A 56,932-nucleotide genomic window follows, 5' to 3' on the forward strand; every position below is an offset into this window, starting at 1 on the left:
ACGAGACCGTCTCGGCGAGCTCGGGCGCGGCCCGGGCCGGGCCCTCGGCCCCATCGCCGGAACCGGTCAAGCCGTCCAGCGGGCGAGCGCACGCGCAGCCGCTGCGATGCGTGTCTCGTCCGGCAGGTAAGCGCGCTCCAGCTCGCGGGCGAAGGGCGTGGGGATGGGAGGCGGCGCCAGGCGGGCGACAGGCGCCTCGAGCGCGTCGAACGCCTTCTCGGCGATGGTCGCGGCGACGTCGTTGATCGACGCGCCGGTCGAGATCGCCTCGGACAGGAGGAGGACCCGACCAGTCCGATGCACCGATGCCAGGACCGCCTCCTCGTCCCAGGGCGCGATGGTCCGCAGGTCGATCACCTCGGCCTCGATCCCCTCCGCGTCGAGCGTCTCGGCAGCCTTGAGGGCGCGCTTGGTCATCAGGGCCGAGGCCACGACCGTCACGTCGGCACCCTCGCGGGCCCGGACCGCCGGGCCGAGGGGAAGCGGTGGCGCACGGCGCTCCACCTCCGCGCGGCCTGCATGGTAGAGGGCCATGTGCTCCAGGAAGAGGACGGGATTGTCGTCGCGGACGGCCGCGCGCATCGTGTCGTAGGCGTCCTGCGGCGTCGAGGGCGCGGCGATCTTCACCCCGGGCACGCCCATGAGCCAGGAATGATGGTCGTAGGCATGCCCGTGGAAGGGCCCGATCCCGTATTTCACGCGCAGCACGAAGGGCACGCGCGCCGCCCCGCCCGAATAGTAGTGCATCGCGCCGGCATCGAGGAACTGCTGCATGACGAGGGCGAGGAACTCGCCGAACATCAGGTCGAGCACCGGGCGCTTTCCCTGCAGGGCGGCGCCGACGGCGAGACCGGCCATCGTACCCTCGGACATGGGCATGTCGATGACGCGCTCCGCGCCGAACCGCTCGAAGAGGCCCGCATTGGATCGCAGGGGCCCGCCGAAGCGACCGATGTCCTGGCCCATCACGAAGACGCCGGCATCGGCCTCCATCTCGTCCTCGATGGCGGCGACGACGGCCTGCTGGAAGGTCATCCTCATGCGAAGACGTCCTCCGGCATCAGATCGCCCGGATCGGGGACGGCGCCGTCCTGCGCGGCGGTGAAGGCGGCGTCCACCTCGGCGACGAGTTTTGCGTCGAGCGCGTCCATGGCGGCGGCATCCATCACGCCTTCCTCGATCAGGAAGGCGCGATAGCGCGCGACCGGATCGCGATCGCGCCAGGCGGCGATCTCGGCGGCGTCGCGATAGTCCTCCGCGTCGGAGACGAAATGCCCCGCGACGCGGTAGGTGCGCGCCTCGATGAGCGTCGGGCCGCCCCCCTCGCGCGCGCGCGCGATCGCCTCGTCCATCGCTGCACGGACCTTCAGCACGTCGTTGCCGTCCACCCGCGCGCCCGGCATCCCGAAGCCGCGCGCGCGCTCGAAGATCGGACCCCCGTTGCCGTCCGGGGCGGGGGTCGAGATCGCGATCTGGTTGTTCTGGCAGACGAAGACGACCGGCAGCGCCTTGATCGCCGCCATGTTCATCGCCTCGTGGCAGTCCCCACGGCTCGACGTGCCGTCGCCGAACACCGCCAGCGCGATGTCGCCGTCCCCGTCCATCACGTGCGAGAGCGCGGCGCCGCAAGCATATCCCAGGGGCGGGCCGAGGGAGCCGCCGTAGAGGCCGATGATCCCGTGCTCCGGCGGGCCGCACACGTCGCTGCGGTGGCGGCCGAGATGGTAGGCGTCGGTCTTGCCCAGGCAGCCGGCCATCATCCTGCCGAGGTCGGCGCCCTTCGCGAGGGCGGCCGTGATCGCGCCGCGATAGTGGGGGGCGACCGTATCGCCCTCGCGCAGGCCGTAGTAGACCGCCGCCGCGACGGCCTCCTCGCCCTCCAGCCCGTGCCAATGGCCGTCATGGGCGCCGACGACGCGGTCGAGCGCCCGCGTCAAGCTCATCAAGCGGTACATGCCCTCGAGGACGTCGTTGTCCCGCCTCACGTCGCGGCCTCGTAGCGGCCGAGGACGGCGCCCGGCGCCACTTCCTCGTCTGGCGCGGCGAGGGCCTCGCGCAACGTGCCGGCGGCCTCCGCCTCGATCTCCATCGCGACCTTGTCGGTCATCACCTCGGCGATGACGTCGCCCTTCGCGAAGGCGGAGCCGGGGGCGACGACCCATTCGACGAAGGTCGCCTCGGTGACGCCCTCCCCGAGGGGGGGCAGCGTGATGTCGTGCAGGGTCATGGCGTCTCCGGGCGCAGCAGGTCCGCCGGATCCGCGAGGCGGCCGGCGAGGGCGTCGAGGAATTCGTTCGCCGCGGCGCCGTTGAGGGCGCGGTGGTCGAAGGTGAGCGAGACCGGCAAGACTAGACCGGACGCGACGGCGCCGTCGCGGATCACGGGCGCTTCCCGGATCGCGGTGATGGCCATGATGGCGACCTGCGGGAGCGGGATCAGGGGCGTGGCGTATCGCGGCGTCGGCGAGCGGCCGGCGCTCGAGAGGGTGAAGGTAGCGCCGCGCATGTCCGCCGGCGCGAGCGCGCCCCGCGCAGCCCGCTCCGCCAGATCGCGCGCCGCCCTGGCGAGCGTGACGGCATCCATCGCGTGCGCGTCCCGGATCACCGGGGCGATGAGGCCTCCCTCCGGCAGCGCCATCGCGAGGCCCAGATGAACGGCCCCGGGCATGTCGAGCGCGTCCCCGTCCAGATGCGCGTTGAGGACGGGATGCGCCGTCAGGGCGCGCGCGGCGGCGACGGCGATCAGGTGCGTGACGGTCGGGCGCGGCCGCTCAAGGGCCGCGAGCGCCGCCTGGAGCGGCGCGGCGTCGAGATCGGCGAACACGGTACACGCCGCGGCCTCCGCAGCCGAGCGCGCCACCGCCTTCGCGACCTGCCGCTGGACCGGGGACAGCTTGTGCACCGGCATCGCACCCTCCCCGACGACGTTTCCCTGGACAGGATGTAACAGATGATACACGCTTCGTGTCAACACGCCGGGACGCGCGTGAGGGAGGACACCATGCTCAAGACGACCATAGGCGCTGCCGCATTCGCACTTTCTGCCCTGCCCGTCGCCGCGCAGGATATCACGCTCACCCTGGGTCACGTCGCTCCGCCGGGTAGCTCCTATCAAGCCGCCGCCGAGCGCTTCGCCGAGGCGCTCGACGAGGCGTCGGGCGGAACGATGGCGGTCGATATCGTGCCCGGCGCGGCCCTCGGGGGGCTCAACGAGCTCTGGGCGCAGCTGCGGACCGACGCGCTCGATCTGCACCTCATAGACGTGGGCGGCATCATCGCCATGCGCGAGGGCCGGCCCTTCCTGGTGACCTGGGCGCCGTTCCTCTTCGAGGATCAGGATCATTTCCGGCGCTTCGCCCGTTCGGACCTCTTCGCCGAGATGATGGACGGCGTGGAGGCCGAGACGGGCGTGAAGTATCTCGGCTATGTCGGCGACCGTCCGCCGCGCATCGTCACCACCGCCGAGACGCCCGTACGCGTCCCGAACGACCTCCGGGGCCTGACGATCCGCACGCCCCAGCATCCCTTCGTGATCGCCGCCTTCGAGGCCTGGGGCGCGTCCTCTTCGCCCATCGGCGCGGCCGAGCTTCTGATCGCCCTGCGGACCGGGGTCGTCGACGGGCAGGACAACGGCGTGATCGACTTCGTCGGCTCGGGCTATGCCGAGGCCAACAAGCACCTGACGCCTCTCGACTACATCCTCTCGGGCCTGGGCCTCTGGATGTCGCCCGCCCGCTGGGAGGGGATGACCGAGGAGCAGAAGGGCTGGCTGACCTCGGCCGCGATCCGCGCCGGCACCGACGGCGAGGCGATCCACGAAGCCGAGATGGAGGCCGCGATGGAGGCGCTGGACGGCCTCGGCGTGACCGTCACCGAGCCCGATACCGAGGCCTTCCGCACCGCCATCCAGCCCTTCCTCGACGGCGCCGACGGCACGGCCTGGGAGGCGGGGCTCTACGAGCGGATCGGCGGCCTCTGAGCCGGTGCTCGGCGAACGCGGCGCGGCGAACGCGGGCTGGCCGGAGGCGGCCCGTAGAGCCCTCGAAGTCGCCTTGCGCGCCGGGGTGCTGGCCGCCCTCGTCGCTCTGATCGCGCTGGAGGCGGCGCAGGTGCTGCTGCGCTACGGCTTCGGGGCGGGCTTGGCGTGGGGGCGGGACGTCGGCGGGCTCCTCCTGTTCTCGCTCGCCTGGCTCGGATTGCCGCTCCTATGGCTGAAGCGCGCGCACTTGTCGCTCTCGCTCTGGCGGCTCCCTGCGGGGGTGGAGCGCCTGTGGGACCGGGCAATCGACGCGACCGCCCTGGCCGCTGGCGCCGCGCTGCTCGTCTTCCTGCTGCAGGCGGCGGCCGCGTTCCGGTTCATCGACATGGCCGCGCTCGGCACCGACGCCTCGATCCGCACATGGCCGCTGATCGCCGGAACGTGTCTGTGGAACCTCGCCGCGCTGCTGAACCTGGTCCGCCCGCCGGAGCCGGCCGGGGGATGATCGAAGTCGGCGTCACGGTGGCGATCATGCTTGCGCTCATGGTGCTGCGGGTCCCCGTCTTCCTCGCCATCGGCGGGGCCGCAGGCGCCTTCGCGCTGCTGTGGGCGCCGATCCTTCGCGGCGACGTCTTGGCGCAATCCTTTCTGCGCGGGCTCGACAACCAGGCCTTCGCCGCGATCCCCTACTTCTTCGCGGCCGGCGCGATCATGAACGCGGGCGGGATGTCCGCGCGCCTGCTGAGGCTCGCCCGCGCCCTCGTCGCCCATGTCCGCGGGGGCCTCGCCCATGCGAACGTCACCGCCTCGGTGGTCTTCGCCGGCATCTCCGGCTCGGCGGTGGCGGATGCCGCCGCGGTGGGCTCGGTGATGATCCCGGCGATGGAGCGCGACGGCTACCCGCCCGCCTACGCAGCCGCGGTCACCGCTGCCAGCGCCACGATCGGCCTGATGATACCCCCTTCGATCCCGATGGTCATCTTCGCCCTCTTCACCCCCGCGGACGTGACCGACCTCTTCGTGGCCGGTATCGTGCCGGGGCTCATGATGGGCGCGGTGCTGCTAGCCGCATCGGTCGTCCTGGCGCGGCGTCGGGGCTACGCCTCCCATCCCTGGCTGGGATGGGGCCGCGTCTGGGGCGCGCTGAAGGGCAGCATCCTCGCGCTGCTGATGCCCGTCTTCGTGGTCGCGGGCCTCGTGGGGGGCGTCGCGACCGTCAACGAGATCGGCGCGCTCGCTGCGATCTACGCGGCGGTCGTCACGCTAGGTGTCTACCGTGACGTGACGGCGCGCCAGCTCCTCGTCGCGCTCGCGGACGCCGCGGCCGACAGCGCCAAGATACTCATCGTCATCGCCGCCTCCGGCGCCTTCGTCTGGATCGCCGCGCGCGTTGGGCTTGCGCGCGAGATGGCGGCGGTCGTCTCGGAGGCGCAGCTCTCGCCAGTGGTCCTGCTGACCATCATCGCCGTCACGCTCCTGGTGCTCGGGACGGTGCTGGAGCCGGTCACGCTCCTTATCGTCGTCGCGCCCGTGATCGCGCCCGTGGCGGTCCTGGCGGGCATCGACGTGGTCCAGCTGGGTGCTGTGTTCGTGCTCGCCTCCGCGATCGGCCTCGTGACCCCTCCGGTGGGGATCCTGCTCTTCATGACGGCAGCGCAGGCCGGCGTGCCCCTGCTCGCGGTGGTGCGCGAGGTCGCGGTCTTCCTCGCCGCGCTCGTCCTGCTCCTCGCCGTCGTCGTCGCATGGCCGGGGGCTACGCTCGGCCTCGGTCGGCTGCTGGGCCTCTGAGCAGAGCTCCGCAGAACGAACCCATCCGCCATCGCACCGTTAGCTCACATGGATCGGGACTCCGCACCGATCCCAGCTTCGACACTTCCCACGAGAGCCGGGCCCGTTCGGCAGAGGGGCGACGCGTCCTTCTTCCGAAGATCGATACACGATCCCGGGGCGAACGGCGCGTCGACGCGGTCGGTGCAGGGCCTGTTGAAGAAGGCTTTGTCTTCCTCGGCTGGCTGCAGTCTACGTGGTTCACTTCCTCCGGGCCGAGGGAGTGCAGATCACGATGGCATGGCAGATCGACGCGATCCTCGACCTCGTCCTCCCCCTTGAAGCGACGGCGCCGCACCGTGCGAGCGGCGGGCGTCCTTCGATCAATCCAGAGCTTCTGCTGCGAACGTTGCCGGCCGGCTGTCTCTACGGCGTGCGGTCCGAGCGGCAGCGATGGTGCGAGGAGGTCGATCTGAACCCGCCGCGTCGGCGGTTCCGTCGCCCCGGCCTCGACGGCTGCGTGCCGGATCATTCCGCATGCACCGAGAACCGGCATGGCCGCTTCTCGAGCGAATGGTCAGACCGGGGCCAAGAGCATCAGCGCCGGGGGCGGCCGCATCCTGACCGGGCCGACGACAACGCCAGATGAACCGCCGAGCAACCGGCGGTGCCGGAAGCCGCGCGACACCCGTGCCGCCAGCCTGATAGCCGGCTAGGTCGCCGGCTTCCTCGACGGACCCTGCATCTTGCGGGAACGTCGTCGCAGCGGTTGGTGGAGGGCCAGCTCGGCCGGCCGGCCTCAGCCGCACCCGCAGGAATGGGGCAGGACGAAGGGGCCGGGCGGGGTCTCGCCCGTGCGCACCGCGCAGCCATAGGCCGCCGAGAGGGGCCGGTCGGCGATCACGGTCCCCGGCGGCCCTGCCAGGGCCACCCTGCCCTCCGCCATCAGGACGACCTGGTCGGCCATCATCGCGGTCAGGTTCAGGTCGTGCATGACCGCGATAACCCCCCCGCCCGCGGCCGCGTAGTCCCGCGCGATGCCAATCACCTCGAGCTGGTGAGCGATGTCGAGCGCGGCGACCGGCTCGTCCAGGAGAAGCCAGCGGGCGTGGCCGTCCAGCACGGGGGACCAGACCTGCGCCAGCACGCGTGCGAAATGCACGCGCTGCGCCTCGCCGCCCGAGAGCTCCTGGAAGAGGCGGGATTCGAAGCCGGACAACCCTACCCGTGCGAGGGCCGCCTCGGCGATCCCGCCTCGTGCCGCTTCGGTCCCGGCCGCGAGGCCGAGGCGCACGACCTCGATCACCGTGAACGGGAAGGCGAGGCGGGTGGCCTGCGGCAGGACCGCCCGACGGGACGCCAGCTCCCAGGGGCGCATGCCGGCGATCGCGGCGCCGTCCAGCGTGACCACGCCCAGGCCGTCCAGCTCGCCCGAGAGGCGGCGCAGGAGGGTGGTCTTGCCCGATCCGTTCGGCCCCACCAAGGCCGTGACCGCGCCCGCGCGGGCCCGCAGGTCGACGCCGCGCAGCGCCTCGGTGCGCCCCAGTCTGGCGCGCAGGCCCCGTGCCGCGATCAAAGGTCGACCACGCCGTGGCTGCGCAGCAGGATCCAGAGGAAGACCGGACCGCCGACGACCGCCGTGACGATGCCGATGGGAAGCTCCGCCGGCGGGATCACCGAACGGGAGAGGATGTCGGCCCCCACGAGGAAGACCGCCCCCAGAAGCGCCGCGTTCGGCAGGAGCCAGCGGTGCGAGGGACCGATCATGAGGCGGAGGAGGTGCGGCACCACGATCCCCACGAAGCCGATCCCGCCTGAGACCGCTACGGCGGCCCCGGTGGCGGCAGCGACGGACAGGATCGCCGCGTTCTTGATCCGCTGCACGGGCTGGCCGAGATGCATGGCTGCCGCCTCGCCCAGGGCGAGCGCGTCGAGCCCCCGCGCGAGGAGCGGGGTCGCCGCCAGCGCCAGCAGGATCGCCGGCGCCGCGGCGGCAAGCTTGGCCCAGGACGCGCCAGCGAGCGATCCGAGTCCCCAGAAGGTCAGCTCGCGCAGTTCGCCGTCGTCGGCGGCGTAGATCATCAGGCCCGAGACGGCCCCTGTCAGCGCGCCGAGCGCGATCCCCGCCAGCAGCATGGTCGCGACGGACGTGCGGCCGCGGCGGGTCGAGACGCGGTAAAGAAGGATCGTCGACGCCCACCCGCCGAGGAAGGCCGCGACCGGAACGGCGTAGATGCCGGTCCAGCCGATCACCCAGACGGGCAGTGCGGAACCCACGACGATCGCGGTGACCGCGCCGAGCACCGCGCCGGCGGAGACGCCGACCAGGCCCGGATCGGCGAGCGGGTTGCGGAAGAGGCCCTGCATCACCGCGCCCGACACGGCAAGTGCCGCACCGACCAAGACCCCCATCAGGAGCCGCGGCAGGCGGATGTCCAAGAGCACGATCCGATCACGCTGCGAGCCCTCCTCGCCGCGGAGGATGGCGCCGCCGACGGACCAGAGATCGACCCCCGAAGCGCCGAAGGTCAGCGAGGCCAGCGAGACCACCGCCAGGACCGCGCCGAGGGCGAGGCAGCACAGGCGGCCCAGGACGGCGCGGTCGTCCAGCCCGCCCGAGGCAGTCGCCGCAAGGCTCATCGGCCGCGGACCCTCCCGATCTCGGCGGCGAGGGTCTCGACCGCCTCCGGGGTGCGCGGCCCGAACCCGAGGAGGAGGAGCCCGTCCATCCGGACGACGGCTTGGGCGTCGGCGGCGGGCGACGCGATCAGCGCGGGGTGCGCGAAGAGCGTCTCGTCGTCGGCGCCGTGGTCGCCGCCGCGGTCCATCATCAGGATCACGTCGGGCCGTGCCTCGGCGACGGCCTCGTCCGTGACGGGCTTGTAGCCGTCGAACCCCGAGAGCGCGTTCTCCGCACCCGCCATCTCGATCATCGCCTCGGCGGAGGTGCCCTCGCCCGCGGCGATCAGACGGCCGCCGGCGGCCGACAGGAGGAACAGGACCCGCTCGTCCCCCTCCGGCAGCCCCTCGGCGACCTCGGCGAGCCGGACGTCGACCTCCGCCGCCAGGCGGGCGCCCTCCTCCGGCACGCCGATCGCGTCGGCGACCGCGAGGATCTTCGCGCTCAGCCCCGCGCGGTCGCGCGCGTCGGGAACGGCCACATAGGGGATCCCAGCTTCGCGCAGGATCGCCAGCGCCTCGGGCGGGCCGGCGCCCGACTCCGCGACGATGAGGTCGGGGTCCACCGAGAGCACGCCTTCGGGCGAGAGCGTCCGCAGATAGCCGACATCCGGCAAGTCCTCGACCTCGGACGGATGGCTCGACGTGGCATCGCGGGCAATCAGGCGGTCGCCTTCGCCCAAGGCATGCACGATCTCCGTCACCGAGCCCCCCAGGGAGAGGATGCGCTCGGCGCGCGCGCCCTCCGCGAAGGCGACGCCCCGAACCACCAGGGCGAGCACGAACGCCGTCAGCACGACGTCGATCGGCCTCGGAATGCGGCATGGCATGTGGATCATAGCGGCGTCTCCTCGGGTGCGGGAAGGCCGGCGACCAGCTCAGCCCAGGGTTCGTGATGATCGACCTCTTCCTTCCTGACGCCGAAGGCCTCCACCGACAGGGCGGGGCCGCGCCCGGTAGGCTTCTCGACGGCCCAGACCTCGGCCACCTTGTCGGCGCGCAGGTGCAGGTTGTGGCGCGGTTCGAGGACATTGATCCATGGTCCCGTCGGCGCGACGCGGTCCAGCGGGCCGGTGTGGATCTCGATGCACCCGGCGTTCCCGACGAAGACCATGACGGGGAGCCTGGAACCGGCAAGACCTTCCAGCGCCGCGACGACGGCGCCCGGGCAGAGGCGGCGCGCGAAGGGCGGACCCGCGATCCGGTAGGCGCCCAAGCGGTTCAGCTTCATGCGGCGTACCAGTATAAGGAACTGGTGCGCGTCGGTCATCCGCCGCCATCCGTCCCGGAGGCGACCGGCCTTCGCCGGGTCGATCTTCGGACCCTCGGTCGGCACGCGCGGCGCGAAGTCCGGCAGGCCGCCCTCCGCGCAGAGGGCCTTCGACGCGGCGTCCCACACCCGGACGTCCGAGCCTTCGCGCAGGAAGACCTTGTGGACCGCATCCCCGGCCGCATCGAATATCTGAAGCGACCGGCGAAGGTCGTCCTCGCCGTCCTTCTCGACGGCCCAGGCATGGGCCCAATGCTTCGGGAAGACGCGCAGGTCGATCTCCGGCCCCAGGATCATCCCGGCGTGATCGCCGCCCTGCCAGCCCTCGTAGATGCCGACCTTCTCGATCACGCAATGCTCGTTCCGGGTCAGCGCCATGACCTCGCCGAGCCCCTGCACGACCGGCATCAGGCGATCCGGCGCCGCCGCGATCGGAACGCTCCGCCAGGGGCCATCCCCTTCGGCGTGGGCCGCGATCAAGGCCGCCTCCGGCAGCCCGATCCGCGCGGCCAGGTTCCGCTCTCTCGCCGGAGGCGCGGCCGCGGCGCGCTCGCGTATCTCCGCCATCCGGTCCGATGTTACCGTGCTCACCATGCGATTCCCCTCGTGATGGAGACCCGGACGTTCCGTCCCGGGCCGTCGTCGCCGGCCAGTGAGTTGCGGTAGTCGCGGTCGAAGACGTTATCGACGGCGGCGCGCAGCTCGAACCCCTCGAGGGCGCTCGACCGCGGCGTCCAGCCGACGAAGACGTCGTGGACGGCATAGCCGGAGAACTCGTCGGCGCCGTAGGAAATGTCGTCGACGAACGTCCCCTCCCAGCCGTATTCGAGGCCGAGGTCAGGGTTCCTCCCGCCGATCGTCAGAGCGAGGCTCTCCGCCGGTATGGACCCCAGCCGCTCGCCCGTCGCGCGGTCCTCGCCGTCGACATAGGTGTAGGCGAGGCGGCCGAACACGCGCTCGGCCTCGTAGCCGGCCTCGATCTCGACGCCCTCGATCAGAGCCTCGCCGATGTTCCGGTACTGGGGCAGCCCGCCCCCTCGCTCCGCAATGGATCGCCGCTCGATCAGGTCCTCGATGTCGTACCGGAACGCCGTCGCCTTGGCCGAGATCTCGCCCGATCCGAGGGCGGCGGAGTAGGCCAGGCCGATCTCGATCGCATTGGATCGCTCGGGCGCCAGGGCGAGCGAGGGGCCCTCGGACTCGTCCTCCGGGCTCGTCGGATCGTCGGCGGAGGTGGAGAATAGCTCATCCAGGGTCGGCGCACGCTCGGTTCGGGAGATCGAGCCGAAAACGCTCCACGCCTCGTCGATCTTGTAGAGCATGGCGAGCTTCGGCGAGACCGAGGTCGTGCTGCGGTTCGCGCCGCCGGGCACAAGAGGTCCGGGCTCGAGCTCCGAACGGTCGACGCGAATGCCCGGCACCAAGGTCAGGTCGCTGATTACGATCTCGGCTTGGGCAAAGGCGCCGAAACGCGTGTCGGTGCCCTCGGGATGGAAGCCCAGCGGACCGAGCTCGGTGCTCGCCGTCCGTTCCTGCTGCGTAGCCTCGACGCCGACGGTCAGGAAGGTCTCTGCCCCGCCCAGATCGAAGCGCGCAGTGTTCTGCGCCCGCACGCCCGCAGTACGATAGCCGTACTCGCTGTCGGCAAAGAGGGGCGAGCCGAAGCCCCCGAAGGATGCGTCGTCCTGCTCGACCCGTGTGTCCGAGTAGAAGGCCGACAGCTCGTAGTCAAAAAGGTCGTCGCCGATCACCTCGTCTGCGAAAGTCAGCACGACCGTCGTGTCCCGGACGCTCCGGTCGATCGTCCCGAAGCCGAGCGTCCCGGTCTGGCTGTAGTCCGTGTCGTCGAGATCGCTGTCATAGGCCTGGACGCTAGCCGAGAGCGTGCGCCCCTCGCCGAGAGAGAACGTGTCCTTCAGAAGGCCCGAGAAACTGTCGAACTCCGATCCGCTGACCTCGTCGCCATCGCCGTCCTTGTAGTTGTTTGCGAGGCGGTAAGTCAGAGCCGCCAGGAACTCGGCGTCCTCGGAGGGGCGGCTCGCGTAGATCACGCTGCCGAACCCCCCCTCGCCGTTCGTCTGCCCGCCGAGGCGGAAGCGCAGCGCGCCCGTCTCTCCGCCCTCGAGGAAGTCGGAGGCGTCGCGCGTCTCGAACCGCACGACGCCCCCCAGCGCCCCTGCCCCGTAGAGGGTGGACGATGCCGGGCCGCGCAGCACCTCGACCCGTCGGAACAGCTCGGGGTCCGAGAAGAAGGAGCCGACGCGATACTGCTCGTAGAACTTCGGCACGCCGTCGACGCTTACGATGATCCGCGATTCGTCCGCGGCGACCAGCTCGCCGATGCCACGGATGTTGAAGCTGATCCCGGCCGGCCGCTCCGACCCGATGGGCTGGATGCCCGGCACGTCGTCGAAGAGGTCGGCCGCCGTCGTCGGCACCGCGCGATCGATATCCTCCTCGTCCACCACCGTGATGGCTTGCGGCGTGTCGATGACGACCCTGGGAAAGCCGAAGAAGCCGAGGACGATGTCGTCGAGGCGCACGGGCTGCTGCTGGGCCGCCGCCGGCGACACCACGGCTGCGAGAAGCGTCACGAAAGAGCCGCGCCGCCAAACGGAATGCGTCATCGGACCATCCTTCCGAAGTACGTTCTGCATGGATGGCTGGCGAAAGCTGGCTCGGCCGCGCGAGGACGACCTCCGCCCTCTCCTGTCTATATCCGACTATAGAAGTCAAGAATGATCGGAGGGCGTCCGGACGCGGTGCCTCCTCATCGGGAAGAGGCTCGGTCGACGCATCGGTCCACTTCGGGCAGGTCTTCCAGGTCCTATCCGTGTTCGGCGGGGAGAGGATGCATGCCTGCTACGGCGGCGTCCCTCCCCCTAGGACTTCCAGCAGAACTCCTACCGATGGTTCTGCGATCGTCGCTCATGCGGGAGACGGTGAGCGATGAGATGTCGGCGGCGTCGGCACCGCTGCTGCCTGAGGGCGGACACCGACGCTGGCGGATCCTGGCGACCCCGGCAGGATTCGAACCTGCGACCTGCCGCTTAGGAGGCGGCTGCTCTATCCTGCTGAGCTACGGGGCCTTCGCCCGCCCCTCTGGCCCGAGGAGGCGCGCCGATCAAGGGCCGCCCCCCTCGCCCGCCGCCACGGCGCGGCTTAAGACGGGGTTATGACGGACCATTCGATCCCGCCCCGGCGCCCGCTCACGCTCCGCGACGTCAGCGAGGCGGCGAGCGTCAGCGAGATGACCGTATCGCGCGTCCTGCGCGGCCGGGGCGACGTGGCTTCCGCAACCCGCGAGCGGGTGCTCGCGGCCGCCAAACGACTTGGCTACGTGCCGAACCGGATTGCGGGGGGACTCGCCTCCAACCAGGTGAACCTCGTCGCGGTCGTCATCCCCAGCCTTCGGAACATGGTCTTTCCCGACGTCCTCTCGGGTATCCAGGAAGGGCTGGCCGACACGCCGCTCCAGCCGGTCGTGGGCGTCACGGACTACCGCCCGGAGCGCGAGGAGGAGGTCCTCTTCGAGATGCTCTCCTGGCGGCCCACGGGCGTCATCGTCGCGGGGCTGGAGCACACGGCGGCGGCGCGCGCGATGCTGCGCGCCGCGGGGGTCCCGGTCGTGGAGGTCATGGACGCGGACGGCGAGCCCATCGACGCGATGGTGGGCCTGTCGCATCGGCGCGCGGGACGGCTGACGGCCGAGGCCATCGTCGAGCGGGGCCATAGCCGCATCGCCTTCGCGGGAACGAAGATGCCCCTCGACCACCGTGCGCGGAAGAGGTTCGAAGGCTTCACCGAGACGCTGGCCCGCCACGGCTTGGAGATCGCGGATCAGGAGTTCTACGAAGGCGGAAGCGCGCTCGCCAAGGGCCGCGAGATGACCGAGGCGCTGCTGTCCCGGACACCGGATCTCGACATGATCTACTACTCCAACGACATGATCGGCGCCGGCGGGCTTCTCTGGTGCCTGGAGCAGGGGATGGATGTCGGCCGGCAGATCGGCCTTGCGGGATTCAACGGTGTCGACCTCCTGGACGGGTTGCCGCGGCGCCTCGCGACGATGGACGCCGGCCGGACCGAGATCGGCCGCCGTGCCGCCGCGCTGGTCCTCGAACGCCGCGCCGGCGTCCCGACGGAGGATCGCGTCGTCCTCGAGCCGGCATTCAGGCCCGGCGACACGCTGCGGCCGCGGGAGCGCAGCCCGCAATAGCCGTCCACCCCAGGATGCGGTCCGCGCCGTCGGGCGATGCTTTATCGCAGGTCGCAGACCGGATCACCGAGGAACCTCACGCACGAGGAGGGGATCCACTTCCTGCCGCTGACCTGCGACCCAAGCTTCGTCCCCATCCAGACTGATGGCGAACTTTGGTGCCGGCGAACCCATCCAATCGGCCTCCGAGCGGGGGAAACGCACGTAGAGGCCGGGAACCTCGTTTAGATAGCTCGTCACCTCCAGGGAGGGCAGGACGAGGTAGGAGTAGGACTGCAGCGGCGCCGCCTCCGGGTTGCCTGCGACCAGCCCGTGGCCGTTGAGCGGCAGCCAAGGCCCCTCCAGCGCGCCCGAGGCCGCCCGGAACCCGAAGAGACCCTCGGCAGGCTTGTCGGCGGCGTCGGGCAGGAGGAACCCATGCGACGAGAAGAAGAGGTAGAGGCCGTCCTCCCCCCGGCGCACCAGATGCGGCCGCTCCAGCTGCGCCGACACGCCGTCGGAGGCGAGGATCGGCTCGCGCAGCTCCCACTCGCCATCGATCCCGTCGACCGCGCAGCCCAGGCCCACGACGCCGTTGGCCGGCCCGCTCAGGTAGTTCGTGTTGGCGGTGAAGAGGGCGCAGTCGCGCCCGTCCTCGCCCTCGTGCCGGAAGTACCAGGGATCGCGCATGCCGTAGACGACGTCGTCCGCGGGATACTGCTCCTCCGTCATGTAGACCCCGCCTTCCGCCTCGAGGATCACACGATGCTCGCTCATGGCCGCGAACTCGAGGCCGTCCTCGCCGCTCTCCACGCTCGCGGAAGCGAGTGCGACGCGCTGCACCGTGGAAGGACGGCCGAAGCCCGGATGTCTGGGCGAGTGGGAGACGACGTCGTCCGGCGTCTCTCCACGCAGTTCGCCGACGGCGGCGTAGAAGAAGTGGATGCGCCCGGTCTCCTCGTCGTAGACGGTCGAGCCGGCCCATTGCCGAGAGCCGAGCGCCGTTCCCTCCGGAAACACGAGGCCGCCGTACCGCCAGTCCTCGCCTGCCGCGCGGGTCCAGTAGCGCCATTGCGAGCGGGTGGAGAATTCGGTCTCGAACAGCCCCCGCTCCGCCGAGAGGGCGATCAGGATCACGCGCCCGTCGATCATGGCGATCGATCCGTCACGATGCCGCACCGGCCAAGCGTCCCAGAGGAGGAACTCGTCGGAAAACATCTCCTCCGGCGCGGTGAAGAGGGGCAGTGTCAACTCCGGCCGCGTATCCATGCTCAGCGCCGCCTCCATCGTCCAAAGGTCGATCACGTCCCCCTGAAAGCTGAACAGATCGGCGGGCCGTGTTTCCGCGCCGCCCGCGTCCTGCGCCAGGGTGGGTGATGCTGCCGTGAAGGCCATCGTCATCGCAAGTGTCTGGAGACGGAAGGGGAGGGTCATCGCGATATCCTTTCTCTGCAGGTCGCGGCCTGCCGGGACGGGCGTCGCCCGGTCCCTCCATCCTGCCGTCCTCGGGCGCTTCGCGGCCGCGGCTTGGTGATCGACCCTAGCCGAGGAGAGACGTGCCGGGCGAACTCGTAGATAGCGTAACCTAGAGTGCGGAAGCCGGGTGTCAGCAGGGCCGGGAGATCGGGTTCGCCGCTCCCGACGCCGAACGACGTCTGGATCCGGAAAGCGCCGGCGGCCGCCGTCCTCGTGAGGACGGGACCCTCGTGCCCTTCCCGCCCCCGACGGGGCACGGCCCGAAGCGGCCGATGGGGGGTGCGGATCGATCCCGCCACCGCTCCGCCGCAGCTTCTGCCACGTCGTGACGGAGCCCTCTGCGGCACCCCGATGCCCTCGGGGGTCAGGCAGCGGGCGTTTCCGAGCGCGCCCTCAGCACTCGGGCAGGTTGACGGCGATGCCGGCTCGAGAGGTCTCCTTGTAGCGGTCATCCATGTCGCGGCCGGTCTGGCGCATCACCTCGATGCAGTTGTCGAGCGGCATGAAGTGCGTGCCGTCGCCCCTGAGCGCGAGCGCAGCTGCCGAGACCGCCTTGATCGCACCAAGGGCGTTGCGCTCGATGCAGGGAACCTGGACAAGCCCCGCGGCGGGGTCGCATGTCATGCCGAGGTGATGCTCCAGCGCGATCTCGGCGGCGTTCTCGATCTGGGCGTTCGTTCCGCCCAAGGCCGCGCAGAGCCCGGCGGCCGCCATGGCCGAGGCCGACCCCACCTCGCCCTGGCAGCCCACCTCCGCCCCCGAGATGGAGGCGTTGTGCTTGATGATCCCGCCGATCGCGGCGGCCGTCAGCATGAAGTCGCGCCGCCGGTCCGCCCCCTCGACGCCGCACTGCTCTCGCAGGTAGCGCAGGACGGCCGGGACCGTGCCCGCCGCGCCGTTGGTGGGGGCAGTCACGACCCGCCCCCCGGCGGCGTTCTCCTCGTTCACGGCCATGGCCCAGACCGACAGCCACTCGTTGCCCGCATGCGGCAGAGGGCGGTTGCTGCCCCGTTCGGCACGAAGGCGGTCGTGGATGTCCTTGGCCCGGCGGCGGACATTCAGGCCGCCGGGCAGCACGCCCGTGCGAGAGAGGCCCGCGTCGATGCAGGCCTCCATCGCGTCGGCTAGGGCGTGGGTGCGCGCGTCGATGTCGGCCACTCCCGCCGCCAGTTCGTTCGCGCGTTTCATGGAGGCGACGGACAGGCCCGACGCCTCGCCCATCCGTAGCATCTCCCCGGCGGTGCCGAACGGATAGGGGTAGCCGCGCGCGGACTTCTCGGCGCCGAGGTCGCCGCCACCGGCCAGCTCGGCCTCCGTCGCGACGAAGCCGCCGCCGACGGAGAAATAGGGCATCGCCAGCCGCGCGTTGCCGCGCGCGTCCTCCGCCCGGAAGGTCAGGGCGTTGGGGTGCTGCGGCAGGGGCGGGCCGTAGTCGAAGACGATGTCCGCACCGGGATCGAAACGCAGGAGCGGCAGTCCCGCGGGGCGCAGCTCCTTCGTCTCGCGAAGGGCGGCGACGGCCCCGTCCGCAGCCTCGGGGTCGAGCGTCTCGGGCACGTATCCCAAAAGGCCGAGGACCACCGCGCGGTCGGTCGCGTGGCCCTTGCCAGTGAAGGCGAGGCTACCATGGAGCGTCACCGACAGCCGTACGGGCGCCCCCGATCCGGGGATCGGGTCGGCCCCGCCGCGCAGCGCCTCGAGAAAGCGCGCCGCGGCCACCATCGGCCCCATCGTGTGGGACGAGGAAGGGCCGACGCCCAGCTTGAAGACCTCGAGAAGTGAGATGAACATCGCGGATGACGGCTCAGCCGTAGATCGGGTGGTTCTCACAGAGGCGGCCGGCCTCCGCGCGCACCGCGGCCTCGACCTCCGCGTCGCCCTCCTCGTTCGCGGACAGGGCGCGGACCACGCGAAGCACCATCTCGCCCACGGCGCGGAAGTCGTCCTCGTCGAAGCCGCGGGTCGTGCCGGCCGAGGTCCCGAGGCGGATGCCGGAGGTGACGAAGGGCTTCTCCGGGTCGAATGGAATCGCGTTCTTGTTGCAGGTCAGGCCGGCCCGCTCCAGCGCGGCTTCGGCCACCTTTCCGGTTACGCCCATGGGGCGCAGGTCGACCAGCACCATGTGGCAGTCTGTGCCGCCGGACACCACGCCGAGGCCGCCGGCGATCAGCGTCTTGGACAAAGCGCGCGCGTTGGCCAGGACCTGCCGCGCATACGTCTTGAACGACGGATCGAGCGCCTCGCCGAAGGCGACGGCCTTGGCCGCGATTACGTGCATCAGGGGGCCGCCTTGGTTGCCCGGGAAGACGGCCGAGTTGAACTTCTTGGCGAGGTCCGCGTCGTTCGTCAGGATGATGCCGCCGCGCGGCCCCCGCAGCGTCTTGTGGGTGGTCGAGGTCACGACATGAGCGTGCGGCATCGGATCGGGGTATTCGCCCGCCGCAATCAGACCCGCGTAATGCGCCATGTCCACCATCAGGATGGCCCCTACCTCGTCGGCGATGGCGCGGAAGGCGGCGAAGTCGATGGGCCGTGGATAGGCCGAGGCCCCGGCGATGATCAACTTGGGCCGCTCCGCCAGCGCGATCTGGCGCACCTTGTCCATGTCTATGAGATGGCTGTCTTCCTCGACCTCGTAGGAGACGACGTCGAACCATTTGCCCGACATCGTCACCGGCGAGCCGTGGGTCAGGTGCCCGCCATGGGCCAGCGACATGCCCATGATCTTGTCGCCCGGCTTCAGGAGCGCGAGGAACACCGCTTGGTTGGCCTGCGCGCCCGAATGGGGCTGCACGTTGACGTACCCCGCGCCGAACAGCTGCTTGAGCCGATCGCGGGCGATCTCCTCCACGGTGTCGACATGCTCGCAGCCGCCATAGTAGCGGCGGCCCGGATAACCCTCGGCATACTTGTTGGTCAGGATCGAGCCCTGGGCCGCAAGCACGTCGCGGCTGACGATGTTCTCCGATGCGATCAACTCGATCTGGTGCTGCTGGCGATCCATCTCGCTGGCGACGGCCTCGGCGATGGCAGCGTCGGTAATCGTGGCGGTCGTGGCGTCGAGCATGGCGTCGTCCTTTCCTGCATGGCGCCCGTGGGCGCGCGTGCCGGGGAGCGCCCCGACATCGGTTTCGGTCATTGGGGCGGGACTAGAGCCCTGCCGCGATCTCTGCGCGGCCGATCTCCAGCAGGTCGCGCACGAAGGGCGCGAAGGAGCGCCAGACATCCATGCGGAACGTATCCTCGGCATCGCGCCACAGGATCACGGTCGCGCCGTCGAAAACGGTGCGAACCGCCCGCCCCGGCGCGAGGCGCGCGAGGTCGCGGGGACAGCCGATCGTCATCAACGTCAGCGCCTCCGGCCCCGTCACGCGCACCGTGACCTCGCGGTCCGAGACGTCGACGAGGCTGTGGGGCGTGCGATCGTAGAGATCGGCGAAGGCCCGGGCGATGGCCCCGCCCGCTTCCGCCGGCGCGGTAATGAGCCATTCGTCGGGGCCGAGGCAGAGTGCGGTGCGCTCCTCCGCGCCCCGCGCGACGTCGCCGACCCGCACCGGCAGGTCCAGCCCGAGCGTCTCGGAGGCGGCGGCACGTCCGTCCGCACCCACCCGCAGCGAGAAGCGCGCGTCGGGGGCCAGATCCTCGATCGTGACGGTGGCGTCGGGCATCCGCGTGTCGTGCATGGTCATGGTCCTGCCCTCCTCAGACCTTCAACCGCTCGCCGGCGGGATCGTAGAAAGCGGTCGTCGTGACGGTGGCGCGCCGGATGCCTTCCGGGGTGGGGACGAACACGTCCCGCCCCTCGAGGTCGCGGCCGCCCTCGACCAGCGCCATGGCGAAATGCCGGCCCAGGGCGGCGCTGTAGTAGGACGAGGTGACGTGGCCGATCATCTTCATCGGCAGCGCCTGCTCAGGGTCGGCCACGACCTGGGCGCCCTCGTCGAGCTTCACGTCCCCGTCCTCCGTCATCAGGCCCACGAGCTGCTTGCGGCCTTCGGCCACGAGGTCGGGACGCCGCAGCGAGCGCATGCCCACGAAATCGGCCTTCTTCTTGCCGATCGCCCAGGAGAGGCCCGCATCGTCCGGCGTGACCGTGCCATCGGTGTCCTGGCCGACGATGATGAAGCCCTTCTCGGCGCGCAGGACGTGCATCGTCTCGGTGCCGTAGGGGCAGATGTCGTATCTCTCCCCCTCCTTCATCAACGCCTCCCACAGCGCGAGGCCGTGGCGGGCGGGCACGTTGATCTCGAAGCCCAACTCGCCCGTGAAGCTGATGCGGAAGAGGCGCGCCGGGAAGCCAGCCACCGTGCATTCCGCCACGGACATGTGCGGGAACGCCTCGGCGGAGAGGTCCTGCCCCTCGACGAGCGGCTCCAGCACGCGGCGCGCGTTCGGCCCGTTCAGCGCGACGGTCGCCCATTGCTCCGTGGTGGAGGTCAGCCAGACCTTCAGGTCGGGCCATTCCGTCTGGATGTAGTCCTCCATCATGTTCAGCACCCGGGCCGCGCCGCCCGTCGTCGTGGTGACGTGGAACAGGTCCTCTCCCAGCCGTCCGATCACCCCGTCGTCGCGGATGTAGCCGTCCTCGCCCAGCAGGAGGCCGTATCGTGCCCGCCCGATCCCGAGCTTGGTCCAGGGATTGGTGTACATGCGGTTCATGAATTCGACCGCGTCCGGGCCCTGCACCTCGATCTTGCCCAGCGTGGACGCGTCGAAGATGCCGACGGAGCCGCGCGTGGCCGCGCATTCGCGCGCGACGGCCGCGTCCATGTCCTCGCCCGCCTTCGGGAAGTACCAGGCCCGCCGCCAGAGCGAGACGGGCTCGAACGCGGCGCCATGCGCCTCGGCCCAGGGGTCGATGGGCGTGCGGCGCGTCACCTCGAAGTGGCGGCCCCGGTGGTAGCCCGCGAAGGCGCCGAAGGTGGTCGGCGTGTAGGGCGGGCGGAACGTCGTCAGCCCCACCTGCGGCGGGGCTTTGCCCACCGCGTCGGACGCGATCATCAGGCCGTTCACGTTGGACATCTTGCCCTGGTCGGTTGCCATGCCGTTCGTGGTGTAGCGCTTTACGTGCTCGATGGAGCGCATCCCCTCCTTCACGGCGAGGCGGATGTCCTTGGCCGTCACGTCGTTCTGGAAGTCGACGAAGGCGCGCTTGCGCCCCGCATCGCCATCGGTCGGCAGCTCCTTGAACGTCTCGCCGGTGCCGGTGCGGTCGCGTTCGACCACCGGCGCCGCGGCCTCCGCGTCGAGGCCCAGGGCACGCGCGGCGGTGACGCCGATCTCGGCCCCGTCGGCCAGCGCGGCCCCGTAGCCCCAGAGGCCCCGGCCCGCGCCCGCGATATGGCATTCCTCGGCCGAACGGTCGGGCAGGAAGGCGTCGAGGGCTTCGTCCCACTTGAGCGTGCCCTTGGTGTGCGAGAACAGATGCAGCGAGGGCGTCCAGCCGCCGCACATCAGCACGCAGTCGCAGGCGATCGTCCGGGCCGCGCCGACGCGCCCGCCGCTCACGGGCGCGACGCGGAGCGACTTCACCCTGAGGCGGCCATTGGTGCCGGTCACGGTATGCGAGGTCAGCACCTCAATCCCGCGCCGCCGCGCCTCGACCAGGACGCCCTCGCCCGGCGCCGCGCGCACATCGACGATCGCGGCGACCTTCGCACCCGCGTCCGCCAAGTCGAAGGCCGCATGGTAGGCGCTGTCATGGCTCGTAACGATGGCAGGAGTGTCGCCCACGAGCACGCCGTAGCGGTTCAGATAGGTCTGCGCCGCCCCTGCCAGCATCACGCCCGGCCGGTCGTTGCCGTCGAAGACGAGCGGCTTCTCCAGCGCGCCCTGCGCCAGGATGACGCGCACGGCGCGCACATGCCACATCCGCTCGCGCGGGGCGCCCTCGGGGGGCTCGTCGAGGTGATCGGTCAGCTTCTGGCACAGGCCCACGAAGTTCTGGTGGTAGTATCCGATCGCCGTGGTCCGCGTGAGGCGCCGCACGCCCAGTCGGTCCAACTCCGCCAGCGCGGCGGCGAGCCAGTCCCAGGCAGGCTTGCCGTCGATCACGACGTCCGGATCGGACAGGAGCGCTCCGCCCATCTCGGCATGCTCGTCCACGAGCGTCACCTCGGCGCCCGCGCGCGCGGCGGCCAGCGCGGCGGCCAGGCCGGCGGGGCCGGCGCCGATCACCAGAAGCTCGGTATGCAGGTTGCGATGCGCGTAGCGGTCCGGGTCAGGCGCGTCGGGCGCGCGCCCCAGCCCGGCGGCACGGCGGATCACGGGCTCGTAGACGCGGTCCCAGAAGGAGCGCGGCCACATGAAGGTCTTGTAGTAGAACCCCGCCGAGAAGAGCGGGTGCACCAGGTCGTTCACCGCCTGCAGGTCGAAGGCGAGCGAGCCGATCCGGTTCTGCGACCGCACCTCCAGCCCCTCGCGCAGCTCCTGCGCCGTGGCGCGGGTGTTGGGCTCGAACCGCCCCTTGCCGCGCGAGGTCTCGACCAAGGCGTTGGGCTCCTCCGTTCCGGCGCAGACGGGGCCGCGCGGACGGTGGTACTTGAAGGACCGCCCCATCAGGTGGACGCCATGCGCCAGAAGCGCGGAGGCGATCGTGTCGCCGCGCCGCCCCTCGTAGCGCTTGCCGTCGAAGGTGAACCGGACGGGCCCGCCGTGATCGAAGCGGCCTTTTCCCGCGATGCGATGCGTGCTCATTCCGCGGCCACCTTCATGTCGTCGCCCGCCGGTGCGCCGGCCGAACACTTGGTTCCGGGGCGCGGCTCGCCCGCGCGGTAGGTGGAGACGAAGGCGTCCGTCACGGTGTCGCGCTCGGCGTTGAAGAAGCGCGCGCAGCCGTGGACGTGGCGCCAGCGCTCGGCGTGCACGCCCTTGGGGTTCGAGCGGATGAACAGGAACGCCGCCCATTCGTCGTCCGACAGGGCCATCGGATCGGCGGGGCGGTCGACATGCGCCTCCCCGGCATAGGCGAACTCGGCCTCGGGCAGCGTCTCGTCGCAGTAGGGGCAGTGGATCAGAAGCATGGGACCGTCTCCCTCCTCAATGCATGACGTTCGCGGCGCGCATCAATGCGCGACGGCGGCCGCGGCGGCCTCGTCGATCAGGCGTCCGGTCGTGAACCGCTCCAGCGTGAAGGGCGCGTTGATCGGGTGCGGCTCGTCGCGCGCGACCGTGTGCGCCAGCGTGTGCGCCGCCCCCGGCGTGGCCTTGAAGCCGCCCGTGCCCCAGCCGCAGTTGACGTAGAGCCCCTTGACCGGCGTCTTGCCGACGATGGCCGAGCGGTCGGGCGTCACGTCCACGATCCCGCCCCATTTGCGCAGCATCCGCATGCGCGTGAAGATCGGGAACACCTCGCAGATCGCTGCCAGCGTGTGCTCGATGAGCGGCAGGCCGCCGCGCTGCGAGTAGGAGACGTACTGATCCGTGCCGGACCCGATCACCAGCTCGCCCTTGTCGGATTGGCTCATGTAGGCGTGAACCGCGTTCGACATCACCACGCAGGGGAAGCAGGGCTTCACCGGCTCGGAGACGAGGGCCTGAAGGGGATAGCTCTCCAGCGGCATCCGCACGTCCGCCGACTGCATCACGACCGAGGTGTGGCCCGCGGCCGAGATGGCGACCTTCTTGGCGCGGATGAATCCCTTGCCGGTATCCACGCCCTCGACGGCGCCGTCCGGGCCGCGGCGCACCGCGAGAACGGGGCAGTTCTGGATGATGTCCACGCCGCGCGCCGCGGCCGCCCGCGCGTAGCCCCAGGCCACCGCATCGTGGCGCGCCGTGCCGGCCCGCATCTGCAGCGCGGCGCCCATCACCGGATAGCGCGCGTCCCTGGAGATGTTGAGCGGCGGGCAGAAGCGCTTGGCCTCCTCGGGCGTAAGCCAGCGGTTGTCCACGCCGTTGAGGCGGTTGGAATGCACGTGCCGCTGGAAGGACTGCACGTCGTGGACGTTGTGCGCCAGCATCATCACGCCGCGCCGCGAGAACATGACGTTGTAGTTGAGCTCCTGGCTCAGACCCTCCCAAAGGTCGAGCGCATGGTCGTACATCCGCGCGCTCTCGTCGTAGAGGTAGTTCGAGCGGATGATCGTCGTGTTGCGGCCCGTGTTGCCGCCCCCGAGCCAGCCCTTGTCGATCACCGCGACGTCGGTGATCCCGTGCTCCTGGGCGAGGTAGTAGGCAGCACCCAGCCCGTGCGCGCCCGCGCCGACGATGATGACGTCGTATTCCTTCTTGGGCTCGCTGTCGGGCCACTGCTCGCGCCAGCCCTTGTGACCGTTGAGGGCGTTCTTAAGCACGGCCATGCCGGAGAAACGGGTCAAGTCACCTATCCTTCCGCAAGGGAACTCTCCCCCTCCCCGTAGCGCATTCGCGGGGGGGACGGGAATGGATCATCGCGCCACATCCATGTCAGGATCGCGTCATGAAAGAACCCGCCGCCGCCCCGACGCAGCCCGCCCGCCTGTCCATCGGCTTCGTCCTCGTGCCAGGGTTCACCCTGTCGGCCTATGCGGGGTTCGCGGACGTCCTGCGTCTCGCCGCGGACGAGGGGGATCGGTCGCGGCCGATCCTGTGCCGTTGGTCCATCCTGTCGGGGGCGGGCGAGCCCATCCGCGCGAGCTGCGGCGCCCGCCTCGCCCCGGACGAGGCACTGGGCGATCCGGCCCGCTTCGACTACGTCGCGGTGATCGGCGGCCTCCTCGATGAGATCGAGACCCTGGGCGCCGCCGAAACCGCGTTCCTGCGCCGGGCGGCCACGGCGCGGGTGCCGCTGGCGGGGGTCTGCACGGGGGCGTTCGCACTGCATCGGATCGGGCTGCTGCAGGGCTACCGCTGCTGCGTGAGCTGGTTCCACCACGACGACTTCCTCGACCGGTTCGAGGGAATCGTCCCCGTCTCGGATGAGGCGTTCGTCGTCGACCGCGACCGGTTGACTTGCGCGGGTGGGGTTGCCTCGGCCCAGCTCGCAGCCTTCCTAGTGGATCGGCACATCGGGCGCGCCACGGCGCGCAAGGCGCTGCGCATCATGATCATCGACGAGACGCTCGGGCCCGGGGACCCGCAACCCGGCCTGCCGCTGGAGCTGGCGACGCGCGATCCGCTCGTGCGGCGGGCCCTCTCGCAGATCCAGCAGCACCTCGCCGCGCCGCCCGGCGCGGCGGAGGTGGCCGGGCGCCTCGGCGTCGGGCGCCGCACGCTCGAGCGGCGGTTCGCGGCCGCCACGGGACTGACCCCGGCCGAGGCGTTCATGCGCCTGCGCCTGGCTCACGCCAAGCTGCTGCTGGGTCGGTCGGGCCGGTCGGTGGCGCAGATCGCGGCCGAGACGGGGTTCTGCGACGCCTCGCACCTCATCCGCGCCTTTCGCAAACGCGAGGGCGTGACGCCGGACGCATGGCGCCGGGGCTTGGCCGTCTAGGCTGGGCGGCGCATCGGGGCCTTCAGACGGCGGTGACGCGCGGCGCGATTCGCGCCGTGGCGACCGAGACCGCGACGTAGAGCACCGTGGAGACGAGGCAGCCCGTGAGCGGGCCCACGACCCAGCCGCTGTCCGTGAAGAGGAGCATCCCACCCGAGGTGCAGAAGCCCCCAAACATCGCCGCGAGCGCCCCCCAGGCGTTGCCGCGCCAGATCGACGAGACGAAGATCGGCCCGACCAGCGTCGCCAGGAGCGTGCCGGTCCCCAGGATCCCGAGGAAGGAGAGGAAGAAGGGCGGCGCGAAGAGCATCATCATCAGGCCCACGAGCCCGAACACCACCACCGCCGCGCGGTTGATGTTGAGCGCGGTCCGGGCATCCGTCCGGCCGGGGAACAATGCGCGCCGTAGATCGTGCGAGGCCGCGGAGGCCACGGTGTGCAGCAGCGAGTTGGCCGTCGACTGCATCGCGAAGAGGATGCAGAGCGTGATGAACCCGCCGAATACGGGGTGCAGGAAGGTGTTGAGATAGGCCGGCATGGCTAGGTCGGCCTGCTCGAGCCCCGGCACCTTCACCCGCATGTAGAGGCCGACGACCGGGATGATCGACAGGATGCAGGCGAAGGGTGCGACGTACATCGTCGTGCGGGTGAACTTCGTGCCCGGCTTGAAGGCCAGGAACCGCACCGCCATGAAGGGCAGCACCGCTGAGAAGAGGAACGCGTAAGGCAGCACGAGGAAGACCGCGCCCTTCATCTCCCCGTAGGGGCGCGAGGTGTCGGGATCGACGAGCGCCGGGCTGATCTCGCGCAGCCGCTCGACCAACTCGGCGGGCGGAATGTCGGCGAAGATCTGAACGGAGATGATGACGGCCGCGAGGAGCATCCCCATCAGCATCAGCGTGTCCGTCCACGCCACCGCCGTCAGCCCGCCGAGCACAGTGTAAAGGATGATGATCGAGATCATCAGCGCCGCGCCGTAATCCTGCGGAAAGTCCAGCCAACCTGCCGCGAGGATGCCGACCGCCTTGATCTGGCTGGTCAGGAACACGAGCAGCAGCACGATGGTGATGATCGCCGCGACCCCCTGCACCACGCGCGCCATGCCGCCTTCCGCATGGAGGCGTGCGGCGTATTCGGGAATGGTGCAGCTTCCCATCGCCTCGGCCCGTCCGGCGAGGTAGCGCGCGAAGAAGAGAACCGCGATCACCATTGCCGGCGCGAACATGAAGTTGCCCAGAAGCTCGGTGGCGCCGAACTCGTAGGCGACGCCGGGCGAGCCCATGAAGCCCCAGCCCGAGAAGCCCGTCGCGACGATCGTCGAGGCCCCGACGAACGGCCCGAGCGAGCGGCCCGCGATGAGGAACCCGCTCTCGTCCTCGCTCTCGCCCACGACCGTCTTGCTCGATCTCCAGCCGAGCCAGATCAGGCCTGCGAACGATGCGAGAAGGATCGCCCAATTCGTCCAGAGAATGTCGCCCATCGTTCCCTCCCCTCCCCTTCTGGGGGACCATTCGGGTTGGACGGCCCCTGCCCGCGTTCCCGCGGGCGGCGCCTCAGCGGCCTTTCCCGGCCTCTCCCAGGACGAAGAAGACCACGGCGACGATCAGCGTCGCGGCATTCAGGATCACGAACCAGTCGAGGACCCAGGAATCGAAGAACATGCGCTTGCCTCCTCTCGGGGGCGGCGCCCCGGCCGCGAGCCGGGGCGCCGCCGGGGGATGGGCATCAGGCGGCCTCGGCCTTGCCCTTCACGACCAGATGGTCGGGCCCATAGGGGAACTTCGTAACGTTGCGGCTCCCGCCCTCCTCGATGACGAGGATGTCATGCTCGCGGTAGCCGCCCGCGCCGGGCCTACCTTCGGGGATCGTGATCATCGGCTCCATCGAGACGACCATCCCCGGCTCGAGCACGGTCTCGCAATCCTCCCGCAGCTCGAGGCCCGCCTCGCGTCCGTAGTAGTGGCAGAGCACCCCGAAGGAATGACCGTAGCCGAAGGAGCGGTACTGCAGCAGGTCAGCCTCGGCATAGATCTCGTTCAGCTCGCGGGCGATCTCCGAGCATCTGGCGCCGGGCACCAGCAGCTCCTTGCCACGGTCGTGGACCCGGCAGTTCAGCTCCCACAGGCGGCGCGAGGCGTCGTCGCAATGCCCGGCGAAGAGCGTGCGCTCGAGGGCGACGTAGTAGCCCGCCGACATGGGGAAGCAGTTCAGCGACAGGATGTCGCCCGCCTCGATCCGGCGAGTGGTGACGGGGTTGTGGGCGCCGTCCGTGTTCACCCCCGATTGGAACCAGGTCCAGGTGTCCTGCAGCTCGCCGTGGGGATAGGACCGGGCGATCTCGCGGACCATGACCTGGGTGGAGTGCAGCGCGACCTCGTATTCGGGCACGCCGGGGGCGACCGCCTCGACGACCGCCGCGCCGCCGATGTCCGCGATGCGCGCGAGTTCGGCGATGCGCTCGATCTCCTCGGGGGATTTGATCATCCGCAGGCGCATCGCGGCGGCGGCGATGTCCACGAACTCGACCTCCGGGAACTCCTCCTGCAGCAGGCGGTAGGTATCGAGGTCGACCTCGTCGAACTCGATCCCGATGCGCCTGGCATCACCGACCAGCTGCCGCACGGCGTGAAACCAGTTGTCCTTCTGCCAATCGGTGTAGGTGACGTTGTGGCCGAAGGTACGCCGCCAGGGCTGCCCCCCGTCGATCCCCGCGCTGATCGTGGTCGCGCGTTCATGGTCGATCACCAAGCCGTAGCGCCGGCCGAACGCGCAGTAGAGGAAGTCGGCGTAGTAGTCGATATTCTGGTAGGAGGTGAACAGGACCGCATCGACGTCCGCTTCGGCCATGTGGGCACGGATCACGTCCTGACGGCGCCGCATCTCGCCGGGCGAAAAGGTCGGCACGGCCTTGTCTCCGTTCCCGACATAGCTCTGCAGTCGTTCGCGTTCCATTCACTTCACCATTTCGTCGATCACCGGTTTCAGACTGGCGATACATCGCCCCCTATGTCAAAGGCGGATAATTCAGCATGACCTGAAAAAATTTTGGGGCATCTTGCATCGTGCGACCTCCTCTCACCGCTCTGCGTGCCTTCGAGGCGGTGATCCGTCACAGGGGGATCGCGCCCGCGGCGGAGAGCCTCTCCGTCAGCCAATCGGCTATCAGCCACCAGCTCAGGCATCTGGAGCGGTGGTTCGACGGACCCCTCTTCGACCGCTCGGGCGGACGTACGCAGCCGTTGCCGCATGCGCTCGAGCTCGGGCGCGAGATCGGCGAGGCCTTCGGCAGGATCGAGCGGGCCTGTGATCGCGCACGCGCGGTGCACGGAACGCAGCCCCTCGTCGTCGCGGCGATCCCCTCGATCGCGGTCTGCTGGCTGATCCCCAAGCTCGGCACGTTCCGCGCGGCGCATCCGAACGTGCCGATACGGATCGTCTACGCCCTCTTCGGCCATGAGGTGGACTTGAGATCGGTGCATCTCGCCTTCGTCTATGCCGAGGGCCCGCCCGGCCCGGACGCCGATTTCCTTCTGCCGGGACACAGCGTGCCCGTCGCCAATCCGGCAGTGGCCACGAAGCTGGACGGGGCGGCGCCGGACCCGGCGAAGGCGGACCTCCTGCACGACACGGATACCTCCGGCTGGGCGAGGTGGTTCGGGCGCACGGGCCGCGGATGCCCGGGCCCGCTCGGCGGACCGGTCTTCGAGGACTTCAACCTGCTTCGGGCCGCGGCCCTTGCAGGGCAGGGCTGCGCGCTGTGCCCGCGGGAGATCGTGCGGCCGGACATCGAACGCGGCCATCTCGTCCCGCTGTCGGACGTCCACATATACGAAGGCTTCGACTACTACCTCGTCTCCCGCGGCGCGGAGGATGCGCACAGCCTGCGCGCGGCCTCGCTGTTTCGCGATTGGATCCTCGCGTCCCTCTAGCGGCGCCCCCGCCATCCTCAGACGGCGCTGGACAGGGTCGGGGCTGTCCGGCCGGATGGCTGGATACATGGCGACGACGCCTGATCGACCGGTCCTGTGCCATGAGCTGGGCATCCGGAAGCGTCCGGTCGCGTCCGGCGGCGGCGTCAGGAACACGGTCTCGTCGCCGCGCCGAAGAAGCGCATGACGAAGGTTGCCGCCGCATGGGGAAGCGGTCGCAGCGAGGGACGGAGGTAGACGGCAAGGGCCTTGCGAGGTCGGCCGGCCGCGGGCGCATCCGGTTAGGCGGGGTCCGAGCTTCGCACAAAAAGGAGTAACGATCGGATAGGGTCTACCTGGCGCTCATGCCGCACCCGCGCCGCGGATCGGGCGCCGCTCGCCGCGCCAGTCCGTGAGGCCGTCGAGCAGCGCCACCGCGGCCACCGCCGCCCCGGCGCCGACGAGCGTCAGCACGATCCGCGTCAGGACCGCATAGCTCGCATCCTGGGTCGAGAGCGCGCCCGCGACGAGCGCGAGCATCACCGAGAACGCGTATTGATAGACCATCGACGGATGCGGCCCGTGGATCATCCTATCACCGAAATAGAGCCCGGTGAGGAACACGAGGCCTAGCACAATCGGCAGATGCGGCGACCAGACGACGACGGCGAGCGCGAGCGCAGCCGCCATGCTCCCGTAGAAGGTGGCGCGCACGCGCTGCAGCGCCTCCCACAGGACCGCGCGGCGGGTCGGGAACACCAGCACCATCGCCGCGATCACGGCCATCATCATGTCCGACGGCTGCATCACCGAGTAGAGCCAGAACGACAGCCCCAGAAGCACCGTCGCCCGAATCGCCGCGCCGATCGCAACGTTGCCGCCGCCGGGAACCGGCGTGTCGACATGCGCCTCGCGGGTGCGCGGCGGCACCAGCCAATACACCACCGGAGCGATGAGCAGCCCCACGAGCGCGGCCTGCACGAAGCCATCTCGCATGGTCTCTACCGTGGCGCTGCCGTGCATCCCCATGACCGACATCAGGACGGAGACGATGACGATCAGCATCCCCGCCTGCGCGCCGGTCCTGAGGATCATCAGGTAGCCCGCGAAATAGGTCAGCCACATCACCGCTACGTAGAGCACAGGCATCGGGCGCATCTGCTCGACCGCCCAGGTCATGACGTAGACCAGGACGATCATCACGACCGGCCCGGCGATGGCCTTGCCCACGTTGAAGGACTTGCGCTGCGACGCGATCAGGCCGACCGGCAGCGCGCAGATGATGGGGGGCAGCGCGGGATCTATCAGCGGAATCGCCGAATAGGCGAGCGCCCCGATCAGGCCGAGGCGCACCGCGTAGAACGGGTCCTCCGAGGCGTCAGGGCGGGGCGTGACGTACATGTCAGTGCAAGTAGCTCGTCCAGGACCGCAGACGCTGGAGCGCACTGGCCATCCACGCGACCGGCCCGTCGGTGCCGCCCGCATAGACGACGCCGTGCACCTTGCCGCCCACGCGCGCGCGCTCGGGCCACGCGTCCATCCCGCCGGCCAGCTCGATCCGGACGGGGATCCTGCGCGCGGGCTCGAACCAGCGATTTGTCGGCTGGTTCACAACAAGGCCGCCCGCGACGTTGCGCCCCGGGTTGATGCCCCAGGCGATGCTCTGCACGCGGCCTTCGAAGATCTCTCCGGGCACGGCGTCGAACACCAGACCCACCGGATCGCCGGCATCGACGAGCTGGAGCTGGTTCTCGCGCAGGTCGAGCGTGATCCAGGCCGCCTCGGCGTCGATGAAGGTGAGGGCCGGGCTGCCGGCGGAGACGAACTGGCCTTCCGAGAGGGTGACGTTGGTCACGACGCCGAAATGCGGCGCGGTCACGGTGGTCGAGGCGAGGTCGTACTGCGCGCTCTCAAGGGCGGCCTGCGCGGCGGCGATGGCCGGATTGTCCTCGCCGCCGGAGCCGAGTTGGAGGCGCGCGCTCTCCAAGCTTGCCTCGGCGCTCGTGAGGCGGGCCTCGGCGTCGGCGATGCTCGCGCGGGCGTCGTCGCCGCGCGCGGCCGCGACGATCCCGCGCTCCTCCAGCCGGAAGGTCCGCTCGGCCTCCGCCTGCGCGTTCTCCAGCGCCGTGCGCGCCTGCGTGACGCCGGCCTGGGCCGAGACGAGCGAGGCGCCAGAGGCGTCGATGCCCTGTACGGTGTTCTCGAGATTGGCCTCCGCCTGCCGCACGGCGAGCTCGAAGGGGCGCGGGTCGATCTCGAAGAGGGGGGCGCCGGTCCGCACGACCGCGTCGTCCTCCACGCGCACCGCCACGACCTCGCCCGAGACGCGTGGCGCGACCTGCACCACCTGCGCGGAGACGATGCCCCGCGAGGAAGCCGGCGCCAGACGGTCTGTCATCGCGTAGAGCACGATCAGCCCCGCAAGGAGGAGGATCACGATCAGGGCTATGGGCTTGGCGGGATTGCGGCGCCTGGCCGCGGGCGTGGTCTCTGGGTCTGACATGGCGTCCTCCTAGCGCAGGCGGCATGGCGGGTGCACGCCCGATATGGACCCCGAACCGCATGGCGAACCCGGCAGCGGCCCGCCGGCCCGATAGCGCTCCGGTCGTCATCTCCGCCTCGAACGGGGCGCGTTCCGCTCCCTCTTCATCCTCTCCTCCCTCTCGGGGACTAGGAGGCCTCCGGACGCTGCTTACGTCAGCGCCCGATCACCGAAGAGAACCTTCGGCGCGCCCATGCAGGACCCTTCATTCGCCCTTCCTCGCAGCCATCGGGAACTCTGCCGCCACGCCATGGAACCGAACGCTAGCCTCGATCCTCCGCGCCGTTCATACGCATCTTCCTGCTGATGCGCTGCGCCGCCATGCCTAGGGCTTCGGTGAATGTTGGGAAGGCCAGTTCCAGCTCGGCTATGTCCTGGACCGTCATGTCGGCCGCGATGCAGGTGGCGGCGACCTGGATCACCTCGGCCGAGTAGGAGCCGAGCACATGGGCGCCCAGCAGCTTCCGGCTCTCCTTGTCGACGATGATCTTACAGAACCCGTCGGTACGCGCATCCATCACCGCACGTGGCAGGGCCGTGTAGTCGATGACCTCGATATAGCAATCGTGCCGCTCGAGGGCCTGCGCCTCGGTCATTCCCACCGATCCGTATTCCGGCTCCGTGAAGCTGCCGGTCGCGATGGCCTGCGGATCGTATACGTCCTGGCTTTCCAGAACGGCGTTCCGGGCCGCGACCCTGGCCTGATGCGCGGCGCTCTGCACGAACATGCTCACACCGTTGGCGTCGCCGGCGACCAGGATCTCGGGCACGGTCGTGCGCAGGCACTCGTCCACCTTGATGAAGGGGCCGTCCATCTCGACCCCCGCCGCACCCAGATCCAGCCCCGAGACGTCCGCCGGCCAGCCGACCATCAGGAAGACCGCGTCCGTCTCCAGCGACGACGTCTCCTCGCCATGGGTGAACGACACCTTCAGCCTTCCATCCTTCCTCTCGATGGAATCGCATCCCGTTCCGGTCAGCACGTTCATGCCCCGCTTCTCGAATGCAGCCTTCAACCTGCGGGAAATGTCGGCGTCGCTCGGCGGCGTGAGCCGATCGGCGAACTCTATGACGTCGACCTGCGCGCCGAAATCGATCAGGATCGACGCGAGCTGACAGCCCGTGGCGGACCCGCCGACGACCGTGACCCGGCCGGGCAGCTCCTTCATGTCCCACAGATCGTGGAACGACAACGCGAGGTCGCTCCCCGGGATGGAAAGCTTTCGGGGCTTCCCTCCGACCGCCAAGATGATCCTGTCGCCGCTGAACCGGCGTCCATCCCCGATCTCCAAGGTGGTCCGATCGACGAACCGGGCCGGGCCCACCTCGTCGATCACCTCGATTCCCTGCTCCTTGACCAAATCGGTCAGGTGCCAGACCTCGTTCGCGTAGGCCGCGACGCGGTTGGCGTGATCGATCGCCCTTGCGAAATCCACGTCCGGAACCTCGCCTTCGAGGCCGAACTCCGAGAACATCGTCGCATCGGATCGCAAGCGGGCGGCGCGCGCGAGCGCCCGGACGGGAGCGGGCCCTTCGTTGAAGGCCGTCCCTCCCAGCCGCTCGCTCTCGAGGATGGTGACCTCCGCCCCCAATTCGCTGGCGCGCAGGGCCGCCTGAACGCCCGCGGGCCCGCCGCCTACGACGATGACCTTCCCCCTGCTCTTCGAGCCGCCGCGATCTTCGTCCCTCGCCATGTCTTCGTTCCCGTTCCTCTGAGCCGATCTGGTGCCCGGATATCGCTCCCGAGCAAGTTGGGTTTCCGCACTCGTCGCCGGGCGGACAGGAACTTGCCCCGTCCTGCAATCCGTGAGGATAGGCCGACGGACGGGCATGGCGACCCGCGGCGAAGGCCCTGGCATGGGCGAGAAGGGCGTATAGCGACGCCTGACGTGACCGCTGCCGCGTAACGACGGGCCGGATGCTCTGTCACGCTCGATGGCACCCGGGCGCGCATCCGCCATGCCGGTCAGACGCGGGGTGCGCGTGGACGCCCCTTCCTGTCGCGAACCCGCTCGATCGCATCACGGTCGCAGGTCTGACGCACAGGGGCCGCGGCCCATTCGGCGATTCTCCGCAGGACCGCTCTGGCATGCCAGGCGACCGGCACACGCCGGTCCAGTTCCATGCCGACGTGCCCGGACCGAGCGACTTCGCAGGCGAAGCGGGGCGAGGCCGTCGGCGGAACGACGCCGGGACGGGCATGCGCAGGAACCCATCGCCCCAGCTTCGCGCTGTCTCCGCGAACGAACCGGAATGGAATATGGCCATGTACGATCAAGCCGACTTCACCCTGAAAGACGAGGTCGCGGCCATTACCGGAGCGGGCGCCGGGATCGGGCGCGCGATGGCCGAGACCTTCGCCGCGGCGGGCGCGAAGGTCGCGGTCAGCGACTACGACGTGGACGCCGCGAACGAGGTGGCCAAAGCCATCACGGACGCGGGCGGCGAGGCGTTCGCCATCAAGTGCGACGTGACCAGCGAGGACGACCTGAGGTCGTTCGTATCCGGCACCGCCGAGCGCTACGGCAAGCTCACGATCCTCGTCTCCAACGCCGGCGGCGGCGGGCCCAAGCCCTTCGACATGCCGATGAAGGATTTCGTCCGCGCTTACGAGTTGAACGTGTTCTCGCTGTTCCGCCTGTCGCAGCTCGCAGCCGAGGAGATGGAGAAGGCTGGCGGCGGGGCGATCCTGGCGACCAGCTCCATCGGCGCGGAGGACAAGGCCAAGGGCAACGCGTCCTATTCCTCCGCCAAGGCGGCTGTGAACCACCTGGTGCGCAACACCGCCTTCGATCTCGGCCCGAAGAACATCCGCATCAACGCCGTCGCGCCCGGCGCCACGCGGACCGAGGCGCTGAAATCGGTGCTTACCGACGAGCGCGAGAAGGCGATGCTCTCGAACACGCCCATCAAGAGGCTGGGCGAGCCGCAGGACATCGCCAACGCCGCGCTGTTCCTCTGCTCCCCCGCCGCGAGCTGGATAAGCGGCCAGATCCTTACCGTGTCGGGGGGCGGCATCCAGAACCTCGGCTGACGCGCCGACCAGCGGAACGATCCGGCACTCGCTCCGCTGGCGGCACGCCGTCCTCGCAAGGCGGTCGGCGGCGTTCAGCCGACGGGCAGCATCGTGGAGGGCCGGTCTTTCACCGCCGTCGTTCAGGCTCACTGTGTCGCGGTCACGTCTCGCGCGTCGCGGGGGCGCGCCCTCGCCGCTTTGAAACCCCACCTCTTGATACCCGGAGCCATCTCGTGCGTTAGCGGGCGCGATGAGCGGGGCGTCCGACAGCAGCCGGAGTGAGACGGGCGATCGCCGGACCGGATCGCGCGCGGGCCGGCAGGACGTCCTGGACGCCGCCGTCGCGGTCGTCGCGGAGCACGGGGCCTCGGCGTTGACCACCGGGCGCATCGCGAAGCGGGCCGGCATCGTGCAGTCCGGCTTCTACGCGCACTTCCCCAACATCGCCGCCTGCGTCGAGGCGCTGGAGGAGCGGATCGAGACGCAGGTGCGCGAACCGATCGCCGACGGGATGGAGCGGCTGCGAGAGACCGGCCCCGGGGATGCCGAAGCGCTTACGGCTTATTTCCTCGGCCTGATCGACCTCGTGCGCGAGAGCGGCGCGCTGATGGACGTCTTCATGAGGTTCCGCGGCGACCCGTCGCCACTCGGCGCGGCGCTCGACCGGTGCGAGGCGGCGCTGATCGACGATCTCACGGACCATCTGGACGCCTTCGTCGCGACCGCGCGCGACGAGGAGGCCCATGCGCGGGCCTGCCGCGCGGTGGCGCTGCTGCTCGTGCGCCAGGCGTTCGACGGGATGGGCCTGTTGCGCGCCGGCACGATCGAGCGCGAGCCGCTGGCGCGGCTTCTGGCGGAGCAGACGTCGAAGATCGGAGCGAGCGCGAGCCGTGCTGGCCTCTTCGCTCAGCCCTGAAGGGTCGGTCCGATGGCGGTGGTGACGCTGCGGCCTTCACCCGATAGCCGACGCGAGGCTTCGACGGCCTGCTCAACGTTGTCGGCCTTGAAGCGGCCTTCGAACAGGCGCTGGATCAGGCGCGGCGCCTTCAGCACGAAGAACATCGAGCGTGGCGACGTCGTCTCGCGCGCGCGAACGCGCATGGCATGCACGGCGTCCCTGGCGACGTCGGCCACGGGCGTACCCGTGCCTTCCGCGTTCACGTTGCCCCACAGCTGCTTCATCAGTTCGTCCGTGCCGGGGCCGGGCTCGCCGCTCTCGGTGGCCGGGGCGACGAAGTTCGGGCACAGCACGCCGACGTCGATGCCGCGGTGGGCGACCTCCTGGCGGAAGCAGTCCATCATCGCGTAGACCCCCGCCTTCGACGCGCAATAATGCGATTGCAGTGGCGAGTGGCCGACGGCCGCCGTGGAGCAGACCGACAGGAAGTATCCGCGCGTGAGCGTCAGGTAGGGCACCGCATGGTGCGCCACGCGGTAAGTGCCCGTGAGGTTGATCGCGAGCATGCGGTCCAGGAAGTTGGCGCCCACGGCCTCGACCGCGCCGGATCCCATGACGCCTGCGTTCGAGACGACGACGTCGACGCGCCCGAAGGTGGCGGCGGCGGCATCGAAGGCGGCGGCGACCGAGGCGTCGTCGGTGACGTCCATCTCGACGGCGAGGGCGCGTCCGCCGATCTCGTCGCGCAGACGTTCCAGCCGGTCGAACTCCAAGCCGGCGAGCACGGGGTGACCGCCGTCCCGGGCGACCGCGCGTGCGATCTCGCGGCCGATGTTGCGTGCCGGTCCGGTGATCAGGACGACGCGGTTCTCAAGTGACGGCATCGGTGTCCTCCATGACGAGCGCCTCCTGCAGGAAGGCGATCTCGTCGGCGACCGCACGCTCGAAGGGCTCGCCGAAGTAGATCTCGAAATGCTCGATGTCGTAGTCGACCGCACGGCCCCGCGGCGCCGCGGCGGCGGCGTCGCGGGCGGGCTGCGGCGGGGTGACGGCATCGGCGGCCGCGACCTGCACGAGGAGCGGGCAGGCGATGGCGGCGGTCTTAGCGCCCGGCCGCCAGCGCAGCGCCTGCAGGAAGACTCGCGGCGTGATGCGGTTCTCCCAGCCGGTGCCTCGGCTCTGCTGCCACCAATCGTGCGGCACGGCGTCGGGGGTGGTCATGGCGGCGAGGTCACCCGGATGGCCGGCCGCGCCGATATAGTAGGGATAGCGGCCCCTCATGCCGCGCCACCGATCGCGCAGCGCGGCGCCGAACAGTCGCAGGGCCTGACGGGGGTCGCCGGTGTTCTGCCGACCGTCCGCGAAGGGGGCCTGCGCGACAACGGCCTGCACGTCCGCGCCGCCGGCCGCGAGATCCATGACGTGGCCGCCGGAGAAGGACGTGCCCCACAACGCGATCCTGCTCGCGTCGATACCGGGCTGACCCCGCGCCCAGTCGATGACGGCCCGCCAGTCCTCCTGCTGGCGGGGGATGTCCATCCACTGGCGCGGACGACCGCCCGAGCGACCGAAGGTGCGATAGTCGAACAGCACGGCGACGAGGCCCGCTTTCGCGAAGCGGTCCGCGTAGCGCAGCAGCGGCTCGGCGATGACGCCGGAGAAGCCGTGCGCCATCACCACGGCCGGACGCGTGCCGTCCCGCGGCCCCACCCGCCAGACGTGCACGCGATCGCCGGCGACCTCGATGTCGTCCTCCGTCACCTCAGCCACCGGCGCGCCGATCGACCGGCAGGGCGGGAATGTCCGGCACCAGCCCGGACTTCTTCAACTGCCCCAGCATGACGCGGGTGTAGCGCGCGGGCAGCATGCGCGACATCCAGTCCATCACGCTCGCGTCGCGGCCGATCAGGATGCGCTCGCGCTTGGCCCTGATGCCCGCGACGACGACCTCCGCCGCGCGCTCGGGCGAGATGACGAGGTTCTTGGCGAAGTTCGCCTTGTCCGCCTCGCGCTCCTCGGCGGTGCGGCTGCCTGCCGCGATGGCGTTGTCCGAGATGGCCGTCGCGATGCCGCCCGGGAAGACCGTCGAGACGGTGAGGCCCGGATAGTAGGCGCGGGCTTCCATCCTCAACGCCTCGGAGAAGCCGCGCACGGCGAACTTGGAGGCGCAATAGGCGCCCTGAAGGCCGACTGCCGTCAGCCCGAAGGTGGACGAGGTGTTGACCACCGTCGCTTCCGGTCGGGCGATGAGATCGGACAGGAAGGTCTGCGTGCCGTGGAAGACCCCCATGAAGTTCACGTCCATGACGCGTTCCATGTCGACGGCGCGCATGTGCTGCACGGTGACGGCCTCGTGTGCGATGCCGGCGTTGTTGACGACGGCATCGACCGTGCCGAAGCGCTCGAGCACCTCGCCGCGGAAGTCGTCCCAGGCCAGGCGGTCGGCCACGGAGAAGGCGGCGGCGAGCACGTCGGCGTTGCCGAGCATGCGGCGCGTCTTCTCGAGCCCGTCGGCGTCGCGGTCGACGAGGGCGAGGCGTACGCCCTCGTCCGCGAGCGCGACGGCGAGCGCGCGGCCGATGCCGGAGGACGCGCCCGTGAGGACGAAGACCTTGTGGGACAGCTGCTTCATGCCAGGACGTTCCGTGCGGTGGTGCCGGCCCTTGCCCGCGCCTGCATAGCGCGGGTGATGGGATAGCCGATGCAGAGCAGGATCGTAACGACGAGGATGGCGAGCGGGATCGGCCCCGTCATCCAGACGAAGGCGGCGAGCGTGCCTTCGGCCTGCACGGCCCGGCCTGCCTGGTGGTCGAAGATGGCCAGCATGATGGCGTTCCAGAACACGGCGAGGGAGCCCGCCATCTTCTGCGTGAAGATGAAGACGGCATAGACCAGCCCCTCGCGCGGGGCGCCGTGCGTCTGGGCATCCATGTCGACCGCGTCGGGCAGCATGGCCCAGGGAAAAAGGTTGATGGCCGAGATGCCGATGCCCGAGAGCGCGCAGATGCCGATCAGGAACGGCGTCATGCTGGCACGCGGAACGAAGGGCACGAGCGCAAGGAACAGGCAGTAGATCGCGCAGCCGAGGATCATGGCGCGATGCTTGCCCATGCGCTTGCCGATCGAGGCCCAGGCGGGAAAGCACAAGATCGAGAGCAGGAAGATGCCGCCCAGGATCGGCGCCTGCGCGGACCCCGGCAGGCCGACCCACGATTCCAGGTAGAACGGCACCATGGATTGCACGATGAGCGTCGCCAGCACCGACGTGCCGAAGATGGCGATGACCCGCCCGTAGCCCGGCGTCGCGAAGAGGCTGCGCACGTCGGCGCCCAGCGGCCTGACCGGCGGCGCGGGGCTTGGCTGCGCATCGGGGATGGCGAACAGGAACGGCAGGTAGGACAGGATCCCCAATACCGCGAACAGGGCTGCCGTCGCGATCCAGCCGAAGGCCGGCGTCGCCGCCAGCTCCTCGACCCCGGTGAAGCCGATTACCAGCGCCGGCGTGATCGCGATGGCGACGAGCACCGAGACGAAGATGAAGATCATGTTGATGGAGACCTGGCCCGTGCGCGCGTCGTAGTCCGGCACGAGGTCCGGCAGCAGGGCGATGCGCGGGATCGAGACCAACGTGTAGAAGAACGAGAACAGCATAAATCCGCCCGTCGCCAACGCGAACTTCAGGACCGTCGGCTCGACCAGCGCGGGCAGGACCCAGATGCTCACGTAGGCGAGCGCCGTCGGCACGAGCGCCCAGCGGATCGCGGGGATGCGTCCGACCGTATGGCGCATGCGGTCCGACCACCGCCCCACCAACGGATCGAGCACGGCGTCGAACAGCCGCCCGGCCAGGAAGGCGATGCCCGCCAGCAGCGGGGAAAGGCCGGCGACGTTGACGAGGAAATAGAGCAGCCACGAGTTGATCGCGACGAAGGCGAGCGCGAGCCCGACCTCCGGCGTGCCGAAGGCCAGCTTCTGCCCAAAGCGCAAGCCGCGGGCCCTCCCCCCCTCATCCTTCACGTCGCGCCCCTCCCAAGCCGCTCCTCTGACATGATAGGTCTATCATATCTTCGCTGGCAAGAGCCGCGGATCACCATGAGGGCGGGACCTCTTCCGGTGATCGCACGCGGCGAAGGTTGCGCCTTGCGCATTTCCGATGGAACGACGCCTTGGCGACCCGGCCTGCTTCTTCGTGAACACCCCTTCCCCGTCATCGACGGCAGCGGAAGGCATGCCACTCAACCGCTCTAGTTTTATGGGCCGCTGGCCGTGAGAGGACGAGCGCGGCATTCATGGGAGGTGCATGAGCGGGCGGTTCGGATGCTATGTACGTACGCATCGCGGTCCGCTGCGGTTCGATCCCTGAGCTGCTCCTCGCAAATCGAACACTGAGGGAGCTATGATCCGAGGCCGTCCTGGTCTTCGGGAAGGGGACGGACGAGATGGCGAGGAGGAAGCGGCACGCGGCTGCGTTCAAGGCGAAGGTGGCGCTGAAGGGCGAGCAGGCGGTGGCGGCGCTGGCCAAATGGTTCGAGGTGCATCCGACGCCGATCCACCAGTGGAGCGAGCCTTGCCCGCCATCGGTCCTAGGACATCGGCGATCGCGCTGCTGGAGGGGGCGTCCGGCGTGTTCGAGAAGGGCGCTGCGAGCAAGGCGCCCGAGGTCGACGCCGAAACGGTGCGCGAGCCGCACGCCAAGATCGTGAGGCAAGGCCCCGAACGCCATAGGTCCGAGAGAGGGGCCGAACGCGGTCGCGAACGATCCCCCAGGGCTTTTGCGGGCCCACCAGACCCACGGTCTCCTTCGATGTCGCGAAAGCCCAAGCCCTGGGGCGGGACGCGAGACGCGGGATGGTCGAGAGGGGGCGCCCGCAGCTGTCGGTCGCCGCGCAATGCCGGCTGCTGTCGATTCCGCGATCCACGTTCTACCGCCGCCCGGCGGGCGAGACGGCCGAGAACCTCGCGCTGACGCGGATCATCGACCGCCAGTTCATGGAGGCGCCGTTCCACGAAGTGCGACGGATGACCTGGCATCCAAGGAACAAAAGCTACGCGGTGGGCTCCAAGCGCGTGCGGCGCCTGATGCGGCTGATGGGCCTGATGCCGACCTACCAGAAGCCGAACACAAGCCGCCTGGCGGAGGGACGCCAGCCGTATCCCTACCTGCTGCGGGGCTCGGCGATCGACCGCGCGAACCAGGTCTGGTGCGCCGACATCACCTACCTCCCGATGCGGCGGGGCTTCCTCTCCTCGGTTGCGATCATGGACTGGCACAACCGGCGCGTGCTGTCTTGGCGGTCGTCGAACACGCTGGAAGCGGAGTTCTGCGCCGATGCGCTCGACGAGGCCGCTGGCCTGGTCTCGACTCGACGTCATGACAACGGGCGACCGCTCTATTCGTAGCTCGACCGCAACGGCATTCGCGCGAGCCCTTGGCCCCGACGGGCAACGGGGCGTAGATAGTCATCGTCCCGGACCTGTGAGTGCCCCGATGCGACGCAAAGGCATCATCCTCGCCGGCGGCTCCGGCACGCGGCTCTACCCCATCACGCTCGGGGTCTCGAAGCAGCTTCTGCCGATCTACGACAAGCCGATGATCTACTACCCGCTGACCGTCCTCATGCTGGCGGGCATCCGCGAGATCTGCGTCATCACCACCCCCCATGACCAGGCGCAGTTCCAGCGCATGTTGGGCGACGGCTCCCAATGGGGGATCGCGCTCGACTACGTCGTGCAGGAAAAGCCCGAGGGGTTGGCCCAGGCCTATATGCTGGCCGAGGATTTCCTCGACGGCGCGCCCTCCGCCATGGTGCTCGGCGACAACATCTTCTTCGGACACGGCCTGCCCGAGCTGATGGCCCGCGCGGCGCCCGAGGGCGCGACCGTGTTCGGATACCGCGTCGCCGACCCGGAGCGCTACGGCGTGGTGGCCTTCCGCAGGGACGGCTCGGTGCAGGACATCATCGAAAAGCCCTCTGAGCCGCCCTCGAACTACGCCGTCACCGGCCTCTACTTCCTGGACGGTACCGCCCCTGCCCGTGCCAGGACGGTTCGCCCATCCAAGCGCGGCGAGCTGGAGATCACCACCCTGCTTGGGACATACCTCGCCGACGGCACGCTGAAGGTGGAGCGGATGGGCCGTGGTTACGCATGGCTCGACACCGGCACCCACACCTCCCTCCTCGACGCGGGCAATTTCGTCCGCACGCTGGAGAAGCGGCAGGGCATGCTCGCAGGCTCGCCCGACGAGATCGCCTACGAACAGGGCTGGATCGACGCCGCCGCCCTCGACGAGCGCGCGAGGATGTTCGGCAAGACCGATTACGGCCGCTATCTCGCCGAATTGAGGCGAGAGTGATCGCGAACGGGTGGGTCGGTTCTGGTTTGCCGGACGCCGGGCGGTTAAGGCCATGCGCTCTGTCGCTGCGCCACGACCTGTACGTGACGAGGCGCAGCGGCTTGGCTGGGGACATGGTCCCAATCGGCTGATTCCGGCTTCGAAACCGGCTGGCATCGACATGCAGGACGGAAGGTCCGGCGAAGGATGGCCCGTTTTCGCGAATGGGTTCGGCCGAGGGGCGAGAGCCTCCGGCCGGCGGGGCGAGGCCGTGCGGCAACCCCTTAGCGGGCAAGTGGCAGATGCCGTCTTCCCACCCGCCGGTGCCGTACCGCGATGCCTGCGGCAGACGCGGAATGGCCCCTCCCGCCGACCCCTGGTCCCGAGGGTGCGGTCCGCGACGTGACGTCATATGACCGCCAGCCGATGCGGCACGCGACAGGGCCACCCCGTTCCGTCCTATCCTTCCCCACGCGGACCCGAGGGAGCGGGAGCCGCCAATAAAAGGGAGGAACAACATGGGAATGTTCGACTATCGTGGCCTCGGATCGGCTGCCGCGGCCGACCTCGCGGGACTGACGCTAGCGCTTGCGACCGCGCCCGCGCCGGGTAACGCCTCGGAGGGGGGGGACACGGTCAGGGGGAGTTGGCAGCGCGTCGGACCGGAGGCGCTCGGCCTCGGGCCGGAGGCGAAGGACGCAGCCGGCTACTACATCGTCGAGAGCCCGATCACCGGCGCCGCGCCGGGCGGCCCGCAGGCCGACATCTGGGAGGAGCGCGACGCGCAGGGCGCCGTCATCCGTCTCGCGGTGAGCTTTCCGGGAACGAACGCTCCGGTGGACATCGTCGATTACCTGCAGCTCAGCTCCGGAGAGATCACAGGGAACTTCGAGCCGTTGCTGGAAGCGGTGAGAGGATATGCCGAGGCGAACGCCGTCGCGGCCCAGGACGTCATCGTCACGGGGTTCTCCCTCGGGGCGGGCTACATGAACCTCGTGGCACGGGGGGCGGACGACCTTGCCGGTGGGTTCTTCGCCGATAGCCTCTTCGTCGGCCACGCGGTGCCGCGCACCTTCGAGGGAGGCGGCGGTCGCGTGTTGAACGTCGGCTTCGAGAACGACGTGGTGCACCGGGCGGCGGGAGATTTCGATACGTTGCTCGAAGCGGTCCTCGCTGCGCCGGGCTTGGTCGGCCAAGACTACGCCCTGACCTCCTCGACCGACAACTTGGTCCTCTTCGGAGATGACTACGCCTCGCCCCTGTGGCCCTTCGGGGACTTCGCGCTCTACAACATCCTGGGTGGCTGGGGCGCGCATCTCCAGATGATCGGGACCGACGCGGTGGACCGGATAGCCGGATCCGCGTTCTACGACCTAACCGAGCGCGACAGCCTGGTCATCGTGTCGAACCTGTCGGACGGCGCGCGGGGGCGGACCTGGGTCGAGGATCTGCATCGCCCGTCGGATGGGCAGGGGCACCTGGGGGACAGCGCCTTCCTCGTGGGCACCGCGGGCGGCGACCTGCTGCGCGGAAACGTTGGGAACGACTACATCGACGGCGGCGCGGGCGACGACCGCATCAGGACGGGGAACGGCGCCGACCGGATCGAGGGCGGCGCGGGCACCGACACCCTGGAGCTTCGCGGCACGATGGACGACTGGACGGTGGCGGCCCTCTCCGATGGAACGCTCGCGTTCGTCTCCGAGGCCCATGGCCTGAAGGTGGCTTCGGGGGTCGAGCAGGTCACCTTCCGCGACGGCGGGTTCCTGGCGTCCGACCGGACCTTCGAGGTCGAGGACGACCGGCTGGAGGACTTGGCCTTCGGAGGTTGGCTCGCCTGGCTCGACCGGAATGTGGCCTTCGAGCGGGCGACGGCGGGCGGGGCGGGTTCGGATGCGCTCTCGGGCCGCTTGGTCTTCGGCCTCGGCGGCGACGACCGCCTGAGGGCCGAAGGCGATGCGGTCCTGGTAGGTGGCGCGGGCGCGGACGACATTCGCGGAGGGGCGGGTGACGACCGCCTCTACGGCTCTGAAGGCGACGACGTCCTGATCGGAGGCGGCGGCGAGGATCTGCTGAACGGCGGGCTCGGCGACGACGTGTTCGTCTTCGACCTGCGCCTCGGCGGCGACGTCGTGATCGAAGACTTCAACCGCAGCGACGTGGAGGCCGACATGCTGCGGATCGTCGGCCCCATCGATCGTGACGATGTCCTCGACGCCGCCGAGCAGGACGCGGAAGGCGTCACGTTCACCTTCGGGACGGGCGTCCTGACCCTGCGCGACGTGACCCTGGATGAGCTTGGCGGCGACCTTCTGGTCCTCGTCTGAGGCAAGCGGCCGGAAGGGTCTTGCCGGGACCGGACGGAACGTCCGGCCCGGCGGCCCCCGCCGCCGCGGTGCCGGCTAGCCTTTCGACTTCTGCTCGCTCTTCGACGCCTCGAGCGCCCAGGCCGCCTGCTCGACCCCGAGGAGCGCGGCGGCCGCCCATGCCTGCGGGATGCACGTTTCGAGATAGGGCAAGGGGGGAAGGACGCCGCGTTCGTAGCCGCCGACGAGCTCGGGCAGGCGGTGGTCGGGCAGCATGGCGGCCAAGTCGCGCAGCCCCTCCGCGACCGCCTCGAACGGCGCCTGCAGGCCGTAGCGCGCGAGGCCCACCGCGAAGAGGCCGGTGTCGTGCGGCCAGACCGACCCGTTGTGATAGGACAGCGGTCGGTAGCGTTCCTCGCCCGTGGCGAGGGTCCGCAGCCCCCATCCGGACCAGAGGTCGTCGCGCATGAGCCGCCCGGCGACCTCGGCCGCCCTCTCCGGCGTCAGTGCACCGGCCCAGAGGAGGTGACCGGGGTTCGAGGATGCGACTTCGAGCCGCTCGCCGCCCTCGGTGAGGGCCAAGGCGTGCATCCCGATCCGGTCGGACCAGAAATGGCTGTCGATCGCCGTACGCAGTTCCGCGGCCTCTTGCCGTAGGGTACCGAATTCCCGGCCGAGCGCCTCGTTCAGGTCGGCGCCGGCATCCAGCGCGGCGGCGAGATACCCCTGCACTTCGACGACGGCGAGACGCCCGTGCGCGAGGCGCCCGTCGGCATGAGACATCGAATCGTCGCTGTCCTTCCAGGAGGTGTTGGCGAGGCCGCGCCCATGCTCGCCGGCGGGATAGCGTAGGAAGCCGTCGGGGGTGCGTTCGCTACGGCACCAGTCCAGGGCGGCGCCCCAGTGATCGGCCAACTCGCGCGCCACGGTCGCGTCGCCCGTGACGCGCAGGTGGTCGCGCGCGAGGATCACGTAGAGCGCGGAGGCGTCGGAAGTCCCGTAGTAGCATCCGAACGGAAGCTCCCCCGTGCGGGACAGCTCTCCCATACGGATCTCGTGCGGGATCGCGCCGGGCATCTCGCGGGTGACGGGGTCGTGTTTCGTCCCCTGGTACCGTGCGAGGCTGCGCAGGGTCGATGCCGCGAGCGAGGGTGCGAGATCCAGCACGAAGGCCGAGGTGAGAAGCGAGTCGCGGCCGAACATGGTCACGAAGTTCGGCAGCCCCGCCGCGATCCGCGGGCCGTCGGGCGAGGAGAGCAGCAGCATCTCTACGTCCTCGAAAGCCTGCCGAACCGGGGCGGATGCCGACGCGCGCGCCGCGAGGGCCCCGTCGGTCCATCCCGCTTCGGGCGCGGATGGCTGGGGCCCGGAGGCATCGGAGGCAAAGCGTGCGGCGACGCGGAGCACCTGCGCCTCGCCCGGCGCGAGGCGCAGAACCTCGTCACCGTCCCAACCCTTGAGCGTGAGGATCGTCGAGGCGCGCACCCCGTCCTGCGCCAGGTAGTCCCAGCTCCAGCCCTCCCGGCGAGGCGGATTGTATCCGATCGTTTCCCGTTCGCGGCCGCGCGTCTCGAAGATGTCGCGGAAGTCGGCCTCGGCATCCAGGCGGACGCGCACCTCGTGGGGGACCGTATCCTCGTTGACGATCTCCAGCAGGTCGTCGAAGCCGTCCGGCCGCAGTGTCAGGATGCGGCGGGCGCGCATCTCCTGCGCGTGTTCGCGGAAGCGGCTCAGATGCCGCTCGGCGCGGGCGGACCCATCGGCACCGGCGAGGACTACGAAGTCCGGCAGGATCCAAGCGTAGCGCGACAGATGCCGCGTGTCGTCGAGGAAGAAGCCGGTGAAGCCGTCTCCATCGGGGGCGGTCCCCCCATCGGGAAGGAGCGAGGCGAAGCACCGATTGCACTTCAAGGGGAGCGAGCGAGGCGTCATCTGATCCCTTCGGCGTTTCTGTTGGGCGTGAGGCTTTCGAGAAAGACGGGGACGATCTCGACCTGAGAGATCGGGGCCAAACGCGTCGAAAGAAAGGCCCGAGCCGAGCTCGCCTCCCCTCTCTCCTCCTCTTGGGGGGACGAGGGGATGGCCTATACCCGAGACGCCGCGGATTGCGAGGGCCATCGGAGGGCCTGCGGCGCAGGGGCGTCCCTACGACGCAGCCCCCGCGGCGGGGCGAGGCGGCCGAGGGGGCGGCGCAGAACCTCGCGGCACGCGAGGGTGCGTACGCGACGCCCGTGCCCGTCCGAAGACCTGGCGAATTCGAATCCGAGGGTTGCCGCAGGGTCATCGCGCGTTCACCATCGCCACTACAGCTTCGGGAGATGCACCATGCGCGCCGCACTTGCCTTCGTCCTCCTCGCCACCCCGTCATTCGCGCAGGACGTCGCCGACACGGTCGCCCCCGAAGGCGCGGCCGGACTCGTCTCTGAGGCTTCGGCGCCCGTCACGGCAGAGAACTGGATGGTCGTCGCGGCCAACCCCCTCGCCTCGGAGGCCGGGGCACGCGTGCTGCGCGGGGGCGGCAGCGCGGCCGATGCGATGGTCGCGGTCCAGGCCGTCCTCGGCCTCGTCGAACCGCAGTCCTCCGGCCTAGGCGGAGGCGCGTTCCTCGTCTGGTACGACGCGGAAACGGGTGAGGTGACGACGCTGGACGGGCGCGAGACCGCGCCGGCCGCCGCTACCCCCACCCTCTTCCAGATCGATGGGGAGCCCATGGACTTCTTCGACGCCGTGGTCGGTGGCCTATCCGTCGGCACGCCGGGCACGCCCATGCTGATGGAGGAGGCGCACCGGCGCTGGGGCCGGGCCAACTGGGGCGGCCTCTTCGATGAGGCGATCACGCTCGCCGCCGAAGGCTTCACGGTGTCCCCCCGCCTCGCCACCCTGGTCGCCGAGGATGCCGAGCGGCTGTCCGTGGCGCCAGCGACGGCCGCGTACTTCCTGCCCGGCGGAGAGCCGATCCTCGAAGGCGACGAACTGGTGAACGCGGCCTATGCCGACACCTTGCGCGCCTTCGCGGAACGGGGGGCGGACGCCTTCTACTCTGGCGAGGTCGCGGAAGGAATCGTCGCGACCGTACGCGGCGCGCAGCAGCCCGGACTGCTGTCCCTGGACGACCTCGGGGACTACGAAGTGGTCGAGAGGCCGGCCGTCTGCGCCCCCTATCGCGACGCCGAGGTCTGCGGCATGGGCCCGCCCTCGTCGGGGGCGCTCACCGTCGGGCAGATCCTCGCGCTGATCGAGCCTTACGACATCGCCGCGCTGGGCCCGGACTCGCCGGAGGCCTGGCGGCTGATCGGGGACGCCTCCCGCCTCGCCTTCGCGGACCGCGGCCGCTACATGGCCGACAGCGACTACGTGCCGATGCCCCGGCTCCTCGATCCCGGCTATCTGGCCGAACGCGCCGTCCTCCTCGAAGGTGACGACGCATTGGAGGAGGTCGCGCCCGGCATGCCACCTTGGGAGCATGCGGCGTTGCGGCTGGGCGACGACGCGTCGCTCGAGCTGCCCTCAACCTCGCACATCTCGATCGTCGACGCGGACGGCAACGCCCTCTCGATGACCACCACCATCGAGAACGGCTTCGGCTCTCGGTTGATGGCGCCGGGCGGCTTCCTGCTCAACAACGAGCTGACGGACTTCTCCTTCCGCACCCATGATGAAGGCGTTCCCATCGCGAACCGGGTGGAGCCGGGAAAGCGCCCCCGCTCCTCCATGTCGCCGACCATCGTGATGCGGGACGGCGCCCCCGTCTTCGTCGTCGGCTCGCCCGGCGGCAGCCGCATCATCGGCTACGTCGCCAAGACCATCGTCGCGCACATGGACTGGGGGATGGACCCGCAGGCTGCGGTGGCGCTGCCGCACCTCGTCAACCGCTTCGGAACCTACGACCTCGAGGACGGGACCGCCGCGACCGCGCTGCGGGAACCGCTCGAGGCGTTGGGCTACGAGACGGAAGTCCGCGATCTGACCAGCGGGCTGCACGCCATCGCCCTGGACGGTGGCGTGCTGCTCGGCGGGGCGGACCCCCGCCGCGAGGGTCTGGCGATCGGCGATTGAACGCGGTCGTCCCGGGCGGCGGCCAGCTTCACATCGGATCGCCGGACCAAGCCCTTGCGGCGTCCCGGTCGCGCCTGCGGCGAGACCCGGCGCCCGGTAGGCACCTGCCCGGGAACAGAGGAGCGCCGGGGCCTCGGGGGTTCGCGAGCAACCTGCGATGCCGGGAAGGGCACCGGAAGGTCCGTGACCCAGCGGGCGTGCTACGGGCGTCCGCGCGACCCCCGCTTCCACAATCCCCATGCGAGGACCAAGGCGCCGACCAACGCAGCCCCCGCCACCAGGTGCCTCGGCCGAAGGCCCCTCCCGGCGTGGGACGGCTCCCCTCGGCCGTAGCGCGGATCCAGCATCCGGGTATCGGCGAGGAACCGGTCCAAGGCGCCCTCCTCCTGATGCCGGATCGGGCGGAGCCCCCTCCCCTCCGGCGGGTTCAGCATGTCGATCGCCTCGATTATCGTGCGCTTTTCTCCCCACGCCGCGGCGACCTCGTCGGACGTCGCATCGAGATGCTCCGCGAGAAGCCGCAGATGGAACGAGCGGATGGCCGCGCGCGTGTCCTCGTCCGCACCCTCCAGCGCGACATCGCATTCCGTGTCGAAGCCCATCGACCGGTCGTCGAGGTTGCTCGAGCCGAGGTGGAGGAGGCGATCATCCGCGATGAATATCTTGGCGTGGACGTAGATCGGCTCACCGGCGGCGTCGGCCGGATAGAAGATGCGGAAACGCCCTTCGCGGTCGGCGTCGTGGAGGCGCTGGATCATGCGTCCGCGAAGCGGATGCATGGCGCTGTCCTCGAGGGCCTCGAAGGCGGACTGAGGATTGACGACGACGATCTCGGGCCCGCCCGTCTCGCGAAGGCGCTCCTCAATGGCGTCGATGATCGTCCCGGTCGTGAAGTACTGCGATTCTATGTAGATAACGTTCCGGGCCATCCGGACTGAATCGAGGTATAGTTCCTCGATCTCGTTCACCAGCGGCGCGTCGTCGAAGGGCGGATAGGTCCGTGCGATGGCGACCTGGGCATCGGTCATGGCGACCGTCACCTCGCGGGGCCACGGGACGTCCGCGGCATCGTGCGATCCCGACGGGGGACTCGATGGGGCTACGATTTCATCGCTCGTCGCGCGCTTCCACCGCGATCGCGCAAGCTCGCCCAGGGCGACCGCGACGGGTCCGGTCAGGGCTGTGGTCGCGTCGTGCCATGCGGCTGCGGGCGACCCGTCGTGGAGCACGCGCCGCGGATCGCCCGGGGTGTGATCGGACGTGTCCCACCGCTGCTCGGTGACGTCGATGCCACCGCAGAACGCGAGCTCGTCGTCCACCACGACGATCTTCTGATGGTGGCATGCGCCGAACGGGTGATGCCCGTCCAACGCGAAATGGATCGTCTCATGCGAGAAGACCCGAAGGGCTAGGCTGGGAAGCAGACGGGCGGGCGCGGCCAGCACAGCGCCGTTCCACTTAAGCAGGTAGAGGTTCAGATCCTGCCGACGCTCGGCGATGGCATCGATGAAATCCCCGAGCTCGTTGGGATAGCCGTCCGGGGCCAAGCCATCCTCGTCGGATTCGCCCGGCAGCATCTCGATCTCGAAATCGAAGTCCCAGCCGATCAGCATGACTTGGCGGCGCGCAGCGATCAGCGCCTCGCGCAACGCGGCGAAGTAGTCGGCCCCGTCGACGATCAGGCCGACCCTCTCCGCGCGCTCCACCCGCCAGCAATTGCGGCCGACATCGAAAACCGAGCCCGGCGAGGACGCGTCGTCCTCGGAAGGCGTCTCTGGATCGTCGGGGAGGGGTCGGGCCTGATCGGTCATATCTCTGGGGAAGCACCTTCTTCTAGGAAATGCCAAGGGCGGCGGAGGCTGCCCGCAGGTTGAACGTGACGATCGACCCGGCGTTCCGCAAGGCGCGGCCATCGCCGAGTCGGGACGGGTCTGGACAAGAATTCCCGCCGGGACAAGCGCCCCGCCGGCGGACGAAGGCCTGTTACCTTCGACGGCCCCCTGCCCCTGGGGGGAACGCTACCGTCGCCGAGGGCCGTTCGAAAGACGCGCCGAACGCTTTTCCGGCCGGCGACGTTGTCCGGTATGCCGACCCGCCCGAGCCTACACGAGCTGCGACATCTGTCCTTCGACCCCGACCTTCTCGCCTTCGAGGAGGCGGGGCGCATCATGCTCGTCACCGTCCTGACCTATGGCGTGGTGATCAGCCTGTCCTGGGCGACCGGGCTTCCCCGAGATGGGGCCTGGATCAGCCTGACGGTCGCGCAGTACGCCGCCTGGTTCGTCCTGGTCCCGGACCGGAAGCGCCGCCTGCGGACCGGCGGCGGGGCGCTCGCGGCCGGATCGGCGGGCGCCATGGCTGGGATATTCCTAGCAGGCGAGCCGGCGCTCCTGATGCCGCTGGCGGCCGTCCTCACGGCCGCCGCGTTCGCGCTCGGGCGCCGCTCGCCTGATCTGCTGACGGCGACCCTGGCCTTTCCCTACGCGATGATCTTCGCCTCGTATTACGGGCCTGAGCCGTCGCAATGGGCATGGTACGCCGCGTGCCTCGGGATCGGCGCGGCGATCTACCTGCTCGTGCGGTTTCTTCTGTGGGGCCGCGACCGATCGAACCGTCTCGCCACGCTGGTTCGGGTTCACAGGGGCGAGCTGAACCGTCTCACGCGCCGCACGCGCGCCGGCGCCGGCGCCGACCCGGCCGGCGCCGGCTCGAACGCCGCGCTGCGCCGGATGCTAGCCAAATCTGTGCCCATCGAACGCCGGCTCGGCCGGCTCGACCATGATCTGGGCGACGCCCTCGGCCAGCAACGCGTCATCGCGGTGGCGAACGCCCTCGGCACGCAGAACCTTCTTCCGCAGGCCGGAGCGGGTACCGCTGCGCAGGGTGCGGTCGACCGGATCGTGGCGCGAGAGGGCGATGCTCCCGTCCCGCTCGCTTCGGAAGGCGGAGGTGGTGGCGGCCCATCGCCCTGGGTGGTGCTCGCCTGCCTCGTCGTCGTGCTACCGATCGCCTTCTGGACGTCGCCGGACCGGTGGGCCTGGGGCTACCTCACCGCGGTCATCGTGTTCTACGGAACGCAAGGCGGGGACGACACGCTGGCCAAGGGTTGGACGCGCTTCCGCGGCACGCTTCTGGGCGCCGCAGCGGGCGTCGTCGCGGCGATGATGCTGGACGGCCACCCGGCCATCGAGTTCGTCGCGATCCTAGCGCTGCAGTTCTTCGCGATATGGCTGCAATCGCTGAACTACGGGTTGATGGTCGGCCTCTACACCGCCTTCCTCGCCCTCTTCTTCGGCGCGACGGGCGAAACGGCGCTTCCCCCGATAGAGATGCGCCTTCTCGAGACGCTGGTCGGCGCGACGGCTGGCATGCTCGCGGCGCGGGCGGCGTCGCATTCCGATCCCAAACGGACGGAAAGGTCGAAGATCGCCGATCTGCTCGGCGCGTTGGCCGAAACTCTTCGCGGAGGCGCGCTCGAGCCCGCACCGGCCGGCATACTGCTCGATCTGGAGAAACAGATCGATCCGGTTCGCAACCGGGTCGTCTCGATCCTCCGGGGGCGACGACGCGGCGACCTCGTGCGCCCCCTTCGCGAAGCGGGGCTTCTGACGCACCTGGTGGAGGTCGCCGCGCTCGCCGGGCGACGCGAGGGGGCGATCGCGGACCGGATGGACGGATTGGCGCGAGATCTCCGCGAGGATCGGCCGAAACCGGCGCGCGAGGTTTCTTGGCACGGCTCCCATGACGACCTGTCCCGGGGAATCATGGACGCCCTGGACGATCTCGCGAAATCCCTCCGGAACCAGCCGGGCCACGCGGCGCCCGGGCGATCGCGGGCGGGTACAGGGCAAGCGGTCGCCCCGCTCCGGGCATCCGGTCTCTCGCCGCGGGCGAAGGGCACGTTAGCTGGCAGCCGGAACGAACGAGGACAGCGATGACGCTCAGCGCCGCAAAAGCCCTTCCGCCTGAGGTGGTCGTCGGAAACTCGCCCGGTCGCGAGCTGATCTGGTACGACACGTACGACGCGGCGGTGCCGCCCTCCGTCAGGACGATTCTGCGCTCCGCCGTGGAGGCGGTCGACGATCGGACCTCGGGCACGGTCGTGATACGCCCCGCCCCGCCCGAGGACGAGGTCGACGCGCAGCGGCGCGCAGCCGCCGTCCTCGCCGCCGAAGCGCAGGGCCAAGGCTTACGCATGCATCTAGCGGTCTCGGATCGACCGGGCCCGTTCGGCCCTGCCGACGCCGAGCGGCTCGCCGGCGAGATCGGCCTCGATCCCGGGCGCCTCTCCGCCGACATGGGGTCGGACGCGGTGCTCTCCCATCTCGAGGAGAACCGCCAGGTTCGTGCCGAGATCGACCGCGCGCCGGGTCCGGCGCTTCTGATCGACGGCCGCCTCTACACCGGGGCCCTGGACGAGGCGGCCCTCGTCGAGGCCATCGAACGGCCGCTCGGCCTTCGCATTCGGCAAAGGGGGGCGGAGTTCTTCCAATGGGCCGCGGCCGGCGGGCTGGTCCTGGTGCTGGCCACCGTCGCCGCGCTCGCGGTCGTCAACCTCGGCCTTCATGCGCCTTACGAGCATCTGCGCGACAGCGTCCTGTCCCTCGGGTGGAACGACGCGCGATTCGCCCTCACCCTTGAGGAGTGGGTGAACGACGGCCTGATGACGATCTTCTTCCTGATCGTCGGGATCGAGATAAAGCGCGAGGTCGTGGCGGGCGAGCTTTCGGACCCGTCGCGTGCCGCGCTGCCCATCGTCGCCGCCCTGGGCGGAATGGCGGTGCCGGCTGCGATCTTCGCGCTGATCAACCTGGGCGAGCCGTCGGCGGCCGGCTGGGGTATCCCGATGGCGACGGACATCGCGTTCACGCTGGGGCTCCTGGCCCTTCTCGGCGACAGGGTCCCCCCCTCGCTCAAGGTGTTCGTCTCGGCCCTCGCGATCGCGGACGACCTCGGCGCGATCCTCGTGATCGCGGCGTTCTACTCGGAGGGGATCGCCTGGGGTCCCTTGGGCGTCGCCGCGGGCATCGTCGTCTTCATGGCCGGGCTGAGCTGGGGGCGGGTCTACGCGCTATGGCCCTACCTGACCCTCGGCATCCTTCTGTGGGCCGCAATCCACGCAGGCGGGCTTCATGCCACGCTCGCAGGGGTGCTGACGGCCCTGGCGATACCGTCGCGCCGCCCTGCCGCCGTGCACGGCGTGGCGGCGCAGACCGCGGCCCTGATGCGCCGAGAAGCCGAAGCGGCCGAACCGGGCGAGGGCTTCGCCCATCACACGGTCGAGCGGCTGGGCGAGATCCTGGGCCGCCTGCGCGAGCCGGGCGAGCGGCTGAAGCACGGGCTGGAGAACTGGACCAACTTCGGCATCCTGCCGCTCTTCGCCTTCTTCAACACCGGCCTCCTTCTGACCGGCGGCGCCTTCGATCCGCTGGCGCCGGTATCCCTGGGGATCATCCTTGGCCTCGTGATCGGCAAGCCGGTGGGCATCTGCCTTGCGGTATGGCTCGCGCTGCGGACGGGCGTCGCGACCAAGGCGCGGGACGTGGGGTGGCGGCACTTCGTAGGGGCGGGCTGCCTCTGCGGAATCGGCTTCACCATGTCGATCTTCATAGCCGGGGCCGCCTTCGAGGGTCCGATCCTCGAAGGCGCCAAGCTCAGCGTGCTGGTCGCCTCGGTCCTCTCCGCCGCGATCGGGATGACCATCCTGAGGCTCACGCGGCCTATCTGACCGCGCGGATCGTGCCTTCGGGCCCGGCTATGACCAGCACGCCGTCCTCGACCCCCCATGTCTCGACGGTCGCGACGATGTCGAGGAACCGGCGCTCCTGCTCCATCGCGGCTGGCGCACAGAGGCGCATGGTGGTGCCGGGCTGCTCGATGTTGAGCGTCCCGCCTTCGGCGACCCAGGTTCCCAGGACGCGATTGCAGCCAGTGCTTCCCGAAAGGGCGCCATCCTCGGCGAAGCCCAGCTCGGCGGGCTCCTCGCCCGCGGGTGCGGCGCCTCCGATTTCGGTCACTGTCCAGAGGCCGACGAGACTGGTCTCGCCTTCGGACGTCGCCGCGCATCCGGCGAGTGCCATGGAAACGGCCAAGGTCAGATATCTCACGAGAGCGTTCCTTCTTCAGTCGAATCGTTGGACGCCGCCACCCGGCGCCGTCGGGATCCGGGCCGCGGCGGGCGGACACGGGAGAAGAGCGCCACACGCCGGCCCCGACATCGCGGGGATCGCATCGCAGGCGACGGCCGAGGTGCCGACCGTCGCGTGTCCGATGCCGAAGTCCGCGCCGCTTACGATGGCGCCCGGGCCATGCACAGCAAAAATCCTCGGATCGAACACGGCACTTCCTCCGTTCCTCATGGCACGGTCACGCCGCTGTAACCCTGGCGAAGGACTTTGGTTCTCGCCGCATGAGGAAGGATCCCGATGCATGCCGTCCGCCGCTCTCTTCGCCCTCGGCCTCGGCCTTCTGCTCTATGCGCTCGTGTCGGACCGTGCCGGCCGGGACGGGATCACCGCTCCTATGGGGTTCGTCGCGCTCGGGTTGGCGCTCGCGCTCCTCGGGAACGTCGACATCGGGGTCGATTCCTCCGCGATCCACGACCTCGCCGAGGCGGCGTTGGTGATCGCGCTCTTCACCGATGCGTCCCGGATCGACGTGCGCCGCCTGCGCGCGCAGCACGGCCTGCCGGTTCGCCTGCTGACGATCGGGCTGCCGGGCACGATGATCCTCGGGACCGTCGTGGCGATGATCCTCTTCCCCGACCTCGGCCTCTGGCCCGCCGCCGTGCTGGCGGTGATGCTCGCGCCGACGGACGCCGCCCTGGGGCAGGCGGTCGTCTCGGATCGCGCCGTCCCGGCCCGTGTCCGGCAAGCGCTGAACGTCGAGAGCGGGCTGAACGACGGCCTCGCCTTCCCCGCCCTCCTCATCGCCGTCTCCCTCGCCGCCGCGGACGGAGGACGCGGTATCGGCGGCTGGGCAGGTTTCATCGCGGCGCAGCTCCTCCTGGCGCCGCTGGTGGGCGGGGCGGTCGCCCTGCTCTGCGCCCGCGCCATCCGCACCGCGCTCGGCAGGGGCTGGATGGACGAGACGTTCCTGCGGATCTCGACGCTCGCCCTTCCGCTTCTCGCCTACGCCGGGGCGGAGGCGGTGACGGCGAACGGGTTCATCGCCGCGTTCTGCTGCGGCCTCGTGACCGCGACCCGGGACGAGCGCCTGCGCGACGCGATCGCGGACTTCGCCGAGGCCGAGGGGCAGCTCGTCACGCTGATCGTCTTCGCCGCCTTCGGCGCGGTGCTCCTGCCTGGGGCGTGGGAGGGATGGGAGTGGCGGCACGTCGTCTATGCCGTGCTGTCCCTGACGGTGCTGCGGATGGCCCCTGTCTGGCTGTCGCTGCTGGGCACGGGCCTTCGCCGCGAGACGGTGCTTTTCCTCGGCTGGTTCGGCCCGCGCGGCCTTGCTTCGGTGATCTACCTCCTTCTAGTGCTGGAGGAGAACTCCTTCGCAGGCCTTGCCGACATCGAGGCGACGACGCTTCTGACCGTCCTTCTCTCGGTCGTCCTGCACGGGGCGACGGCGGGACCTCTCGCGCGGCGCTACGGCAAGGCGGTCGGGGACGCGCCGAGGGAGAGCCAGAAGGTGCACGAGTTCCGGCTGGGACGGGCCGGCGACCCGGAGGATTGAGAAAATGTTCGATTGGATCGTCTCCATCATGGGAACGGCCGGCCCGGCCGGCGTCGCGTTCCTGATGCTCCTGGAGAACGTGTTCCCCCCCATTCCCTCCGAACTGGTCATGCCTCTCGCCGGATTCTCGGCGGCGCGGGGCGACATGACGCTCTGGGCCGCGATCCTCGCCGGGACGGGGGGATCGGTCGGCGGCGCGTGGCTGTGGTACTGGGCCGGCGCCCGGCTCGGCGAGGACCGGCTGAAGCGCTTGGCCGAGCGGCACGGCCGCTGGCTGACCCTCACCCCCGACGAGATCGATCGCGCCGACGAATGGTTCCGCCGTCATGGCCGGATCGCGGTTCTCGTCGGGCGCCTCGTGCCCGGGGTCCGCACGCTGATCTCCGTGCCCGCCGGCCTCTCGAAGATGCCGCTGGGGGCGTTCCTTCTCTACTCGTCCATCGGCTCGCTCATCTGGACGGGGATCCTCGCCGGGGCGGGCTACCTCCTCGAGGGCGAGTACGAGCGCGTCTCGCATTGGCTGAACCCGGTCTCGAACGTCGCGGTGGTCGTCCTCGTGCTGATCTATCTCTGGCGCGTGGTCACCTTCGACCGGCGCAAGCGCTCTTCCTGATCGCCAAGGGGACTTTTCCGGCCGGTGCCGCGAACCCCATGCCGCCCGAGCGTGTTGGGTTGTCGCACGCTCCACAATGAAAGGCTCTTCCATGCGCATTGCTCTCACCACGCTCGCCGCCGCCGCCGTCGCGCTGCCCGCACTCGCGCAGGACGTCGCGCCGAACCTTCTGGAGGTCGAGAACGAGGCCCTCGTCGTCGAGCCTTGGGGGATCACGGTGGACGACCTGGAGGACACGGACATCGAGGACGCGTCCGGCGACGTGATCGGCGAGGTCGACGAGGTCCTCATGACTCCCGAAGGCGAGATCGTCGCCGTCTCGGCCGAGGTCGGCGGCTTCCTGGGGATCGGCGACAGCGAGGTCGTTGTGGAGCTGGGCATGCTGCGCCCCGAGGGCGACCGCCTGCACATCGACATGAGCAAGGAACAGATCGAGGCCCTGCCCGTCTGGGACGACTGATCTTGCAGGAGAGCGTTCGATACCCACGCGCCGGCGCGGCCCTGCGCCGCGTCGCCATCGGCATGGGCATCGGCGGCGGCGCGCTGCTCGCCGCGCGGCTCGCCTTCCCGCCCCCGACGTCGCGCGGCCCCGTTCAGCACGCCCTGCCCCCAGCTCGTCACGGCCCGCTCGCGGATGGCATTCAGGAGCGGTCGGTGCGGCACGAGGGGCTCACAGGGGTCGCATCCCTGCGCGACGGCGTGCCGGCCTTCGCGGCGCGGGCGCTGCTGGCGGACGTCGCGGTTCGGTCGATCGACGCGCAATACTACATCTGGAAGCCGGACCTGACCGGGCTCC

At 70.0% G+C, this 56,932-nt stretch carries 48 protein-coding genes and 1 tRNA gene (2 of these 49 running past the window's edge); 19 read left to right on the forward strand and 30 right to left on the reverse strand.

What is annotated here, in order from left to right:
- The 5 genes in view from BCF33_RS06580 to BCF33_RS06600 are tightly spaced (each overlapping or abutting the next) and all read right to left on the reverse strand, a layout consistent with a single transcriptional unit that may run on beyond the window.
- Positions 1-70 carry the 5' portion of a MarR family winged helix-turn-helix transcriptional regulator gene (locus tag BCF33_RS06580; protein WP_158259361.1) on the reverse strand. The gene continues 392 nt to the left of window position 1, outside the view, so the window shows 70 of its 462 coding nt (coding positions 1-70); its start codon is at positions 68-70; the stop codon falls past the left edge of the window.
- Complete coding sequence (locus BCF33_RS06585; protein WP_106160062.1) at positions 67-1,041, reverse strand: alpha-ketoacid dehydrogenase subunit beta; 975 nt, start codon at positions 1,039-1,041, stop codon at positions 67-69. The genes BCF33_RS06580 and BCF33_RS06585 overlap by 4 nt, the downstream gene beginning before the upstream one ends.
- Entirely contained in the window at positions 1,038-1,985 is a 948-nt protein-coding gene (locus tag BCF33_RS06590; protein ID WP_106160063.1) for a thiamine pyrophosphate-dependent dehydrogenase E1 component subunit alpha, read from the reverse strand. Before BCF33_RS06590 ends, BCF33_RS06585 begins: the two co-directional genes overlap by 4 nt.
- Entirely contained in the window at positions 1,982-2,227 is a 246-nt protein-coding gene (locus BCF33_RS06595) for a lipoyl domain-containing protein (RefSeq protein ID WP_106160064.1), read from the reverse strand. Before BCF33_RS06595 ends, BCF33_RS06590 begins: the two co-directional genes overlap by 4 nt.
- On the reverse strand, positions 2,224-2,907 hold the full coding sequence (locus tag BCF33_RS06600) for a 2-oxo acid dehydrogenase subunit E2 (protein WP_106160065.1): 684 nt from the start codon (positions 2,905-2,907) through the stop codon (positions 2,224-2,226). The genes BCF33_RS06595 and BCF33_RS06600 overlap by 4 nt, the downstream gene beginning before the upstream one ends.
- 78 nt (positions 2,908-2,985) lie before the next feature.
- On the opposite strand from BCF33_RS06600, the gene BCF33_RS06605 reads away from it, so the two are divergent.
- From BCF33_RS06605 to BCF33_RS14535, 4 genes are all read left to right on the forward strand, one after another.
- A complete protein-coding gene (locus BCF33_RS06605; RefSeq protein WP_158259362.1) occupies positions 2,986-3,978 on the forward strand; it encodes a TRAP transporter substrate-binding protein in 993 nt (330 codons plus the stop codon).
- A gap of 4 nt (positions 3,979-3,982) precedes the next feature.
- Positions 3,983-4,483 carry a TRAP transporter small permease subunit gene (locus tag BCF33_RS06610; RefSeq protein WP_158259363.1) on the forward strand — a complete coding sequence of 167 codons (501 nt, stop codon included), beginning with the start codon at positions 3,983-3,985 and terminating at the stop codon, positions 4,481-4,483.
- Entirely contained in the window at positions 4,480-5,766 is a 1,287-nt protein-coding gene (locus BCF33_RS06615; RefSeq protein WP_158259364.1) for a TRAP transporter large permease, read from the forward strand. Before BCF33_RS06610 ends, BCF33_RS06615 begins: the two co-directional genes overlap by 4 nt.
- A 274-nt stretch (positions 5,767-6,040) precedes the next feature.
- The gene (locus tag BCF33_RS14535; RefSeq protein ID WP_146132793.1) at positions 6,041-6,394 is read left to right on the forward strand and encodes a transposase; all 354 of its coding nucleotides are present in this window, start codon (positions 6,041-6,043) and stop codon (positions 6,392-6,394) included.
- A 150-nt stretch (positions 6,395-6,544) separates the two neighbouring features.
- Here BCF33_RS14535 and BCF33_RS06625 read toward each other — a convergent pair whose 3' ends face one another.
- The 6 genes from BCF33_RS06625 to BCF33_RS06650 all read right to left on the reverse strand — a co-directional run bounded on the left by BCF33_RS06625 (position 6,545) and on the right by BCF33_RS06650 (position 12,783).
- A complete protein-coding gene (locus tag BCF33_RS06625) occupies positions 6,545-7,321 on the reverse strand; it encodes a heme ABC transporter ATP-binding protein (RefSeq protein WP_106160070.1) in 777 nt (258 codons plus the stop codon).
- Positions 7,318-8,385, reverse strand: a complete 1,068-nt coding sequence (locus tag BCF33_RS06630; protein WP_106160071.1) for a FecCD family ABC transporter permease — start codon at positions 8,383-8,385, stop codon at positions 7,318-7,320. Before BCF33_RS06630 ends, BCF33_RS06625 begins: the two co-directional genes overlap by 4 nt.
- Entirely contained in the window at positions 8,382-9,263 is an 882-nt protein-coding gene (locus BCF33_RS06635; protein WP_245883737.1) for a heme/hemin ABC transporter substrate-binding protein, read from the reverse strand. The genes BCF33_RS06630 and BCF33_RS06635 overlap by 4 nt, the downstream gene beginning before the upstream one ends.
- Positions 9,260-10,288, reverse strand: coding sequence for a hemin-degrading factor (locus BCF33_RS06640; RefSeq protein ID WP_245883738.1), 1,029 nt, complete (start codon positions 10,286-10,288; stop codon positions 9,260-9,262). The genes BCF33_RS06635 and BCF33_RS06640 overlap by 4 nt, the downstream gene beginning before the upstream one ends.
- Positions 10,282-12,321, reverse strand: a complete 2,040-nt coding sequence (locus tag BCF33_RS06645; RefSeq protein ID WP_106160073.1) for a TonB-dependent receptor domain-containing protein — start codon at positions 12,319-12,321, stop codon at positions 10,282-10,284. Before BCF33_RS06645 ends, BCF33_RS06640 begins: the two co-directional genes overlap by 7 nt.
- 385 nt (positions 12,322-12,706) lie before the next feature.
- Positions 12,707-12,783 (reverse strand) — tRNA-Arg (locus tag BCF33_RS06650).
- 86 nt (positions 12,784-12,869) lie between these two features.
- On the opposite strand from BCF33_RS06650, the gene BCF33_RS06655 reads away from it, so the two are divergent.
- Positions 12,870-13,913 (forward strand): LacI family DNA-binding transcriptional regulator, encoded by a 1,044-nt coding sequence (locus BCF33_RS06655; protein WP_106160074.1) that lies wholly within the window; start codon positions 12,870-12,872, stop codon positions 13,911-13,913.
- Positions 13,914-13,976: 63 nt separating this feature from the next.
- Here BCF33_RS06655 and BCF33_RS06660 read toward each other — a convergent pair whose 3' ends face one another.
- The 7 genes from BCF33_RS06660 to BCF33_RS06690 all read right to left on the reverse strand — a co-directional run bounded on the left by BCF33_RS06660 (position 13,977) and on the right by BCF33_RS06690 (position 23,668).
- A complete protein-coding gene (locus BCF33_RS06660; RefSeq protein WP_106160075.1) occupies positions 13,977-15,326 on the reverse strand; it encodes a glycoside hydrolase family 68 protein in 1,350 nt (449 codons plus the stop codon).
- A gap of 435 nt (positions 15,327-15,761) precedes the next feature.
- Complete coding sequence (locus tag BCF33_RS06665; protein WP_106160076.1) at positions 15,762-17,159, reverse strand: L-serine ammonia-lyase; 1,398 nt, start codon at positions 17,157-17,159, stop codon at positions 15,762-15,764.
- Between the two features lie 13 nt (positions 17,160-17,172).
- Positions 17,173-18,435: a serine hydroxymethyltransferase gene (gene glyA / locus BCF33_RS06670; protein WP_106160249.1), complete on the reverse strand. Its 1,263-nt coding sequence runs from the start codon at positions 18,433-18,435 to the stop codon at positions 17,173-17,175.
- 82 nt (positions 18,436-18,517) lie between these two features.
- Positions 18,518-19,057, reverse strand: a complete 540-nt coding sequence (locus tag BCF33_RS06675) for a sarcosine oxidase subunit gamma (RefSeq protein WP_106160077.1) — start codon at positions 19,055-19,057, stop codon at positions 18,518-18,520.
- 13 nt (positions 19,058-19,070) lie between these two features.
- Entirely contained in the window at positions 19,071-22,064 is a 2,994-nt protein-coding gene (locus tag BCF33_RS06680; RefSeq protein ID WP_106160078.1) for a sarcosine oxidase subunit alpha family protein, read from the reverse strand.
- Positions 22,061-22,390: a sarcosine oxidase subunit delta gene (locus BCF33_RS06685; RefSeq protein WP_106160079.1), complete on the reverse strand. Its 330-nt coding sequence runs from the start codon at positions 22,388-22,390 to the stop codon at positions 22,061-22,063. The genes BCF33_RS06680 and BCF33_RS06685 overlap by 4 nt, the downstream gene beginning before the upstream one ends.
- Before the next feature lie 42 nt (positions 22,391-22,432).
- Positions 22,433-23,668, reverse strand: a complete 1,236-nt coding sequence (locus BCF33_RS06690) for a sarcosine oxidase subunit beta family protein (RefSeq protein ID WP_425432757.1) — start codon at positions 23,666-23,668, stop codon at positions 22,433-22,435.
- Positions 23,669-23,787: 119 nt separating this feature from the next.
- On the opposite strand from BCF33_RS06690, the gene BCF33_RS06695 reads away from it, so the two are divergent.
- On the forward strand, positions 23,788-24,780 hold the full coding sequence (locus BCF33_RS06695) for a GlxA family transcriptional regulator (protein ID WP_106160081.1): 993 nt from the start codon (positions 23,788-23,790) through the stop codon (positions 24,778-24,780).
- 22 nt (positions 24,781-24,802) lie between these two features.
- On the opposite strand, the gene BCF33_RS06700 is transcribed toward BCF33_RS06695, so the two are convergent.
- Together BCF33_RS06700 and BCF33_RS06705 are read right to left on the reverse strand one after the other, a co-directional pair.
- Positions 24,803-26,260 carry a sodium:solute symporter family protein gene (locus tag BCF33_RS06700; protein ID WP_106160082.1) on the reverse strand — a complete coding sequence of 486 codons (1,458 nt, stop codon included), beginning with the start codon at positions 26,258-26,260 and terminating at the stop codon, positions 24,803-24,805.
- A gap of 245 nt (positions 26,261-26,505) precedes the next feature.
- Positions 26,506-27,732: an aminopeptidase P family protein gene (locus BCF33_RS06705; RefSeq protein ID WP_106160083.1), complete on the reverse strand. Its 1,227-nt coding sequence runs from the start codon at positions 27,730-27,732 to the stop codon at positions 26,506-26,508.
- Between the two features lie 110 nt (positions 27,733-27,842).
- On the opposite strand from BCF33_RS06705, the gene BCF33_RS06710 reads away from it, so the two are divergent.
- Positions 27,843-28,709 carry a LysR substrate-binding domain-containing protein gene (locus BCF33_RS06710; protein WP_245883739.1) on the forward strand — a complete coding sequence of 289 codons (867 nt, stop codon included), beginning with the start codon at positions 27,843-27,845 and terminating at the stop codon, positions 28,707-28,709.
- 342 nt (positions 28,710-29,051) lie between these two features.
- On the opposite strand, the gene BCF33_RS06715 is transcribed toward BCF33_RS06710, so the two are convergent.
- The 3 genes from BCF33_RS06715 to BCF33_RS14455 form a co-directional block, all read right to left on the reverse strand.
- Positions 29,052-30,089: an FUSC family protein gene (locus BCF33_RS06715; RefSeq protein ID WP_106160085.1), complete on the reverse strand. Its 1,038-nt coding sequence runs from the start codon at positions 30,087-30,089 to the stop codon at positions 29,052-29,054.
- 1 nt (position 30,090) lies between these two features.
- The gene (locus BCF33_RS06720) at positions 30,091-31,191 is read right to left on the reverse strand and encodes an HlyD family secretion protein (RefSeq protein ID WP_106160086.1); all 1,101 of its coding nucleotides are present in this window, start codon (positions 31,189-31,191) and stop codon (positions 30,091-30,093) included.
- 302 nt (positions 31,192-31,493) lie between these two features.
- Complete coding sequence (locus BCF33_RS14455) at positions 31,494-32,924, reverse strand: dihydrolipoyl dehydrogenase family protein (RefSeq protein WP_281260007.1); 1,431 nt, start codon at positions 32,922-32,924, stop codon at positions 31,494-31,496.
- Between the two features lie 572 nt (positions 32,925-33,496).
- On the opposite strand from BCF33_RS14455, the gene hdhA reads away from it, so the two are divergent.
- Both hdhA and BCF33_RS06735 read left to right on the forward strand, forming a co-directional pair.
- Positions 33,497-34,264: a 7-alpha-hydroxysteroid dehydrogenase gene (gene hdhA, locus BCF33_RS06730; protein WP_106160088.1), complete on the forward strand. Its 768-nt coding sequence runs from the start codon at positions 33,497-33,499 to the stop codon at positions 34,262-34,264.
- Between the two features lie 232 nt (positions 34,265-34,496).
- Positions 34,497-35,162, forward strand: a complete 666-nt coding sequence (locus BCF33_RS06735) for a TetR/AcrR family transcriptional regulator (RefSeq protein WP_106160089.1) — start codon at positions 34,497-34,499, stop codon at positions 35,160-35,162.
- Here the strand turns inward: BCF33_RS06735 and BCF33_RS06740 are convergent.
- Genes BCF33_RS06740 through BCF33_RS06755 form a run of 4 tightly spaced genes read right to left on the reverse strand, consistent with a single transcriptional unit; the run spans position 35,153 to position 39,131 of the window.
- On the reverse strand, positions 35,153-36,028 hold the full coding sequence (locus tag BCF33_RS06740; protein ID WP_158259365.1) for an SDR family oxidoreductase: 876 nt from the start codon (positions 36,026-36,028) through the stop codon (positions 35,153-35,155). The two genes, BCF33_RS06735 and BCF33_RS06740, sit on opposite strands and share 10 nt — an antisense overlap.
- Complete coding sequence (locus BCF33_RS06745; RefSeq protein ID WP_106160091.1) at positions 36,015-36,914, reverse strand: alpha/beta hydrolase; 900 nt, start codon at positions 36,912-36,914, stop codon at positions 36,015-36,017. Before BCF33_RS06745 ends, BCF33_RS06740 begins: the two co-directional genes overlap by 14 nt.
- Positions 36,907-37,776 carry an SDR family NAD(P)-dependent oxidoreductase gene (locus tag BCF33_RS06750; protein ID WP_106160092.1) on the reverse strand — a complete coding sequence of 290 codons (870 nt, stop codon included), beginning with the start codon at positions 37,774-37,776 and terminating at the stop codon, positions 36,907-36,909. The genes BCF33_RS06745 and BCF33_RS06750 overlap by 8 nt, the downstream gene beginning before the upstream one ends.
- On the reverse strand, positions 37,773-39,131 hold the full coding sequence (locus tag BCF33_RS06755; RefSeq protein WP_158259366.1) for an MFS transporter: 1,359 nt from the start codon (positions 39,129-39,131) through the stop codon (positions 37,773-37,775). The genes BCF33_RS06750 and BCF33_RS06755 overlap by 4 nt, the downstream gene beginning before the upstream one ends.
- Positions 39,132-39,992: 861 nt before the next feature.
- Between BCF33_RS06755 and BCF33_RS06760 the strand changes: the two genes are divergently transcribed.
- From BCF33_RS06760 to BCF33_RS14460, 3 genes are all read left to right on the forward strand, one after another.
- On the forward strand, positions 39,993-40,544 hold the full coding sequence (locus tag BCF33_RS06760; protein ID WP_106160094.1) for a DDE-type integrase/transposase/recombinase: 552 nt from the start codon (positions 39,993-39,995) through the stop codon (positions 40,542-40,544).
- Between the two features lie 88 nt (positions 40,545-40,632).
- Positions 40,633-41,499 carry a glucose-1-phosphate thymidylyltransferase RfbA gene (gene rfbA, locus BCF33_RS06765; RefSeq protein WP_106160095.1) on the forward strand — a complete coding sequence of 289 codons (867 nt, stop codon included), beginning with the start codon at positions 40,633-40,635 and terminating at the stop codon, positions 41,497-41,499.
- Positions 41,500-42,002: 503 nt separating this feature from the next.
- Entirely contained in the window at positions 42,003-43,805 is a 1,803-nt protein-coding gene (locus BCF33_RS14460; protein ID WP_106160096.1) for a calcium-binding protein, read from the forward strand.
- A gap of 75 nt (positions 43,806-43,880) precedes the next feature.
- Here BCF33_RS14460 and BCF33_RS06775 read toward each other — a convergent pair whose 3' ends face one another.
- Positions 43,881-45,695, reverse strand: a complete 1,815-nt coding sequence (locus BCF33_RS06775; RefSeq protein WP_158259367.1) for a glycogen debranching N-terminal domain-containing protein — start codon at positions 45,693-45,695, stop codon at positions 43,881-43,883.
- A gap of 414 nt (positions 45,696-46,109) precedes the next feature.
- On the opposite strand from BCF33_RS06775, the gene ggt reads away from it, so the two are divergent.
- Positions 46,110-47,840 (forward strand): gamma-glutamyltransferase, encoded by a 1,731-nt coding sequence (ggt, locus tag BCF33_RS06780; RefSeq protein ID WP_106160098.1) that lies wholly within the window; start codon positions 46,110-46,112, stop codon positions 47,838-47,840.
- Positions 47,841-48,040: 200 nt separating this feature from the next.
- On the opposite strand, the gene BCF33_RS06785 is transcribed toward ggt, so the two are convergent.
- The gene (locus BCF33_RS06785) at positions 48,041-49,651 is read right to left on the reverse strand and encodes a phospholipase D-like domain-containing protein (protein ID WP_106160099.1); all 1,611 of its coding nucleotides are present in this window, start codon (positions 49,649-49,651) and stop codon (positions 48,041-48,043) included.
- 273 nt (positions 49,652-49,924) lie between these two features.
- Between BCF33_RS06785 and BCF33_RS06790 the strand changes: the two genes are divergently transcribed.
- Together BCF33_RS06790 and nhaA are read left to right on the forward strand one after the other, a co-directional pair.
- Positions 49,925-51,778: an FUSC family protein gene (locus BCF33_RS06790; protein WP_106160100.1), complete on the forward strand. Its 1,854-nt coding sequence runs from the start codon at positions 49,925-49,927 to the stop codon at positions 51,776-51,778.
- Positions 51,775-53,568 carry a Na+/H+ antiporter NhaA gene (gene nhaA, locus BCF33_RS06795; protein WP_106160101.1) on the forward strand — a complete coding sequence of 598 codons (1,794 nt, stop codon included), beginning with the start codon at positions 51,775-51,777 and terminating at the stop codon, positions 53,566-53,568. Before BCF33_RS06790 ends, nhaA begins: the two co-directional genes overlap by 4 nt.
- Here the strand turns inward: nhaA and BCF33_RS06800 are convergent.
- Positions 53,561-53,920, reverse strand: coding sequence for an META domain-containing protein (locus BCF33_RS06800; protein ID WP_106160102.1), 360 nt, complete (start codon positions 53,918-53,920; stop codon positions 53,561-53,563). The two genes, nhaA and BCF33_RS06800, sit on opposite strands and share 8 nt — an antisense overlap.
- Positions 53,921-54,269: 349 nt before the next feature.
- Here BCF33_RS06800 and BCF33_RS06805 point away from each other — a divergent pair, with 349 nt between their 5' ends.
- The 4 genes from BCF33_RS06805 to BCF33_RS06820 all read left to right on the forward strand — a co-directional run.
- A complete protein-coding gene (locus BCF33_RS06805) occupies positions 54,270-55,523 on the forward strand; it encodes a cation:proton antiporter (RefSeq protein WP_158259368.1) in 1,254 nt (417 codons plus the stop codon).
- Between the two features lie 4 nt (positions 55,524-55,527).
- Positions 55,528-56,136 (forward strand): DedA family protein, encoded by a 609-nt coding sequence (locus tag BCF33_RS06810; RefSeq protein WP_106160104.1) that lies wholly within the window; start codon positions 55,528-55,530, stop codon positions 56,134-56,136.
- Positions 56,137-56,227: 91 nt separating this feature from the next.
- Positions 56,228-56,596, forward strand: a complete 369-nt coding sequence (locus tag BCF33_RS06815) for a PRC-barrel domain-containing protein (protein WP_158259369.1) — start codon at positions 56,228-56,230, stop codon at positions 56,594-56,596.
- A gap of 2 nt (positions 56,597-56,598) precedes the next feature.
- Positions 56,599-56,932, forward strand: partial view of a phospholipase D family protein gene (locus BCF33_RS06820; protein WP_245883740.1) — the 5' end (the start) only. 1,232 nt of this gene lie beyond the right edge of the window; 334 of the gene's 1,566 nt are visible here — the first part of the coding sequence; the start codon lies at positions 56,599-56,601; the stop codon falls past the right edge of the window.

This window comes from Hasllibacter halocynthiae, assembly GCF_003003095.1.
GTDB lineage: Bacteria > Pseudomonadota > Alphaproteobacteria > Rhodobacterales > Rhodobacteraceae > Hasllibacter > Hasllibacter halocynthiae.

Coding starts and splice junctions, on each gene's coding strand:
- BCF33_RS06750 (WP_106160092.1), bottom strand. CDS start 37,776: ATGAAGCAGCTGTCCCACAAGGTCTTCGTCCTCACGGGCGCGTCCTCC.
- BCF33_RS06790 (WP_106160100.1), top strand. CDS start 49,925: ATGCCGACCCGCCCGAGCCTACACGAGCTGCGACATCTGTCCTTCGAC.
- BCF33_RS06585 (WP_106160062.1), bottom strand. CDS start 1,041: ATGAGGATGACCTTCCAGCAGGCCGTCGTCGCCGCCATCGAGGACGAG.
- BCF33_RS06740 (WP_158259365.1), bottom strand. CDS start 36,028: ATGCCGTCACTTGAGAACCGCGTCGTCCTGATCACCGGACCGGCACGC.
- BCF33_RS06665 (WP_106160076.1), bottom strand. CDS start 17,159: ATGTTCATCTCACTTCTCGAGGTCTTCAAGCTGGGCGTCGGCCCTTCC.
- BCF33_RS06645 (WP_106160073.1), bottom strand. CDS start 12,321: ATGACGCATTCCGTTTGGCGGCGCGGCTCTTTCGTGACGCTTCTCGCA.
- BCF33_RS06810 (WP_106160104.1), top strand. CDS start 55,528: ATGTTCGATTGGATCGTCTCCATCATGGGAACGGCCGGCCCGGCCGGC.
- BCF33_RS06635 (WP_245883737.1), bottom strand. CDS start 9,263: ATGATCCACATGCCATGCCGCATTCCGAGGCCGATCGACGTCGTGCTG.
- BCF33_RS06685 (WP_106160079.1), bottom strand. CDS start 22,390: ATGCTTCTGATCCACTGCCCCTACTGCGACGAGACGCTGCCCGAGGCC.
- BCF33_RS06715 (WP_106160085.1), bottom strand. CDS start 30,089: ATGTACGTCACGCCCCGCCCTGACGCCTCGGAGGACCCGTTCTACGCG.
- BCF33_RS06800 (WP_106160102.1), bottom strand. CDS start 53,920: ATGGCACTCGCCGGATGCGCGGCGACGTCCGAAGGCGAGACCAGTCTC.
- BCF33_RS06735 (WP_106160089.1), top strand. CDS start 34,497: ATGAGCGGGGCGTCCGACAGCAGCCGGAGTGAGACGGGCGATCGCCGG.
- BCF33_RS06600 (WP_106160065.1), bottom strand. CDS start 2,907: ATGCCGGTGCACAAGCTGTCCCCGGTCCAGCGGCAGGTCGCGAAGGCG.
- BCF33_RS06720 (WP_106160086.1), bottom strand. CDS start 31,191: ATGTCAGACCCAGAGACCACGCCCGCGGCCAGGCGCCGCAATCCCGCC.
- rfbA (WP_106160095.1), top strand. CDS start 40,633: ATGCGACGCAAAGGCATCATCCTCGCCGGCGGCTCCGGCACGCGGCTC.
- BCF33_RS06640 (WP_245883738.1), bottom strand. CDS start 10,288: ATGGTGAGCACGGTAACATCGGACCGGATGGCGGAGATACGCGAGCGC.
- nhaA (WP_106160101.1), top strand. CDS start 51,775: ATGACGCTCAGCGCCGCAAAAGCCCTTCCGCCTGAGGTGGTCGTCGGA.
- BCF33_RS14460 (WP_106160096.1), top strand. CDS start 42,003: ATGTTCGACTATCGTGGCCTCGGATCGGCTGCCGCGGCCGACCTCGCG.
- BCF33_RS06805 (WP_158259368.1), top strand. CDS start 54,270: ATGCCGTCCGCCGCTCTCTTCGCCCTCGGCCTCGGCCTTCTGCTCTAT.
- BCF33_RS06655 (WP_106160074.1), top strand. CDS start 12,870: ATGACGGACCATTCGATCCCGCCCCGGCGCCCGCTCACGCTCCGCGAC.
- BCF33_RS06695 (WP_106160081.1), top strand. CDS start 23,788: ATGAAAGAACCCGCCGCCGCCCCGACGCAGCCCGCCCGCCTGTCCATC.
- BCF33_RS06815 (WP_158259369.1), top strand. CDS start 56,228: ATGCGCATTGCTCTCACCACGCTCGCCGCCGCCGCCGTCGCGCTGCCC.
- BCF33_RS06785 (WP_106160099.1), bottom strand. CDS start 49,651: ATGACCGATCAGGCCCGACCCCTCCCCGACGATCCAGAGACGCCTTCC.
- hdhA (WP_106160088.1), top strand. CDS start 33,497: ATGTACGATCAAGCCGACTTCACCCTGAAAGACGAGGTCGCGGCCATT.
- BCF33_RS14455 (WP_281260007.1), bottom strand. CDS start 32,924: ATGGCGAGGGACGAAGATCGCGGCGGCTCGAAGAGCAGGGGGAAGGTC.
- BCF33_RS06660 (WP_106160075.1), bottom strand. CDS start 15,326: ATGACCCTCCCCTTCCGTCTCCAGACACTTGCGATGACGATGGCCTTC.
- glyA (WP_106160249.1), bottom strand. CDS start 18,435: ATGCTCGACGCCACGACCGCCACGATTACCGACGCTGCCATCGCCGAG.
- BCF33_RS06630 (WP_106160071.1), bottom strand. CDS start 8,385: ATGAGCCTTGCGGCGACTGCCTCGGGCGGGCTGGACGACCGCGCCGTC.
- BCF33_RS06680 (WP_106160078.1), bottom strand. CDS start 22,064: ATGAGCACGCATCGCATCGCGGGAAAAGGCCGCTTCGATCACGGCGGG.
- BCF33_RS06760 (WP_106160094.1), top strand. CDS start 39,993: ATGGTCGAGAGGGGGCGCCCGCAGCTGTCGGTCGCCGCGCAATGCCGG.
- BCF33_RS06690 (WP_425432757.1), bottom strand. CDS start 23,668: ATGGCCGTGCTTAAGAACGCCCTCAACGGTCACAAGGGCTGGCGCGAG.
- BCF33_RS06675 (WP_106160077.1), bottom strand. CDS start 19,057: ATGACCATGCACGACACGCGGATGCCCGACGCCACCGTCACGATCGAG.
- ggt (WP_106160098.1), top strand. CDS start 46,110: ATGCGCGCCGCACTTGCCTTCGTCCTCCTCGCCACCCCGTCATTCGCG.
- BCF33_RS06700 (WP_106160082.1), bottom strand. CDS start 26,260: ATGGGCGACATTCTCTGGACGAATTGGGCGATCCTTCTCGCATCGTTC.
- BCF33_RS06705 (WP_106160083.1), bottom strand. CDS start 27,732: ATGGAACGCGAACGACTGCAGAGCTATGTCGGGAACGGAGACAAGGCC.
- BCF33_RS06615 (WP_158259364.1), top strand. CDS start 4,480: ATGATCGAAGTCGGCGTCACGGTGGCGATCATGCTTGCGCTCATGGTG.
- BCF33_RS14535 (WP_146132793.1), top strand. CDS start 6,041: ATGGCATGGCAGATCGACGCGATCCTCGACCTCGTCCTCCCCCTTGAA.
- BCF33_RS06595 (WP_106160064.1), bottom strand. CDS start 2,227: ATGACCCTGCACGACATCACGCTGCCCCCCCTCGGGGAGGGCGTCACC.